The organism is Gammaproteobacteria bacterium (assembly GCA_013001575.1).
Lineage (GTDB): Bacteria > Pseudomonadota > Gammaproteobacteria > Steroidobacterales > JABDMI01 > JABDMI01.
Window position 1 is genome coordinate 1 of record JABDMI010000128.1, and the last position, 57,671, is coordinate 57,671.

General features: G+C 47.2%; 60 protein-coding genes and 2 pseudogenes (1 of these 62 running past the window's edge). 27 read left to right on the top strand and 35 right to left on the bottom strand.

Features of this window, described 5'->3' with window-relative positions:
- The coding region (locus HKN88_10185; GenBank protein ID NNC98424.1) for a methyltransferase domain-containing protein at positions 1-770 on the bottom strand (770 nt) is incomplete at its 3' end.
- 60 nt (positions 771-830) lie between these two features.
- Between HKN88_10185 and HKN88_10190 the strand changes: the two genes are divergently transcribed.
- The 5 genes from HKN88_10190 to HKN88_10210 all read left to right on the top strand — a co-directional run bounded on the left by HKN88_10190 (position 831) and on the right by HKN88_10210 (position 4,328).
- Positions 831-2,204 carry an MATE family efflux transporter gene (locus tag HKN88_10190; GenBank protein ID NNC98425.1) on the top strand — a complete coding sequence of 458 codons (1,374 nt, stop codon included), beginning with the start codon at positions 831-833 and terminating at the stop codon, positions 2,202-2,204.
- Between the two features lie 31 nt (positions 2,205-2,235).
- Positions 2,236-2,697: an LEA type 2 family protein gene (locus tag HKN88_10195; protein NNC98426.1), complete on the top strand. Its 462-nt coding sequence runs from the start codon at positions 2,236-2,238 to the stop codon at positions 2,695-2,697.
- A 7-nt stretch (positions 2,698-2,704) separates the two neighbouring features.
- A complete protein-coding gene (locus HKN88_10200) occupies positions 2,705-3,238 on the top strand; it encodes a M15 family metallopeptidase (protein ID NNC98427.1) in 534 nt (177 codons plus the stop codon).
- Positions 3,225-3,593, top strand: coding sequence for a hypothetical protein (locus tag HKN88_10205; protein NNC98428.1), 369 nt, complete (start codon positions 3,225-3,227; stop codon positions 3,591-3,593). The genes HKN88_10200 and HKN88_10205 overlap by 14 nt, the downstream gene beginning before the upstream one ends.
- 225 nt (positions 3,594-3,818) lie before the next feature.
- The gene (locus HKN88_10210) at positions 3,819-4,328 is read left to right on the top strand and encodes a GNAT family N-acetyltransferase (protein NNC98429.1); all 510 of its coding nucleotides are present in this window, start codon (positions 3,819-3,821) and stop codon (positions 4,326-4,328) included.
- Between the two features lie 36 nt (positions 4,329-4,364).
- Here HKN88_10210 and HKN88_10215 read toward each other — a convergent pair whose 3' ends face one another.
- The 5 genes from HKN88_10215 to HKN88_10235 form a co-directional block, all read right to left on the bottom strand.
- A complete protein-coding gene (locus HKN88_10215) occupies positions 4,365-5,351 on the bottom strand; it encodes a zinc transporter ZntB (GenBank protein ID NNC98430.1) in 987 nt (328 codons plus the stop codon).
- A 14-nt stretch (positions 5,352-5,365) separates the two neighbouring features.
- Complete coding sequence (locus tag HKN88_10220) at positions 5,366-6,214, bottom strand: mechanosensitive ion channel family protein (protein NNC98431.1); 849 nt, start codon at positions 6,212-6,214, stop codon at positions 5,366-5,368.
- A 76-nt stretch (positions 6,215-6,290) separates the two neighbouring features.
- Positions 6,291-7,616 (bottom strand): MATE family efflux transporter, encoded by a 1,326-nt coding sequence (locus HKN88_10225; protein ID NNC98432.1) that lies wholly within the window; start codon positions 7,614-7,616, stop codon positions 6,291-6,293.
- 32 nt (positions 7,617-7,648) lie between these two features.
- The gene (locus tag HKN88_10230) at positions 7,649-8,017 is read right to left on the bottom strand and encodes an aspartate 1-decarboxylase (protein ID NNC98433.1); all 369 of its coding nucleotides are present in this window, start codon (positions 8,015-8,017) and stop codon (positions 7,649-7,651) included.
- A 138-nt stretch (positions 8,018-8,155) separates the two neighbouring features.
- Positions 8,156-10,423 (bottom strand): MFS transporter, encoded by a 2,268-nt coding sequence (locus HKN88_10235; protein NNC98434.1) that lies wholly within the window; start codon positions 10,421-10,423, stop codon positions 8,156-8,158.
- 112 nt (positions 10,424-10,535) lie between these two features.
- Between HKN88_10235 and HKN88_10240 the strand changes: the two genes are divergently transcribed.
- From HKN88_10240 to HKN88_10250, 3 genes are all read left to right on the top strand, one after another.
- The gene (locus tag HKN88_10240) at positions 10,536-11,135 is read left to right on the top strand and encodes a fused MFS/spermidine synthase (GenBank protein NNC98435.1); all 600 of its coding nucleotides are present in this window, start codon (positions 10,536-10,538) and stop codon (positions 11,133-11,135) included.
- The gene (locus HKN88_10245) at positions 11,135-12,028 is read left to right on the top strand and encodes a fused MFS/spermidine synthase (GenBank protein ID NNC98436.1); all 894 of its coding nucleotides are present in this window, start codon (positions 11,135-11,137) and stop codon (positions 12,026-12,028) included. Before HKN88_10240 ends, HKN88_10245 begins: the two co-directional genes overlap by 1 nt.
- Positions 12,029-12,145: 117 nt before the next feature.
- Complete coding sequence (locus HKN88_10250; GenBank protein ID NNC98437.1) at positions 12,146-14,206, top strand: multicopper oxidase domain-containing protein; 2,061 nt, start codon at positions 12,146-12,148, stop codon at positions 14,204-14,206.
- A 66-nt stretch (positions 14,207-14,272) separates the two neighbouring features.
- On the opposite strand, the gene HKN88_10255 is transcribed toward HKN88_10250, so the two are convergent.
- Entirely contained in the window at positions 14,273-14,740 is a 468-nt protein-coding gene (locus HKN88_10255) for a DUF962 domain-containing protein (protein NNC98438.1), read from the bottom strand.
- 271 nt (positions 14,741-15,011) lie between these two features.
- Between HKN88_10255 and HKN88_10260 the strand changes: the two genes are divergently transcribed.
- Together HKN88_10260 and HKN88_10265 are read left to right on the top strand one after the other, a co-directional pair.
- A complete protein-coding gene (locus tag HKN88_10260) occupies positions 15,012-15,716 on the top strand; it encodes an OmpA family protein (protein ID NNC98439.1) in 705 nt (234 codons plus the stop codon).
- A 174-nt stretch (positions 15,717-15,890) separates the two neighbouring features.
- Positions 15,891-16,430 carry a DUF3465 domain-containing protein gene (locus HKN88_10265; protein ID NNC98440.1) on the top strand — a complete coding sequence of 180 codons (540 nt, stop codon included), beginning with the start codon at positions 15,891-15,893 and terminating at the stop codon, positions 16,428-16,430.
- Positions 16,431-16,639: 209 nt separating this feature from the next.
- Here the strand turns inward: HKN88_10265 and HKN88_10270 are convergent, their stop codons facing one another.
- The 8 genes from HKN88_10270 to HKN88_10305 all read right to left on the bottom strand — a co-directional run bounded on the left by HKN88_10270 (position 16,640) and on the right by HKN88_10305 (position 23,981).
- Complete coding sequence (locus tag HKN88_10270; protein NNC98441.1) at positions 16,640-16,843, bottom strand: dodecin domain-containing protein; 204 nt, start codon at positions 16,841-16,843, stop codon at positions 16,640-16,642.
- Positions 16,844-17,034: 191 nt separating this feature from the next.
- The gene (locus HKN88_10275; GenBank protein NNC98442.1) at positions 17,035-17,238 is read right to left on the bottom strand and encodes a dodecin domain-containing protein; all 204 of its coding nucleotides are present in this window, start codon (positions 17,236-17,238) and stop codon (positions 17,035-17,037) included.
- A gap of 176 nt (positions 17,239-17,414) precedes the next feature.
- A complete protein-coding gene (locus tag HKN88_10280) occupies positions 17,415-18,068 on the bottom strand; it encodes a glutathione S-transferase family protein (GenBank protein NNC98443.1) in 654 nt (217 codons plus the stop codon).
- A 98-nt stretch (positions 18,069-18,166) separates the two neighbouring features.
- Positions 18,167-19,057 carry an RNA polymerase sigma factor RpoH gene (gene rpoH, locus HKN88_10285; GenBank protein ID NNC98444.1) on the bottom strand — a complete coding sequence of 297 codons (891 nt, stop codon included), beginning with the start codon at positions 19,055-19,057 and terminating at the stop codon, positions 18,167-18,169.
- Between the two features lie 140 nt (positions 19,058-19,197).
- Positions 19,198-20,211 (bottom strand): ABC transporter permease, encoded by a 1,014-nt coding sequence (locus HKN88_10290; GenBank protein ID NNC98445.1) that lies wholly within the window; start codon positions 20,209-20,211, stop codon positions 19,198-19,200.
- Between the two features lie 5 nt (positions 20,212-20,216).
- A complete protein-coding gene (gene ftsE / locus HKN88_10295) occupies positions 20,217-20,876 on the bottom strand; it encodes a cell division ATP-binding protein FtsE (protein ID NNC98446.1) in 660 nt (219 codons plus the stop codon).
- Entirely contained in the window at positions 20,873-21,964 is a 1,092-nt protein-coding gene (gene ftsY / locus HKN88_10300) for a signal recognition particle-docking protein FtsY (protein ID NNC98447.1), read from the bottom strand. Before ftsY ends, ftsE begins: the two co-directional genes overlap by 4 nt.
- Positions 21,965-22,025: 61 nt before the next feature.
- Positions 22,026-23,981, bottom strand: coding sequence for a hypothetical protein (locus HKN88_10305; protein NNC98448.1), 1,956 nt, complete (start codon positions 23,979-23,981; stop codon positions 22,026-22,028).
- Between the two features lie 177 nt (positions 23,982-24,158).
- On the opposite strand from HKN88_10305, the gene rsmD reads away from it, so the two are divergent.
- The 8 genes from rsmD to HKN88_10345 all read left to right on the top strand — a co-directional run bounded on the left by rsmD (position 24,159) and on the right by HKN88_10345 (position 30,894).
- Positions 24,159-24,734 (top strand): 16S rRNA (guanine(966)-N(2))-methyltransferase RsmD, encoded by a 576-nt coding sequence (rsmD, locus tag HKN88_10310; GenBank protein ID NNC98449.1) that lies wholly within the window; start codon positions 24,159-24,161, stop codon positions 24,732-24,734.
- 117 nt (positions 24,735-24,851) lie between these two features.
- Positions 24,852-25,331: a pantetheine-phosphate adenylyltransferase gene (gene coaD / locus HKN88_10315; protein ID NNC98450.1), complete on the top strand. Its 480-nt coding sequence runs from the start codon at positions 24,852-24,854 to the stop codon at positions 25,329-25,331.
- A 58-nt stretch (positions 25,332-25,389) separates the two neighbouring features.
- Positions 25,390-25,674 carry a YfhL family 4Fe-4S dicluster ferredoxin gene (locus HKN88_10320; GenBank protein NNC98451.1) on the top strand — a complete coding sequence of 95 codons (285 nt, stop codon included), beginning with the start codon at positions 25,390-25,392 and terminating at the stop codon, positions 25,672-25,674.
- Positions 25,675-25,715: 41 nt separating this feature from the next.
- Positions 25,716-26,258, top strand: a complete 543-nt coding sequence (locus HKN88_10325; protein ID NNC98452.1) for a DUF924 domain-containing protein — start codon at positions 25,716-25,718, stop codon at positions 26,256-26,258.
- A gap of 2 nt (positions 26,259-26,260) precedes the next feature.
- A complete protein-coding gene (locus tag HKN88_10330; GenBank protein NNC98453.1) occupies positions 26,261-28,036 on the top strand; it encodes a glycoside hydrolase family 43 protein in 1,776 nt (591 codons plus the stop codon).
- A 1-nt stretch (position 28,037) separates the two neighbouring features.
- Entirely contained in the window at positions 28,038-29,351 is a 1,314-nt protein-coding gene (locus HKN88_10335; protein NNC98454.1) for a serine hydrolase, read from the top strand.
- 70 nt (positions 29,352-29,421) lie between these two features.
- Entirely contained in the window at positions 29,422-30,069 is a 648-nt protein-coding gene (locus tag HKN88_10340; GenBank protein NNC98455.1) for a hypothetical protein, read from the top strand.
- Between the two features lie 156 nt (positions 30,070-30,225).
- Positions 30,226-30,894, top strand: coding sequence for a peptidoglycan DD-metalloendopeptidase family protein (locus HKN88_10345; GenBank protein NNC98456.1), 669 nt, complete (start codon positions 30,226-30,228; stop codon positions 30,892-30,894).
- 37 nt (positions 30,895-30,931) lie between these two features.
- Here the strand turns inward: HKN88_10345 and mutM are convergent, their stop codons facing one another.
- From mutM to radC, 10 genes and pseudogenes are all read right to left on the bottom strand, one after another.
- Positions 30,932-31,747 carry a bifunctional DNA-formamidopyrimidine glycosylase/DNA-(apurinic or apyrimidinic site) lyase gene (mutM, locus tag HKN88_10350; protein ID NNC98457.1) on the bottom strand — a complete coding sequence of 272 codons (816 nt, stop codon included), beginning with the start codon at positions 31,745-31,747 and terminating at the stop codon, positions 30,932-30,934.
- Positions 31,747-32,253 carry a hypothetical protein gene (locus HKN88_10355; GenBank protein ID NNC98458.1) on the bottom strand — a complete coding sequence of 169 codons (507 nt, stop codon included), beginning with the start codon at positions 32,251-32,253 and terminating at the stop codon, positions 31,747-31,749. Before HKN88_10355 ends, mutM begins: the two co-directional genes overlap by 1 nt.
- A 21-nt stretch (positions 32,254-32,274) precedes the next feature.
- Positions 32,275-33,660, bottom strand: coding sequence for a hypothetical protein (locus HKN88_10360; GenBank protein NNC98459.1), 1,386 nt, complete (start codon positions 33,658-33,660; stop codon positions 32,275-32,277).
- Positions 33,661-33,666: 6 nt separating this feature from the next.
- Positions 33,667-34,425, bottom strand: coding sequence for an ABC transporter permease subunit (locus HKN88_10365; GenBank protein ID NNC98460.1), 759 nt, complete (start codon positions 34,423-34,425; stop codon positions 33,667-33,669).
- Positions 34,422-35,177: an ABC transporter ATP-binding protein gene (locus HKN88_10370; GenBank protein NNC98461.1), complete on the bottom strand. Its 756-nt coding sequence runs from the start codon at positions 35,175-35,177 to the stop codon at positions 34,422-34,424. The genes HKN88_10365 and HKN88_10370 overlap by 4 nt, the downstream gene beginning before the upstream one ends.
- A gap of 205 nt (positions 35,178-35,382) precedes the next feature.
- Complete coding sequence (rpmG, locus tag HKN88_10375; GenBank protein NNC98462.1) at positions 35,383-35,550, bottom strand: 50S ribosomal protein L33; 168 nt, start codon at positions 35,548-35,550, stop codon at positions 35,383-35,385.
- Positions 35,551-35,564: 14 nt separating this feature from the next.
- Complete coding sequence (rpmB, locus tag HKN88_10380) at positions 35,565-35,801, bottom strand: 50S ribosomal protein L28 (GenBank protein NNC98463.1); 237 nt, start codon at positions 35,799-35,801, stop codon at positions 35,565-35,567.
- 194 nt (positions 35,802-35,995) lie between these two features.
- A complete protein-coding gene (locus HKN88_10385; protein NNC98464.1) occupies positions 35,996-37,573 on the bottom strand; it encodes a hypothetical protein in 1,578 nt (525 codons plus the stop codon).
- A gap of 69 nt (positions 37,574-37,642) precedes the next feature.
- A pseudogene (locus HKN88_10390) lies at positions 37,643-39,385 on the bottom strand (glutathione-regulated potassium-efflux system protein KefB).
- A 156-nt stretch (positions 39,386-39,541) separates the two neighbouring features.
- The gene (gene radC, locus HKN88_10395) at positions 39,542-40,216 is read right to left on the bottom strand and encodes a DNA repair protein RadC (GenBank protein NNC98465.1); all 675 of its coding nucleotides are present in this window, start codon (positions 40,214-40,216) and stop codon (positions 39,542-39,544) included.
- A 162-nt stretch (positions 40,217-40,378) separates the two neighbouring features.
- On the opposite strand from radC, the gene coaBC reads away from it, so the two are divergent.
- From coaBC to HKN88_10420, 5 genes are all read left to right on the top strand, one after another.
- The gene (gene coaBC, locus HKN88_10400; protein ID NNC98466.1) at positions 40,379-41,653 is read left to right on the top strand and encodes a bifunctional phosphopantothenoylcysteine decarboxylase/phosphopantothenate--cysteine ligase CoaBC; all 1,275 of its coding nucleotides are present in this window, start codon (positions 40,379-40,381) and stop codon (positions 41,651-41,653) included.
- A 41-nt stretch (positions 41,654-41,694) separates the two neighbouring features.
- Positions 41,695-42,390, top strand: a complete 696-nt coding sequence (locus HKN88_10405; GenBank protein NNC98467.1) for a TlpA family protein disulfide reductase — start codon at positions 41,695-41,697, stop codon at positions 42,388-42,390.
- 134 nt (positions 42,391-42,524) lie between these two features.
- On the top strand, positions 42,525-43,220 hold the full coding sequence (locus HKN88_10410) for a hypothetical protein (protein ID NNC98468.1): 696 nt from the start codon (positions 42,525-42,527) through the stop codon (positions 43,218-43,220).
- Positions 43,221-43,359: 139 nt separating this feature from the next.
- Positions 43,360-44,736, top strand: a complete 1,377-nt coding sequence (locus HKN88_10415) for a DUF4038 domain-containing protein (protein NNC98469.1) — start codon at positions 43,360-43,362, stop codon at positions 44,734-44,736.
- A 39-nt stretch (positions 44,737-44,775) separates the two neighbouring features.
- A complete protein-coding gene (locus HKN88_10420) occupies positions 44,776-46,233 on the top strand; it encodes a pyridoxal-dependent decarboxylase (protein ID NNC98470.1) in 1,458 nt (485 codons plus the stop codon).
- 110 nt (positions 46,234-46,343) lie between these two features.
- On the opposite strand, the gene HKN88_10425 is transcribed toward HKN88_10420, so the two are convergent.
- From HKN88_10425 to HKN88_10455, 7 genes are all read right to left on the bottom strand, one after another.
- Complete coding sequence (locus tag HKN88_10425; GenBank protein NNC98471.1) at positions 46,344-47,009, bottom strand: hypothetical protein; 666 nt, start codon at positions 47,007-47,009, stop codon at positions 46,344-46,346.
- Between the two features lie 197 nt (positions 47,010-47,206).
- The gene (locus HKN88_10430) at positions 47,207-48,010 is read right to left on the bottom strand and encodes a hypothetical protein (protein ID NNC98472.1); all 804 of its coding nucleotides are present in this window, start codon (positions 48,008-48,010) and stop codon (positions 47,207-47,209) included.
- The gene (locus tag HKN88_10435) at positions 48,003-48,611 is read right to left on the bottom strand and encodes a hypothetical protein (GenBank protein NNC98473.1); all 609 of its coding nucleotides are present in this window, start codon (positions 48,609-48,611) and stop codon (positions 48,003-48,005) included. The genes HKN88_10430 and HKN88_10435 overlap by 8 nt, the downstream gene beginning before the upstream one ends.
- A 15-nt stretch (positions 48,612-48,626) precedes the next feature.
- Positions 48,627-49,094, bottom strand: a complete 468-nt coding sequence (locus HKN88_10440) for a GNAT family N-acetyltransferase (GenBank protein ID NNC98474.1) — start codon at positions 49,092-49,094, stop codon at positions 48,627-48,629.
- Positions 49,095-49,254: 160 nt separating this feature from the next.
- Positions 49,255-49,575 (bottom strand): DUF4404 family protein, encoded by a 321-nt coding sequence (locus HKN88_10445; GenBank protein ID NNC98475.1) that lies wholly within the window; start codon positions 49,573-49,575, stop codon positions 49,255-49,257.
- 5 nt (positions 49,576-49,580) lie between these two features.
- A complete protein-coding gene (locus tag HKN88_10450) occupies positions 49,581-50,039 on the bottom strand; it encodes a hypothetical protein (GenBank protein ID NNC98476.1) in 459 nt (152 codons plus the stop codon).
- Between the two features lie 163 nt (positions 50,040-50,202).
- The gene (locus tag HKN88_10455) at positions 50,203-52,335 is read right to left on the bottom strand and encodes a peptidase M13 (GenBank protein NNC98477.1); all 2,133 of its coding nucleotides are present in this window, start codon (positions 52,333-52,335) and stop codon (positions 50,203-50,205) included.
- A 269-nt stretch (positions 52,336-52,604) separates the two neighbouring features.
- Here HKN88_10455 and dut point away from each other — a divergent pair, with 269 nt between their 5' ends.
- Complete coding sequence (dut, locus tag HKN88_10460; GenBank protein NNC98478.1) at positions 52,605-53,072, top strand: dUTP diphosphatase; 468 nt, start codon at positions 52,605-52,607, stop codon at positions 53,070-53,072.
- A 24-nt stretch (positions 53,073-53,096) separates the two neighbouring features.
- Here the strand turns inward: dut and HKN88_10465 are convergent, their stop codons facing one another.
- Both HKN88_10465 and pyrE read right to left on the bottom strand, forming a co-directional pair.
- Positions 53,097-53,795, bottom strand: a complete 699-nt coding sequence (locus HKN88_10465; protein ID NNC98479.1) for a DUF4124 domain-containing protein — start codon at positions 53,793-53,795, stop codon at positions 53,097-53,099.
- 254 nt (positions 53,796-54,049) lie between these two features.
- Positions 54,050-54,721 carry an orotate phosphoribosyltransferase gene (pyrE, locus tag HKN88_10470; protein ID NNC98480.1) on the bottom strand — a complete coding sequence of 224 codons (672 nt, stop codon included), beginning with the start codon at positions 54,719-54,721 and terminating at the stop codon, positions 54,050-54,052.
- Positions 54,722-54,855: 134 nt separating this feature from the next.
- On the opposite strand from pyrE, the gene xth reads away from it, so the two are divergent.
- Both xth and HKN88_10480 read left to right on the top strand, forming a co-directional pair.
- Positions 54,856-55,635: an exodeoxyribonuclease III gene (xth, locus tag HKN88_10475; GenBank protein ID NNC98481.1), complete on the top strand. Its 780-nt coding sequence runs from the start codon at positions 54,856-54,858 to the stop codon at positions 55,633-55,635.
- Positions 55,636-55,698: 63 nt separating this feature from the next.
- Positions 55,699-56,958, top strand: a pseudogene (locus HKN88_10480) (MFS transporter).
- Positions 56,959-57,064: 106 nt separating this feature from the next.
- On the opposite strand, the gene HKN88_10485 reads toward HKN88_10480, so the two are convergent.
- Complete coding sequence (locus HKN88_10485; protein NNC98482.1) at positions 57,065-57,553, bottom strand: SnoaL-like domain-containing protein; 489 nt, start codon at positions 57,551-57,553, stop codon at positions 57,065-57,067.
- Between the two features lie 49 nt (positions 57,554-57,602).
- On the opposite strand from HKN88_10485, the gene HKN88_10490 reads away from it, so the two are divergent.
- A protein-coding gene (locus tag HKN88_10490) for a Rieske 2Fe-2S domain-containing protein (protein ID NNC98483.1) crosses the window boundary here: on the top strand, positions 57,603-57,671 show its start. The gene runs 300 nt beyond the window's last position; only the first 69 of its 369 coding nucleotides appear in the window; its start codon is at positions 57,603-57,605; the stop codon falls past the right edge of the window.

Consider the following 57,671-nt stretch of genomic DNA (forward strand, 5'->3'; position numbering starts at 1 on the left):
TTCTCATCCTCCAGGCAACGGATAAATTCGTCGAAATAAGCGCTTGCTGTTTTTAAGTCAAGTGAACCGGCTTCGTCCATCGCCGTGGCATAGCCGTCACGCCAGGCGATGAAAATATCCCGAATAATATCTCGCGGTACTTTTTCGGTGTCAACGGTGATGTAATTCACGCTAACATTCTTCAGGCCGTGTTGTTTTAAAACCCGGTAGGCTTTACGTCCGATGCGTAAGTCGGTGCCAACATGCCGGGCAAAACCGAAGGCGCCTTTGAGAAAAAGATCTTCAACCTCGCTATTCACCGATGAGCAATGAATCATGCCGTAGTCTTCGGGAATGATGTGTAACCAGCCGCCGGGCTTGGTGACCCGGATCATTTCTGTGATCACACGGTCGGCATCCGGGACCGACTGCAGCATGTGTCGATTGACACAGAGATCAAAGCGGTCATCCTCGAAGGACAAGTTCATGGCATCGTCCACATTAAATTGCAGGCGTTGTGAGAATTCGGTATGGCGTTGCGAGGCGTATTGCAAATGACTTTCGATCAGATCCACCCCGGTAATTGATGCCTCGGGCATTTGACGCGCCAGACGTCCACAGATCTCGCCACTGCCACAGCCCACATCCAGAATTTGCGCAGCTTGCGGAAGCTTGTAGCGTTTCAAAAAATTTACTTCCTGTGGCCAAATAGCCTCGGCCTGGGCCTTGAGGGTACGCAGCATCGACTCATCGGCCATTTGCTTTTCTTGTGGATTGTGTTGGTGTGCCATTTTTTACTTCCTCAAACATCCACTGGTTACAATAGGCCAATATTTTATCTTAGAAATTAAATGTCCAAACAAGTAAAAAAAGCCATTCTGGTTGAAGGCGAAGTCCAGTCCACACTCATTCGTTTAACCATTCCGATGGTATTCGGGATTTTGGCGATCGTGGGATTTGGTCTGGTGGACAGTTATTTCATCAGTTTACTCGGCACCAATGAATTGGCCGCGGTCGGGTTTACCTTTCCGGTTGGTATGGTTCTTACCAATGTTGCGATCGGTCTTGGTGTCGGGGTGGCATCGGTGTTATCCCGGATCATTGGCGGCGGTGACTCACAACGCGCACAACGCATTGCCACCGACAGTATTTTTCTGGCGGTCATCCTGGTGAGTATCATTTCTGTGCTTGGCATTCTGACCATCGATCCATTATTCACACTCCTGGGGGCGGTGCCGGAAGTACTAAGCGTGATTAAGGAATACATGGTTATTTATTACCTCGCCGTACCATTTTTGGTTGTGCCCATTGTCGGGAATAGCGCGATTCGAGCAACCGGTGATACGGTTACCCCGGCTAAAATTATGGTGCTTGCGGCGTTTGGGAATGCGGTGCTGGATCCCTTACTTATCTTTGGTTTATTTGGTTTCCCGGAACTCGGGATTCGTGGAGCCGCCTACGCGACCCTGTTTGGCTGGATGTTTTCTACGGTGTGGGCCATGTGGATATTGCGTCGTCGCGAACATCTATTAACTTTCGAAAAACCCAAATGGGCCGAGGTTTTGCATTCCTGGCGCGATGTTCTGTACATCGGTGTACCAGCGGCAGCGACCTATTGTCTGGCACCGGTCGCGTCGGGCATTCTGATCGTGATTGTGGCCAATTACGGTACCGAAGCGGTGGCGGCCTTTGGGGTGAGTGAACGCATCCGCCCGATTGCTGCAATTGTTGCCTTGGGCTTGTCGTCCTCGCTTCCGGTATTTATCGGGCAGAATTTTGGTGCCGAGCGTCACGACCGGGTGGCCGAAAGTATTCGCGTATCCATCAAATTGATTGTGATCACCCAGTTGATCGTTACCGTGCTCTTGTTTAGTTTGTCGAAACCCATTGCCCTGGCTTTTAGTAAAGAACCCGAAGTGATCTCCTTGATCATCAGCATGTTGATGATAATCCCGATCAGTTATCTCGGGCTTGGTATTGCCATAATTTGCAGTTCGGCATTCAATGCCGTGAATAAACCGTATTACGCCATGGTAATGAATGTGGCGCGATTGTTTTTGTGTTTACTGCCGATGGCGTGGCTGGGTTCGGTCTTTTACGGTCTCAACGGGTTGTTCTGGGGTATCACCATTGGTTATCTGGCCGCCGGCCTGATCGCGGTTGTGTGGATGCGTAAGGAATTTTTGCAATTAGAATCATTAGAAGCGGCTTCGGATGTTGCATAATAGACATCTGAATGTTGCTCCGGAGTAGAAAATGAAAATCCTGAATCGCTCGCTAATTTTGTTGTTGGCCTTTTTAATGTGCAGTTGTTCGTCCTTGTCATCGATGGTGGAAAGACCGCAGCTCAGTGTGGACGACTTTAGACTCACCGATGCCAGTTTATTCCGACAAACTTTTAAAGTGCGCCTTAAAGTGGATAATCCCAACTCCTTTGCCTTGCCGATTCTCGGGCTGGATTACGGTGTGAATATCGCCGGCGTGGACATTACCCAGGGAACCACCAACGAAGGTGTACGCATCCCCGGCAATGGCAGTGATTATCTGGAGATTGATTTCGATACCAATCTAATGAAGTCTTTGCCCGATCTGATGGACGTGGTCAAAAGCGGTGGTAAAAATCTGGATTACAAACTTGATGGCAATGTGCGTCTGGGTAATGCTTTTTTCAAACAACTGCCGTTTAGTAAATCCGGAACGTTTGACTTAAGGTTATAAATTTCACGTGTCTCACACTAATCAACAAAAATTTGATCGATTTTTAAAACAGTCAGATCTTGATCCTGGTTTATTCAAGGAGCGCAATCTACCGGTTTTTGAAGACGCCAGCGATCTGGTGATTGCCGATGTCGCACAAAGCGGGCGCGAGCATTTATTAATACCGCAAGCCGCCAAAGCCTGGATGCGGATGCGAAATAAAGCCTTTATGGATGGCGTGAGTTTGATCATGGTGTCCGCCTTTCGAGGCTTTGATCGCCAGGTCGAGATCGTGCAGCACAGCATTGCGCAAGGTCAAAAACTCGAGGAAATCTTCAAAACCAGTGCGCCCCCCGGTTGCAGCGAGCATCATTCCGGTCGCGCGATCGATATTGGTACTATGGGTTGTGATCCCTTGTCGCAAGAATTTGCGGATACAGATGCCTTCGACTGGCTGGAAGTGAATGCTGAAAAGTATGGTTTTAAATTGTCATATCCGCCCAATAACCCATTCGGTTTCGATTACGAACCCTGGCACTGGTGTTTCCATGAGCAAACATGAGGAATTTAAGAATATTTTCAGTAAGCTCAGAGCCATTCTTAAACAACATGAGAATAAACTGGTCGTGGTCAAGAATACGGAAGATAATTATTATCTCGACACAGCGCATATTATGAAAAACCAAAAACCTTTGTTTTTCGGAGCCACAAATATTAAAAAGAATTACGTCAGTTATCATTTGATGCCGGTGTATGTAAACCCCGAACTGCTAAGTGGTATTTCTCCCGAGCTTGAAAAACGTCGTCAGGGAAAATCCTGCTTTAATTTCAAAACCAGCGACCCTGTGCTTTTCAAAGAGCTTGCCAAGATCACCCGGGCCGGGATTGCCGATTACAAAAGTCAGGGCTATTTGTAAGAGTGAACCATGGCGATTTGTGTTTTATGTTCCTAAACTTGAAAAACATGTCGGTATTCTCAAAATTAGTGAATCAGGATTCGATCTTGGTAAAGTTGTCAAGCGATCTGGAAACCGGCGAATGGCATAAGCGAAATCGGAAATTGTTAACGCAGTCGGAACATGATTGTGGTTACCGTATAATCGTTGCTGAACTAACCGGCTGACACTATGCAATCCAATATTATTACTCTCAGGCAATTAAACCTAAGTGATCTTAGTACGCTGCAAGAACTTGGCAAAAGAACATTTCTTGAAACTTTCGGAGATTCTAATTCTGATGCGGACATGCAAGAGTATTTGAGTAAAGCATTTACCGAGACAACTCTTAAAAATGAGATGTTAGACCCGGAGTCGAAATTTTTCTTTGCGGAAACTGACGCTGAGACTTGCGGCTATCTCAAGATCAATTGGGGCAAGGCACAAACCGAGGAATCTCGTAAGGATGCTCTGGAAATTGAGCGGATCTATGTACTTTCAGCCTACCAGGGTTACAAGATCGGGAAACAATTGTTTCACTACGCAATCGACCTGGCCAAACAGCGGGAATTTTCGCAAGTCTGGCTAGGGGTTTGGGAGAAAAACACCAAGGCTATCGAGTTTTATAAAAGACAGGGGTTTGAAATTTTTGACACCCACACCTTTACGCTGGGTAGTGATGCACAAACAGATTATTTGATGAGCAAGGATTTATGACGATAGAGTTCCCACAGGCTTAAGACTGCAAACTGTTTACATCCATTTCATAATCTTAAAAATTGCAACAGTTGCAGCACCGGTAAGTGCAATGACCGCCGAAGTGATCCAGAACCCCAATGGCGATTCAAGCAGCGGCATACCGCCCACGTTCATGCCCATCATGCCGGCGATCAGGCCCAGCGGTAGAAATATCGCCGCCACCACCGCCAAAACCAACATGGTGCGATTCATTTCCTCGGCGCGTTTATCCACCAACTGATCATACACAATTGCAGCACGTTCCCGTACTGCGTCTAGTTCCTCGGTCAGACGCGTGGTCTGGTCGCTGCCTTCGCGTAAGCGCAGACGGTCACGGTCGGTGATCCAGGGAAAATTCTGTATAGCCAGACTGTTCAAGGCATCGCGCTGTGGTGCCAGATAACGCCGTATCATGATCGCTTTGCGACGTAATTCGCCCAGGCCGACCCGCAAGCTTCCGGCATCCGCGTCCAGTACCTGTTCTTCCAAGTCATCAACTTCGGCATTCAGGTCGGTTACGGTCGGGGCCATGTAAGTTGCGATGTGTATCGCCAGGTCAGCGACAAAATCTCCCGGGGTAAGTGGTGGTCGCTTGCTGATAAATTGCTGCAAAAGACTATCTACTGCGCGTAAATTCCTTCCTTGCACTGTAACAATGCGGTGAGGCTCAATCCACATACGAAGTGCAACCATATCTTCAGGTTCGCCGCCCGGATTGAAATTAATGCCCCGCAAATTAAGTAAAACACCATCGCCATGTGGTGTGGCACGCGGGCGAGTGTCCTCAGCCAGTAAGGATTCAGTTACCGTAGCATCAATATCCGGATCACGAATCAACCAGTCTTGAACATTGGGGTCGCTGCGATTGAGATGTATCCAGTGAAAGCCTTCGCCTTTTTGGATGTTCTCAAGCTGGGAAAAATCCAGTTGTTGAGCGTTGCCGTTACGGCCAACCAACCAGAAATGCAAAAACCCCTCCGAGGTAGTTAGCTGTTGTGACATGATATATACCTTGACTACTCTGACACTGAATGTATTACGCGTTGCGGGAATGGTATCTCAATCCCTGCATCATCAAAAGCTTTTTTCACCGCGATGCGCAGCTCTGTGGCATTGGCTCGCCATTGCTCTCGTGGGAACCAGCAACGCGCGGTGAAATTTATGGAGCTGTCGGCAAATTCATCCACAAAGACCTCGGGCTCACCGGGTTCGGTGGTCATATTTTCTTGTTCACGCATGACCTTGAATAACAATTCGCGTGCTTTATCCAGATTGGTGTCATAACTAACACCGATGTTCACAGTGGCGCGCCGCACGTCATAACGGTCGAAATTTTGAATTCGGCTACCCCAGATCTGGGCATTGGGTGCGGAAACGAAAAGGCCATCAACGGTTTTTAGAATGGTGGTAAAAATTCCCACTTCCACCACGGTTCCAGTGGCGCCAGATGTTTCGATGAATTCACCAACCCGTAATGGCCGCAAGAACAGCAGCATGATTCCGGCAGCGATATTCGACAAAGTACCTTGCAGCGCCAAACCAATGGCTAAACCAGCCGCTGCCAAAATCGCGATCAGACTGCTGATCGGGATACCAACGTAGGAAAGCGCAACCAATACGGCAATGACCATAACCAAGGCGCGGGTTATTTTGCCCAAGAGGGGCTTAACCGTGGCATCGATGGCTGAATCATCCGCTTTCGCTAGCGCAGCTTTGACCAGGCGCTTGGCCCAATGCGATAATAACCAGCCAATGAAAAGTATAAAGATTGCAATCAGGCCTTTGGTCGCATACCCGAACATGACATCATTGGCCGGTAACATCCCGCCAAATTTTTCATTGAGTGAGTTTAAGAATTCTTGCATGTGAGCTCCCGTTTAGAATGCATAGTTTAATACATATAGCTTCAGTTAAAAAAATTTCAAGTTCATGACGCCGGTTTTAAAATTCGAAAAGCTTATTCCTGTCCTTATGTAAAAACACCGCGCGGGCAATTAAAAACAGCATAAAGGCCGCCCACAGTCCGTGATTACCAAAATTGATCAGGACCAGAGCAATCGGAATAAACACCAAGAAGGTGGAAGCCAGCATATTGAGCATCATCTCTTTGGTCTTGGTCGCACCAATGAAAATCCCGTCATACACAAAACACCACACGGAAACGATGGGCGAGATGATCAGCCAGAACAAATACTCTTTTGCCAGTTCGCGAATCTGTTCGATATCGGTGAGCAAATTAATAATGCCTTTACCGAAAAGTAAAAAGACCAGGGTAAATCCAACGGCAATTCCTGCTGCCCACTGAAAAGCAATGCGCATGGCTTTTTGTAAGCCCGATTTATTTTTCTCACCCGTTGCTCTACCGACCAGGGCCTCGGCGGCGTGGGCAAAACCGTCCAGTCCGTAAGCCAAGATCGCCTGAAAATTAATTAATACAGCATTTGCCGCAAGTATCGAGTCGCCAAAGCGGGCGCCTTGCGCGGTAAAAAAAGCAAAAGCCGTCATTAAAGACAGCGTACGCACCAGGATGTGGGAATTGACGGTAAAGAACCGTTTTAACTTGCTAAAGTCAAAAATTTCCTGCCGGTTCCAGCTGCCAGGATGACGCTGCAACAAGACTCTCCAATAAACCAGTCCGGCGCCCAAGCCGCAAAACTCGGCGATAACAGAAGCCAGGGCAACACCGTCTACATCCATGCCGAGTTGGGTAACAAACACGATGTCGAGAATAATGTTGATAAAGTTTGTGGTGAATAACATCAACATCGGGCCTCGCCCGCTTTGCATGCCGAGGAACCAGCCAATTAAAACAAAATTCGCCAAAACCGCCGGCGCACTCCAGATTCGCCACTGAAAGTATTTGATGGCGGTTTCAGTCACGATCGGACTGGCTTGTAACCAGTGCAAGGTCAAGCTCAGGGGTTTTTGAATCAGCAATAATGTGGTTGCCAGGGCGATGGCAACCATGATGGCTTGCATGAACACACTGCGCACTTCGGAATGCTGGTTTTTTCCATAGGCCTGGGCGATAAGTCCGGTGGTTCCCATGCGCAGAAAATTCATGCCCATGTATATAAAATTGAACAACACCGCCCCTACAGCCACGGCCGCCAAATAATGTGCACTGTCCAAATGGCCCATTACCGCAGTGTCGACAACACCCAAAAGTGGAATCGACAAGCTCGACAAGATCATCGGGGTCGCGAGATTTAAAACATCGCGATGTGAATAATTATGAGGGGTTTTTGAATTGATCTGTACCGACACGTTGTGGTCGCTTCAAGCGCTGGGGCTTTTGATTATTTTGGCGTGTGTAGATGGTTTACCGATTCTTCTTCCACCAGGTACTTCACAAAACGGTTTTCTTTATCGACCAGAATAACTTTTTGTTTAATTTGTTTTTTGGAGTAGGCAAACGCAATAATGATGACTTCGTCACCTTCTTTGATCAGGTGGGCGGCCGCACCATTCATGCAGATCACCCCGGACCCGGGTTCGCCGGCGATTACGTAGGTTTCCAGACGCGAGCCGCGTGTATTGCTGACCACCAACACTTTTTCGCCATCCCAGATATCCACACGCTCGAGTAACTCCGAGTCGATAGTAATACTGCCGATGTAACCGAGATTGGCCTCGGTGACTGTGGCATTATGGATTTTGGCGTGCATTAATTCGCGTTTCACAACACTACCTATTTAGTGATCGTCTTGATCGGGATAAACAACAGCCAGCTTTGGCCAGCGAGCGAGCATTGTAGTTAAAAAAGCCCCAAAAATCTGCGCCAGAGCGTTAATTCCGCTAAAAAATCAGTTCTTTTTCAGCAGTTCCTGCGCTTTTTGCTGAATTTCGGCTTCCGAGACCAATACCAGATTGGCCGCAGCACCCAATGGGATAAAGCTGTCTTTGCCCGTGACCCGCGCTTTTTTTACTTCCGGGCAATGTTCGTCTAGCAGAGTGAAGATTTCCTCACTCACACCACCGGTTGCACGCCCTTCATCCACCACCAATACTTTGGCAAATTGTTTGGCCTGCTCAACTATGTATTCTGTATTCAGGGGCTTGAGCCAACGCAGGTCTAAAATTCGAATTCTGGTGTCGGCATTTAATGCTTTACTTGCACGCAAAGACATTGGTACCCCGTTGCCGTAAGTGATGATCAACAGTTCTGCGGCCTGTTCGTTGTAAATTCTGCCACTTCCAAACGACACAATGTCTTCGGCGGGCGGGTAAGCAAAAACCCATTGCTCGTCTTTGTCGGCATACAGATCTTTACGCATGTACAAAGCAATCGGTTCCAAAAATGCCACAACGCGTCCATTCACTTTGGCCAGTGCGGTACAAGTGCGTAACATGCGTACCGCGTCGTCTCCGCGCGACGGGCAGGCGATGATCAAACTGGGGATGTCGCGCAAAGCGGTTATGGAGTTGTCGTTATGGAAATGTCCGCCAAATCCTTTTTGGTAAGCCAAAGAGGCTACCCGCACCACCATGCCGTTGGAGTACTGGTCTTGGGAAAAGAATTGCAATGAGCAGGCTTCCCCGCGAATCTGGTCAAGTGCATTGTGCAAATATGCCAGATACTGAATTTCGGGAACGGGTAACAATCCCATATAGGCCGCGCCCTGCGCCATACCCAAAATGGTGGTCTCATCCAACAAGGTGTTGAACACCCGGTTGCCTTTAAAGGTTTTCGCCAGACCGGAACTTACCGTATACACACCGCCTTTTTGGGCTACATCTTCACCGAACAGGGTCATCTCGGGGTATTTGCACATCAGGTCATGTAAGGCGCGATTGAGTTGAATGGAGAGGTGACGGGCTTTGGCATTTTCGGGAAGTTTGGCCTTTGAACCAAACACGGCAACGCGTTTCACGATATCGGCACGACGCTTGGCTTCGGTTTCAACCGCAGTCTGATCATAAGGCGCTTGCGGCTGCATGATCTCGCTGGCGTCGGTTTGTTTACCCTGTTTTGCGGCTTTTAGTGCGGCACTGCGCATGTGATTCCGAATTTTTACATAATCGGCGTAAATTTCATCGGCCGATCTCAAACCATGTTGCAAAACGCTTTTGGCAGTCAAGATCAAGGGGTCATTGGCTTCGGTTTTTTCAATGGCGTCCACACTGCGGTATTCGGTTTCCATGTCGGTACCAGCATGCCCGAGAAGACGCGATAATTTGAGGTGTAAAAACACCGGACGGCGGGTACGGCGACAATGTTCGATAGCCTCTTTGGTAACCGCGTAAGTGTCGATCACATCCAATCCATCGGCCTGAAAATAATCCAGCCCCGGGCGATGTTTGAAATTGGCTTCTACCCAGCCTCGTGGTGTGTGCACAGAAATACCCAGGCCGTTGTCTTCGCACACATACACCACCGGAACCGGGAGGTTCTGAAACGCGGTCCATTGAGTGGCGTTAAAGGCCGTGAGGGCGGTGGCGTGATTCGAACTGGCATCCCCAAAACTGCACACCACAATGCTGTCGTCGGGAATCGGTAAATCCAGATTGAGGCGCTTCGCTTGCTCCATGGCCACTGCAGTTCCCATGGCTTTGGGCAAATGGCTGGCAATGGTTGAGGTTTGTGGTAACACCCAGAGTTTTTTACTGCCCCAGACTTTGTGTCTACCACCCGAGATCGGATCATCGGCACTGGCACTGATCGACAAGGCCGCGTCGTACAAAGCATCGACACTTTGGTCTTTGGCACTGCGCGCCATCATGAACGCGCCACTGCGGTAATGTAAGAATGCCGGATCGGTTGTTCGCGTCAGATAGCCGACCACAGAATTGTTCTCATGTCCGGAACTTCCGATGGTGTAAAAGCCCTCATTGCGCGCCCGCATTTCGCGTGCAACCAGATCAACCTGGCGCGACTGCATTTGAAAATTCAATAACTCTAACAAGCTTGTCGCATCTAATCCGCTCTCAGGATCGATCAAGCTGTCTGGAGTGTTTGTAACCGGTACGCTTTCCCAAGACTGCAAAAAGTGAATAAAATTGTGATCCACAATCTCTGCACGATTGGTATTTCGGGTTCCTTGTCTGGCAAGACTTGAAGAAATTTTGCTCATGCGCCTACTGACTCGTGATGAAAGTGGCAATTTTACCCAATTTGCAATTGCATTATCCCAACGAATGTTTGATAGTGTGACCACCAAATCACTTCATAGAAGCAAAAATAATATGCGTAAAACCCTGCTTTTCACACTGGCCTTCATTGCCGGTTTTTCAATTATGGCCATCGAATTATTGGCCGGCCGAATTCTCTCCCCATTTTTTGGCGGCAGTGTCTATGTTTGGGGCAGTATTATCACGGTCTTTATGCTCGCGTTGTCGATCGGCTATCTGAGTGGCGGGCGTTGGTCATTGCATCAGCCCAACTTATACAAATTCGGTTTTTTATTTTTACTCGCCATGGCGTTTATGCTGCCGATCGCATGGGTGGATGAGCCGATATTAAATACCTTATCGGAATGGATCGATGACCCGCGTTATGGCTCTCTGGCCGCATCGTTAGTGTTATTTACCTTGCCGACCGTGGTTCTGGGCATGATCTCCCCGTACGCCATTCGCTTATTGATCGAGGCCCGGGAAGCGAGCGGTCAAACCGCCGGGCGATTGTATTTTGTGTCAACTTTCGGGAGTGCGGTGGGCACCCTGATGACCTCGTTCTATCTGGTTTTGTGGCTGGGAATTCGGGAAATTATTGTTCTAATCAGCACTTTATTGTTTATTGGCGGTCTGAGTGCTTTGATATTCGCCAAAACCAGGGGCCCTGAATAATGTTGCGTAAAGTTTTTCTTATCTTGATAGTGGCGAGTATTTTTGTCAGTAGCAGTTTGCAGGCCAGGGTTATCCATAAGGAGAGATCACTGTATCGAAACATTATGGTTACCCAGGAATCTGGCCAACGCTGTTTAATGTTTACCATCAGGCGTAGTGCCAAATCGCGTCAATCCTGTGTGGATCTGCGCAACCCGAAACGACTGGTTTTTCGTTACGCCCAGGTCAGCATGACAAGTTTTGCATTACAAGCCAAGCCCGAGAAGATCCTGATCATCGGTCTGGGCGGCGGAACTCTGCCGATGACCTACGCCGATTTATTGCCAGAAGCCGACATCACCTCGGTTGAGATCGACCCGGCCGTAACCAAAGTGGCCGAAGAGTTTTTTGATTTTAAAAGATCCGAACGCAACCGGGTAGCGGAAATAGATGCCCGGGTGTTTGTGAAACGGGCTTTACGCAAACAACAGAAATACGATCTCATCGTACTCGATGCGTTTAACGGGGATTACATTCCGGAACATTTGATGACCGCCGAGTTTTTGCAAGAAGTCAAAGACCTTATGGATAATGATGGTGTATTGGTCGCCAATACGTTTTCTTCATCCAAGCTTTATTCGCATGAATCGGCAACCTATCAATCGGTGTTTGGTGAATTTTATAATTTCAAGATACCATTGGGCAATCGGGTGATCATTGCAAGTATGAATAAATTACCCGGTTACAAAACATTGATCGAGCAAGCTCAGAAACTGGAGTTACCTTTACAAGATCTTGATGTGTCTTTGATGGATAACATCAGTTTGATCAAGCCCAATCCCGACTGGAATCCCAAAGCCCGCATTTTGACCGATCAATTTGCGCCGGCAAATTTACTGCAAGGTAAAAAATAAGCCGGGTAATTCCGATTGAAGATCTTTATATGAGTAAATTACTTTACGCATTGCTTTAAGTTGACAGCCAGCTTGAACCATCAATTTCAAATCCAAAAATCATTCTGGATCTGCGCTATGTATAAACGTCTATTTTTATTAGTTACAGTATTACTTTCTGCAACTGGCTTACAGGCCAAAGAGCTTACTTATGACCTGACCATTGACACTACCCTGGTGAATTATTCCGGCAAGGAAGTAATGGCAATGACCGTGAATGGCGGAATTCCGGGTCCGACCATTGAGGCCGATGTGGGTGACCATGTGACCATCAATGTGCACAATAAAATGGACGTGGCCAGTTCAATCCATTGGCACGGTATTTTGCTACCCAATCGCCAGGATGGCGTTCCCTATTTGACCACACCACCTATCAAGGCCGGACAAACCCTGACCTACACCTTTCCCTTAACCCATTCGGGCACCTATTGGTATCACTCACACACCGGATTGCAGGAACAACGCGGTGTGTATGGATCCATCGTGGTGCATGCTCCGGACGATGCCGAACAAGCCGATCGCGAATACGTTGTGGTGTTGTCGGACTGGACCGACGAAGACCCCAATCAGGTAATGCGCACCCTGAAACGCGGCAGTCATTATTACGCCCTGAAAAAAGGCGCCATGCAAAGCATTGCCGGTGCCATCAAAGCCAATGCCTTGTCCAGTATGATCCAGCAGTCGCGCGATCGAATGCCGATGATGGATATATCCGATGTGGCGTATGATGCGTTTCTGACCAATGGGAAAAAAGTCGATGTCCTCGAAGCCAATCCCGGTGAGATCGTGCGTTTGCGAATCATCAACGCCGGTGCCTCTACCTATTTTTACACCGAATACGCCGCGCATCGTCAACGCGTGATCGCTGCTGACGGCATATATGTAAAACCTTTTCGGGTGAAACGCAATTTGATCGCCATTGCCGAAACCTATGATGTAACGGTAAAAGTGCCAGATGAAGGATTGGCAGAGTTTCGCGCCACGGCACAAGATAATTCCGGTTATACCTCGCTGTTTATTGGCGATCCGAATTCGGATAAAAAACTATTCGCTCCCGATGTGCCCGCTCCGGACCTGTATAACATGCACGCCGGACATTCGATGATGACTATGGATATGGGTATGGATATGGACATGTCGAACATGCAGGGTATGGATCACAGTATGCACGGTGCATCTGCCGAGCGCCCAATGTCACCTTATCCTGAGTTACGCGCCTTGCAGCCCACCACGATCCCGGATTCCCAGCCATTGCGCGAGATAGATCTGGTGCTCAATGGCGACATGAACCGATATGTCTGGAGTTTTAATAACAAGACATTACTGGAGTCAGACTTTATCAAGATAAATCGTGGCGAAAAAGTTCGTATGACTCTGACAAACGAGACCATGATGCATCATCCCATGCATTTACATGGTCATTTTTTCCGGGTCTTGAGCGAGCAGGGTGAATACTCACCGTTAAAACACACTGTCGATGTGCCACCGATGGGTAAAGTGATCATTGAGTTTGATGCCAATGAGGAAAAAGACTGGTTTTTCCATTGCCATGTTCTGTATCACATGAAAGCGGGAATGTCGCGGGTGTTTTCTTACACCAATTCTACTTTCGACCCGGAAATGCAGGAATTGAAAAAGCAGTTTAATAAAAAAGATCACTGGTACAGCTGGGCAGACGTCGGGGTATTAAGCAACATGAGTGATGGCGTGATCAAGTCAATTAATACGCGCAAAACTCTAATGGCCAAATGGGAATCCGATTGGCAAAACGATTACGACGTCGATCTCAGTCTTGGTCATTATTACGATCGCTTCCTGAGTACCGAAATGGGTGTCGAGTTAAGTGACAGCCTGGAAGAAGAATTCGATACCCAGGCATATGTTGCGGTTAATTACCTTTTACCTTATTTGATCGAGAGTCAATTGCGTTATAGCCATGAAGGCAACGCACGTTTAAGTTTGGAAAAAGAATTTCAACTCACAGATCGCTTTGAATTGCATTTGGAAGGCGAATACGATTCACACGAAAAAGAAGAGTGGGCGGTGGAATTGGCTTACACCGTGAACAAGAAATTTGATCTTGTGATCAAGGAACACTCGGAATTCGGGTTTGGTGCGGGCGTGATGGTACGGTTCTAGACGGGTCGGTCAGGAGTGCCTTGCGACCGAAGCAGTGATGGCTAATCCGCTATTGGCGCAGATTCCCTAGATCTTGATTCCGGCCTTTTTATACAGAAAAGACAACAACCAGATCGGTCCGATCATCAAAAACTGTATGTCTTTCAGGAACGATGGTTTTTTGCCTTCAATTTCATGCCCGATGAATTGCACGATCCAGGCCACAACAAAAATGCCCAGGCTGGACTTCCACAGAGCAAGCTCAAGCCCATTGAGCCATTGAATAACCAGTACGGTTAAGGCTGAATACAACAGCATACCAATGCTGAGCTTGATGGACAAAAAAGTGTAATAGATCAATGCGAGCAGAATTAGCAATGTGCCAAAATTGAGCCAGGGCGAAATATTGCTCATGGCTTCTGGGACCGGGATAGACCAAAACAGTCCGATCACACTCAATACGATCAGTGGCACACAAAACCAGTGGATCAGTTTATTGGTCGGATTTTGATGGCTTTCACCATATTCTTGTAACCATTGGTCAATACTGCGCATGTTGATTTCAACTCTTGGTGAGATGCGCTAACTTTACTCCGATAATAATCGTCTCGCAATAGCTAATCAGTGCTAAATGCGCCAAATTTTCAAGATCGTGAAATTGAGACCCCGTTATTGATAAATCCGTTAAAATTGAACCGCTGCTGAACAGGGCTGGTTCAACAATTCTTTACATATTCATGGGTGAGCGAATGAGCTGATATTCAGAATCCGTTCACATAAAACAGCTAGACTGGCCGCGTATCGACAAACAAAGGAGATACTTTTTATGACAACTACAAATAAGTTTGCTGGAAAAAAACTGGTTCGAACCCTTTCCGTATTGGGCGTAACGGCATTAATGACTACCGCATGTTCTACCTATAATCCGTACACAGGAGAGAAACAGACATCCAAGGCCACCAAGGGTGCCGTGATCGGTGCAGTGAGTGGTGCGGTATTAGGTGTGATCACGGGCGATGATGCGCGCGAACGCAAAAAACGTGCACTCATTGGTGCAGGTGTGGGCGGTATCGCTGGAGGTAGCGTCGGTTACTATATGGATGTACAAGAAGCCAAATTACGTGATCAACTGGCTGGTACTGGTGTCGGGGTAACTCGCGATGGCGATAACATTACCTTGAACATGCCAGGCAATATTACCTTTGCCACAGACAGTTCTAATCTGAATAGCGGTTTTTACAATACCCTGGATTCAGTAGCTCTGGTTCTGGCCGAGTACGACAAGACTGTGGTGGAACTGGCGGGTCATACCGACAGCACAGGTTCTGATGAATACAATCAGTCTTTATCACAACGTCGTGCCAGTTCTGTGTCCAGCTACTTAGCCAATAAAGGTGTTAATTCCAACCGTTTGTTAACCATCGGATACGGTGAATCAGCACCAATCGCAGACAACAGCAGTCCAGCCGGACGTGAAATGAACCGTCGGGTTGAATTGACTCTGTTACCGATCGTTGCAGGTGAGGGCTAAACTCCCATTCACAATCTTTAACTTGAAGTAAACCCTGCAAGGCTGGCATTATGTCAGCCTTGTTTGCTTATGGGCCTCTAGGGGCCATCAATAGATATACCGGATTTAACAATGTCACAAAAAAATGAACTGAATGTTCCCAAGCCTTTCAAACGGCGCATAATGCGCGGTGCGATGTATGTCGCGATAGCGGGAGCTGCCTGGTTTGCCCAACAACAAGGTTGGCTGAATAATGATAAAGGGGGCGAGCAGCAAGCAAGCGCTCAGACTCGTCAAGACTCTTCGAGCAATAATTCGCGAGAGGAGATCGATCTAAGCCAAAACACTCAGTCTCAATCGAATCGAGAGTCGGCAGTCAATACTAAAAATTCACGAGTTGAAAATGATCACGCTCTGATCGCTAAACTTTATCAACAAAAACGCTCCGACGAGATCGTAACCGCAGTCGGGCGTGTGGCACGCGTTTTACCGGATGATAATAAAGGCAGCCGCCATCAAAAATTCTTGTTGGATATCGGTCAGCCTAAATGGTTACTGGTCGCTCACAATATTGATCTTGCTCCGTATGTACCTCTAAAACAAGGTGACCAGGTGATCGTGCATGGCGAGTACGAATGGACGGAAAAGGGTGGTGTTTTGCATTGGACGCATCATGACCCGCGTGGCTATCATGAAGAAGGCTATATTGAGCACAATGGTAAAAAGTACAAATAATTTTTTAATTAGCTTTACCAGATACAAAAAAACCCGCACTTGGCGGGTTTTTTTGATCCCGTATCAAGTACGGGATGACTTTTATTCTTAATCCTTAAGAAGCATCTTTATCCGTGGATCCCGTATCAAGTACGGGATGACACTCATTCTTAATCTTTAAGTAAATTAAAAATCTGGATCCCGTATCAAGTACGGGATGACATTCATCCTTAATCCTTAAGAATGAATGTCACTTTCATGTTTACGCGGTATTCTGTAACGTCTCCGTCGTTAACAATTACTTTCATATCGCCAACCCAGGCGCCGGTAATGTTGTCGAGGGTTTTGTTGGCTTTTTTAATTCCGGCTTTAACGGCATCTTCAAAAGATTTGCTAGATGATGCTGTGATTTCAGTTACGCGAGCTATAGACATGGTTTTTCTCCAGTATTGGCTTTCATGGAAAGCGTGATCAATTCTTTGAATTGGTTTGATTGTAAAATATTAAATTAGCAGATTTAAAAAATTCTGGATCCCGTATCAAGTTCGGGATGACTTTCATTCTTAATCTTTAAGAAGCATCTTTATCCGTGGATCCCGTATCAAGTTCGGGATGACTTTCATTCTTAATCCTTAAGAATAAAAGTCACTTTCATGTTGACGCGATATTCGTCAATATCACCATCCTTAACAGTGACTTTCATATTCTCTACCCAGGCGCCGGTTATGTTGTCCAGGGTTTTATTAGCACGTTTAATGCCTTTTTTTGTAGCATCTTCAAAGCTTTTCTTGGATGCTGCAATGATTTCAGTAACGCGAGCTGTTGCCATTTTATATCTCCTTATAATGTATCGATTTGAATTATCAGAATATTGACCGACTTGGTCGGCGAAAAGATTACACAGTCTATGAACTGTGGCTATGAGCGTCAAGCGTGGAAAGTACGTATTTCGTGTAGGTGATGATTCTTAACAGTTTTTACGTTATTCAAAGCGTTTGATTTATTCTATATACCAACTTCTTCCTGTTCCAAGACTTCTTTTTCATAGCTGGCGGCCTGCTTCCATTCCTGCATTGCGGGTCGTGACAACACGAAATCCAGGTACTTTTGTGCGACTTCCGGTAATTTGACCTGGTAGGTTACAAATCGGAACACCACCGGGGCATACATGGCGTCGGCAATGGAAAACTGACCAAAAAGCCATGGACCACGTTGTGCGTAACTTTCCCGACATTTAGTCCAGATAGTAATGATCCGGTCGATGTCGGATTGCAGATTGTCATACATATCAACTTTACGCTTTGTTGCACGACAGTTCATGGGCATGGATTGTCGCAAAGCTGAAAATCCCGAATGCATTTCACAAGTCACAGCCCGCGCCAGAATCCGTGCCTTTACCTCTTTGGGCCAGAGTTGTTTTTCAGGAAAGGCGTCATTGAGGTATTCCGCGATCGCCAGAGAATCCCAAATAACATGATCGTTGTGACGCAAGACCGGTACCCGGCGTGCCGGCGAGTAATCGCCAATGCGTTGCTGGAATTCTTCGCTATCGAGTTGAAGCATGATTTCGTCAAATTCAATGCCCATCTCTTTTAATAACAACCACGGTCGCAGTGACCAGGACGAGTAATTTTTATTGCCAATAATTAGAGTCGCCATGCTTCTGTTCCGGTGTGTATTTTATTTGATATTCGAGCCTAACAAAAAAGCCGACGCAATGCATCGGCTTTCAGTTTGTTACTTTCTTATTAACTGCTTTACACGTCAATAAATTTTCTTAATTTTTTCAAAGCATTCGCTTCCAGCTGTCTAATGCGTTCAGCCGAGATGCCATACTTATCCGCTAATTCGTGCAAAGTGGATTTTTTGTCACTTAACCAGCGTTGCTTCAAAATATCGCGACTACGCTCATCCAGTTCACCCAAAGCGGCAGAAAGCTGCTGGGTATTATGGTCTTCGTAATCTTCAGCTTCAAGTAGTTGTGCCGGGTCGGCGTCTTGCTTTTCAAGATACGCAACTGGCGCAAAAGCTTTTTCATCGTCGTCCGAGTCTCGTAAGTCAAAACCAATGTCAGAGCCGGTCAGGCGTTTTTCCATTTCTCTTACGGTTTCAACTTTCACTCCAAGGTCCTTGGCGATGGCAAGACTTTCATCGTGGCTTAACCAGGCCATGTTCTTACGCATTTTGCGAAGATTGAAAAATAATTTTCGTTGTGCTTTGGTTGTAGCGATCTTGACCACGCGCCAGTTACGGATCACGTATTCGTGAATTTCAGCCCGGATCCAGTGCACCGCGAAGGAAACAAGGCGTACACCGTAAGTCGGGTCAAAACGTTTGACCGCTTTCATGAGCCCGACGTTGCCTTCCTGAATCAGGTCGCCCAATTGCAAACCGTATCCGCGATAACCTTTGGCAATATGCACAACAAAACGCAAGTGCGGCAAGATCAGATCGCGCGCCGCATTAATGTCGCCATGGTCACGCAAGCGTTCGGCCAAAGCAACTTCGTCTTGTTTGCTTAATACCGGAATGGTCGAGACCGTTTGCATATAAGCGTCAAGACTGGCGCTACCACCGGCTAGCATCAATTCGAAATTGTGCTGTAAGCTAGGCAGGTTCAGTTTTTCTGATGTTGTGTTTGTAGTCATGTGTATTCCTCTCTGGTTGCTATTTTAGCACTCTGGACATTAGAGTGCTAACAAGAGAACTAGTTCCTAGATGACTTTATAAGAAATATCAATAAAAACAGTAATTTATGATTAATTGCACAATAATTATGCATTCAATATCAGGTCACTTCGATGTTTTTCAAGGTGTGTTCTGCGGCCAAGAATGCCCCTGTCAAAGCCAGACCGGTCCCAAGGAAGAGTAGGCTTAAATTTCCCCCGGTGCCCAGTCCCTGCAAGTTGAAATCACTTGCGTATAACTCTGCAAGACGGGCCGCTGGACCCGACAAGAATGCGAGTAAGATCATGACCAGAATGCTGGCTACAGCGGCACCCAATATTCCGTACCAGAATCCCAGGTATAAAAATGGCCGACGTATAAAACCGTTACTGGCGCCAATCAGTTTTTTCACTTGAATCTCGTTTTCGCGTTGTTGTACATGCAAGCGAATGGTATTACTCACCACCAGCAATACGCCCAATGCCAGCAACAATCCAAGCAAGCCAACAGTGCGGTTTAGCAGATGAATAATGCTGCGTAATTTCATGACCCACTGGGCGTCAAGTTGTACTTCGTTCACCCCGGGCAGTTTTTTTAGTGCCGCCAACAATTCATTCAGACTCTGGTCGCTGTCGGCATTGATCAAGGAATTACTCGGGCTAACGATCAAGGCATGTGGCAAAGGATTCTCGCCGATCGCGGTACTGATCATTTCCATTTGACTTTGCTGTGTCATTTCTTGTAAAGCTTGCTCTGAAGTGATCACGCGCACCAGCTGAACATCTTTACGTAAACTCAAGGACTGTTGAATCGCGTTGACATTGTCGACCGGATAAGCGCCATCAACATACACACTTATGTCATGGGTGGTTTGCCAGCGATCGGTAAGCACTTCGGCATTACTGACTAACAAGTATAAACAAGCGGGTAAGGCCAGCGCGATGGCGATTACCATGATTGTCATTAAACTCGATAAAGGTTCACGCACCAGGCGTTTCAAGGTGTCGTGTGAATGAAAAAGATGTTGCGAAATAGCCAGGCTTAAATTATTGCTGTTTGATTGTTGACCTGTGGATTTTCGCTTGTTAGACGAACGTGATTTACCGGCTTTGGTTGCGTGTTTACGTTTGACCATAACTTTTAGCTCGTTGACGTCAGACGCGAATGCGACAAGGTGATAACCGGCTGATCCATTTGATCGATCAGGCTCAGGTCATGGCTGGCGATCAACACAGTAACCCCAACTTCATTAAAGCGTTTAAACAATTGCAATATATCCCAGGACAATTCCGGATCAAGGTTTCCGGTTGGTTCATCCGCGAGTAATAACATGGGTTTGCTCACGATAGCCCGCGCAATACCAACACGTTGTTGCTCTCCGGAGGATAGGTCCAGTGGCAAGGAGCGCGCCTTATTGAGTAATTCCACTTGATCGAGTGCTGCCTCGGTGCGACGGGTGATGTCTTTTTTGCCCATGCCTTTGATCACCAGAGGCAAGGCCACATTATCAAATACACTGCGATCCTGGAGTAACTGGTTGTCCTGGAATACCAGTCCGAGGTGCTGGCGATAATACGGGATAAGATTCTTGTGAATGGAATTGAGGTTACGTCCATTTACAAATAATTGACCACGGGTTGGTCGCTCGATCAAAGCCAAAAGTTTGAGCAGGGTACTTTTACCGGCACCGGAGTGGCCAGTCAAAAAGGCCATTTCACCTTTTGGGAGGTGCAAATTAAGATTTGTCAGGGCTTGATGACCATTCGGAAAACTTTTTGATACGTTATCGAATTTGATCATGCTATATCCCTGTTAGTGTCCGCACTTTTATGCGACGGATGTTTTTGGAAGGGATCCTCGCCTTCATTGGCGAGCAGGGCGTCCACATACTGTTCTGCGTTGAACGGGATGAGATCATTGATGCCTTCACCGATTCCGATGTAGCGCACCGGCAGAGCCAGTTCTTTGGCGATGGCAAACAAAATCCCGCCTTTGGCCGAGCCGTCGAGTTTGGTTAGCACCAGGCCATCAACGCCAATAGCCTTATGAAATTCGCGTGCCTGTTGCAAAGCATTTTGACCCTGGCTTGAATCCAGTACCAATAAAGTTTCATGTGGTGCAGAGTCGTCGTGCTTGCCCATCACCCGTTTGATCTTTTTTAATTCTTCCATCAGGTTACTTTGCGTATGCAAGCGTCCAGCGGTATCCGCAATCAATACATTGATATTACGCGCCTGGGCTGCCTGCATGGCATCAAAAATAACTGCGGCCGGATCAGCGCCTGTACCTTGCGCAATAACCGGGACTTGATTGCGTTCGCCCCAGGTTTGTAACTGTTCAACCGCGGCTGCACGAAAAGTATCTCCAGCCGCCAGCATCACAGTGCGTAAGCGACGCAAACACTGGGTGCTGAGTTTTCCTATGGTGGTGGTTTTGCCAGCTCCGTTTATGCCAACCATCAAGATGACAAAGGGCTTGTTCTGGTGACGCACTTGATCGATATCCAGTGGCGCCTCGATCGGAGTCAGTATGTCGAGCATGCTTTGACGCAAGCTTTGTATGACCGAGGCTTTATCGGTTTTTTCCTGACGCTTGAGCTTTAATTGCAAGGGTTCGAGCAGACTTTCGGTGGCATCAACCCCGACATCGGCAGTCAACAGCCGCATTTCCAGTTCTTCGAGCAGGTCTTCATCAATCTGACCGCCACTCATCAGGTCCCCGATGTCTGTGGTGAGCCAGGAATTGCCACTATTGAGACTGGCACGCAGACGCTTGAACAAACCGGGTTTGTTTTGTGCTTGCTCGTCGACGGGTGTTGCGGGTTTATCAGTCATAGTTGTTTTGTATTTTACGCGGTGTTTGCCTAATGCGTATTTGCTGCGTAGCATTGTACCGCAAATGAAAAGGACGGCTTTTGGCCGTCCTTTATTTTCATGGAATTTTCAGAACTTAAGGAGAAACTTCAACCACGCTTTCGTCCTGGATCAATATCACCTGACCATTGCCGGGTAAATTGGCCATCGGGTTACCGGTGACAAATACCACCGCCTGGGTTTGCATTTCAACAGTGGCCGCAAAACTTGGTACAGGAACCAACAGAGAACCATGTCCTCCCTGAATAAAGTTGACCGCGCCCAATGGGCCGGGGTTTGCTCCTACCGTATTCACAGCCGGTAGCCCCATGGCTGCGATCAGTTTGTCGGTCGCGAAATTCGGTACAACAGTGTCGCCCGTGACTTTCTGTAGTAATACAGGATGATTGGCAGCCGCTTCACTGGCGTAATTCAAGGGGTCGGCGGCATCGATAACGGCCTGTGCGTTACGCCAATAATCATCAAACAAGGCCGCGGGTAGACCGGCCGCTTCCAGTCCGGCTTGCAGAGATGGACCAAATGACTGCGACTCTCTCAGCAAGGAAGCAATGCCGCCCCCCGGCACGCTCAAAGTGGCAGTGATCACATCGTTATTGATTGCCAGAAATGGCACTCCGACAATCGAACCCAGTGATTGACCCAGAAAGTGCATTTGTGAGCCGTCGAAATCGGGATTGCCATCGCCATTGATATCGATACTTGGTGCGGTTTTACTTAAATAATGCAGATCCAGTGAGGCCTGACGATTATTGTCGCGACCCACAATAAGGTTAGACAGGTTTATTGTGTAAGAACCTGACGGATCGATCTCGCCATCACCATCCAGGTCAATATCGAATGTACGTTCGATACCGGCTTGATAAAAAATATTATTTGGATTGGTAACACCGTGTAGTGGTTGGTCGATCGAAATCACTGCAACTCCGGCTGCGGCGTAGGCATCCACCACCCCAAAGGCATTGGTGCGATCACCGGTGATACCGTGTTGGAAAATCACCAGCGGCCATTGATAACCGGCTTCTTCCGGAGTCATATTAAATTGTGCTACATAAGCCTGGTACCACGGAGAATCACTATTCGGTATGGTCACTAAGGCCGGGATATCGAGTGTGGTCGCGCCTTCGGGTAAGGGATTAAAGCGGGTGAGGTTACTGCCGCCGGCCCCCAGCCAGGGTGTATTGAAAGGGTCGGCAGGACTTAAGAAATATTCGGTTTGCACACTACCGGAATACACATCGGCATAACCGGGTAAGGCCGGGTTAACCATGCTGGTGGTTAATGGCGTGCCGGGTCCGGCAAACATTTGCGAGATTGACGATGCTTGTGCACTGGCATTGGCAGCAACCGCTTGCAATACATCCATGGTGGATTGGGTGGAAAAACTGGTGGTGAGCAAAACATCACTGGCAGTAACTCCTAAGGCGTCAAGAATTCCCAAATGCGCCTCAACCAATTGCTTTATCTGATCCAGGGTGGCGTCGGGTAAGGTAGCACCCGTTGCCAAAGCATCTTTCATGTCCTGATAGATCGAGTCTGCTTCTACGGCAACGCCATTGCTTCCCATAATGCCGTTGGTCAAAGCCATTAAGTAGGCGCTTTTCGGGTTTAGTGGTTTGAGCAAAGTGAACTCGATCAGGTCATTGCCATTGGTACCCACGCTGTAATCTACACCAGGAACCAAGGCGCCTACAAAATCTATTGTGGCCGTGGTGACAGGGTCGGTAATCACTTCAAACACATGTGCGGTGGCGCCACCCACAACGCTACTGGCATCAATGCTGCCGGTCATGCGAATATTCATCGGCGCGTTGGTTGAAAAACCATCCAGAGCATTCAGTGCTGCAGCCGCAGGGATTGAATCGATCTCGGGCAGGTTCAATGTACCGTCAGTCGATCCGGCAAAGTACAGATCATTTGGAAATGGTATCAGGCCAATGTCCGGGCGAAATTGCGCCTTGACTGAAACAGCTTCGGCAACTACCGGTAGCGTGGACTCGTCACTGTCTACATTGCTGCAAGCTGCGAGTAACAAGCTGAGGCTCAAAATGCCTGATGTTAATATTCTATGAATCATTCAATTCCCTGTTCAAAATATTTTTATAAGTCGCTTAGATTACTGTGATTTGCTCATCGAATGCAAGCAATACAGACACTCGGATGGCAATACATTTACCAGGACGCATGAGGAAATCTGCTATACACTGATTTGATGAGTAAATCGCTATCTACCCGCGAGCAGCGTTTGCGTATTATTGGTGGTTCCTGGCGCAGTCGTAAGCTGGATTTTGCAGCAAATGCGCAATTGCGGCCAACGCCAGACCGGGTACGAGAAACGCTGTTTAACTGGATTGGTCACCAGGTCCTGCAATCGGTTTGTCTGGATCTGTTCGCAGGCTCCGGTGCCTTAGGGCTTGAGGCCTTGTCACGCGGCGCGTCTTATTGTGACTTTGTGGATTCTGATCGTGCCAGTGTGCAACAGATTGAAAAAAATTTGAAAATTCTGAAGGCCGACGCATCCTGTTTTTCTTTGCACCCTCGAAAAGCCAAGGATTTTTTGTTGGACTGTGAGACTGTTTATGATCTGGTTTTTCTGGATCCGCCGTTTCATAAAAATCATCTTGCCGAGCTTATTCCGCACCTCCAAAACAAGCTGAAACCGGGTGCCCGGGTCTATATCGAGATCGAAAAGTCGGGGACCTTGCCCGAACTCCCGGAAGCGTGGTCAGTGATTCGTGAAAAAACCGCCGGTCAAGTGCGTTATCATTTAGTCTTGGTTGATTCGTGACATAAACAAGAAAGCTGTTTTCGATACAAAAAGGGCACCCTCCAGAGTCCGGATTAACGTTCGAAATAGTAATAACAAGACAATTAAAACCAGACGAGAAAAATTTTAGGAGTTGCTATGGGCATTCGAGCCATGTACCCGGGAACCTTTGATCCCATTACCAACGGTCATATTGACCTGATCGAGAGAGCATCAGGCATGTTCGACGAAATTGTGGTGGCGATTGCTGATAATCCTAAAAAGAAACCCTTATTTACCCAGGATGAACGCATTGCTTCAGCAAGCGAAATCTTGGCCGGTCTCAACAACGTAAAAGTTCTGGGATATGACAACCTGACCATTCATTTTGCTAAACAACACAATTTAAATGTGATCATTCGTGGCATTCGCGCGGTCTCGGATTATGAATTTGAATTTCAACTGGCCTCCATGAACCGGCAACTGGATGAGAATGTCGAAACCCTGTTTATGACGCCTGCGGATGAGTATTCGTATCTTTCTTCAAGTATGGTTCGCGAGATAGCGGCTTACGGCGGTGATGTCAGTAAGTTTGTGCATCCTTTGGTGGCCAAAGCCATTAAGGAACGTTTTGCTTGAGTGCAGGTCATTACATTTATAGATACCGCGGTCGAGCCTTGGTATGACGAGTTAGATTATGTCTTTAAAAATCACCGATGAATGTATTAATTGTGACGTCTGCGAGCCTGTGTGCCCGAACGATGCCATTTACATGGGCCCGGAGATCTATCACATCGACCCCAAGTTGTGCACAGAGTGCAAAGGCCATTTCACCAAGCCACAATGTCAGTTAGTGTGTCCGGTGGATTGCATTCCCCTGGATGAATTGAATTTTGAAACTGATTCCGAACTGGCTTTTAAGTATGAAAAATTAACCGGTTTGGAATACAAGGAGGCAACCAAGGAAAGTGCGGATGGGTAGACGTCGTAATACACTCTCATCCATCCTGAAACTAGTTCAGGATGACAAGCATGAGTAAAGCGAAAGACATCCTCAATTTCTGGTTCAAGGAGACAGAGCCCAAACAACACTGGGTCAAAGACCCGGAATTTGATACTTTAATCAAACAGCGATTTGGCGATACCCTCATCGCTGCCTCTAAATGCGAATTATTCGACTGGCGTAAAACCGCCAAAGGACGCTTGGCTGAGATCATCGTGCTTGACCAGTTCTCACGCAATATTCATCGCGACACTCCCAAAGCCTTTGCTCAAGACCCGCTGGCTCTGGCCCTAGCGCAAGAGGCGGTAGCGATTGGTACGGACACAGAACTGTCGGATAACGAAAAACCCTTTTTGTACATGCCGTATATGCACAGTGAGTCAAAGGTCGTGCATGTTGAGGCGGAAAAACTATTCAGATCAACCGGAAATTTTGAATTCGAGATAAAACACAAAGCCATCATAGATCGCTTTGGACGCTATCCACATCGCAATGAAATATTGGAACGTGAATCGACAGAAGAAGAGATCGAGTTTTTGCAAGGGCCGGGGAGTTCGTTCTGAAAATGCGATTTTGTAGACGAAATATTTTCTCGCTACTTTACGTTTGTTCGATATTCCTATCACTGTCGGCTTGTTCTGCTACCCCCGACAAACTATTGAGCTCAAATACTCATTTTACTAACCCCATAATCACAGGCGGCTATCCCGATCCTTCTATTTGTCAGCTGGATGATTATTTCTATATTGTTAATTCCAGTTTTGAATATTATCCCGGCTTGCCCATTCATCGCAGCAAAGACCTGGTTAATTGGGAATTGGTTGCTTATGGTTTACAGCGTGAATCGCAAGTGACCGGTGCAGTGAATCTGGTTGATGTGCAATCCAATGGCGGAATTCATGCGCCGACTATTCGCTGCAGAAAAGAAAATGGCAAAAACAGGTTTTACATTATTACTACCAATGTATATACGCCAACGGGTAAAAATGCCAAAACCGAATTCGTTAATTTTGTCCTCACTGCTGACGATATCCAGGGCCCATGGTCGGATCCATTGGTGCTCGAAGGAGCGCCGGGAATTGATCCGGATATCTTTTTTGATGACGACGGGCGTGTTTGGTATGCCGGAACGCATAGCCCGGAAAACCCTACCTTTCCGGGCGAAGGCGAGATCTGGTTGCAGGAGATTGATACGGCAAGTTGGGAGTTAACCGGTGAACGGCATTTCTTATGGCGTGGCGCATGTGGCGGCACATGGGCAGAAGGTCCGCATCTTTACAAACACGATGGACGATACTATTTGCTCATTGCCGAGGGCGGTACCGGATTCAATCATGCGGTTATGATTGCGGTCAGTGACGACATCACAGGACCCTATGTTCCCAACGAGCGTAATCCGATCATGACCTCGCGACATTTATCTTACGATTATTGGGTCAACAGTACCGGACATGCCGATATGATCCAGCTTGGGGATGGACGCTGGTATATGGTCGCTTTGGGTAAACGCAATGATGAACAGCGGATGTCGAACATGGGACGTGAGACTCATTTGTTGCCGGTCGAGTGGGAGCGCGAACCTTTTTGGTGGAAAGAGCCCAAGTACGATTGGCCTGTGGTGTCCAAAGAATCCGGACGATTGGAAAAGGCTTATCCGCTGCCATTCGGGTCCAGGCAACAACCGAATATCAATTTCCGTGATGAATTCGATTCATCGAAACTTGGCCTTGAGTGGAATTTTCGACGATTCCCGGAGCGAAGAACATATTCCTTGTCCGAGAGTCCCGGGTATTTGCGTTTGTTTTCTCAGTCAGGCTCGATCACAGAAAGAGGTCGAGCAAGTTTGTTGGGAGTACGGCAAAAACAAAGTGATTTTGTATATACCGTGGCCATGCTTTTCAATCCGTCGACAAACAACTCCGAAGCCGGCATTAGTCTGTTTCAAAAAGATGACAATTACATCAATTTCACCACTAAGCAACAGAACAATAAGATTTATTTACAGTTATTTGTCGCGCAGCCAGAAGATCCGGCCAGTAGCATGAAGTCCGATACATCATCTGATCCAGTGTCCAGAAAGGTCATTCAAAGTGCTGAACTTCCGAAATATCGTGGTGAAATAGTATTTAAAGTAGAGTCAAAAGAGTCGCGTAATACCTATCGCTATTCTCTGGATGGGGGTAAAACTTATCAAGATTTTGCCCAGTCATCTGCAGATATAATTTTAAGTAAAGGATACACAGGAGCCTATTTAGGACTCTATTCCAGCAGCAATGGATCCAGTTCGGAAGACTTCGCCGACTTTGACTGGGTCGAATACACTTTATTCCCGAGGAATTAACATGTTGCAGAGAACAAGAACTCTAAGACAATTGACAGTATGTACTTTAGTGTTGTTTCTATTTGCCTGTCAGTCTGCCCGAGTCGATCAAAGCCAAGCAACTCATAAGTTAAATGATCCTTTGGCTGTTAACAGTGTTCTGGATAACTATATTGAGACAGGTGCATTTCCATTCTTGTACGCTCGCGTTGAAGACAAGTACGGCGATGTAGTTTATGAGCATGGAGCCGTGAATCGTGAGCTGATCCCTTACGCTGAAGTTAATGGAGACACCTGGATTCGTATTTGGTCTATGAGCAAGATCGTGACAATTTCAGTCGCCCTTGACCTGGTGGAAGATGGTGTTCTGAAGCTGGAAGATCCGGTGAGCAAATATATCCCAGAGTTTGAGACCCTCAAAGTTGCAATCTCTGCAAATGGTACGGCTTTACCGGAAGTTGAAGACAAACAAACTGCTTGTCCCTTGCAATTGGTCGAAACTCAAAATCAAATGGCGATACTTGATCTGATCAACCATACGGCCGGTTTTTATTATGCAGTCACAGGAATTCCATGCTTAGACGAGCCACTTAATGCCGCGAATTTGCCAATGGCGAATAACAGTGACGATTTTATTCAGCGCATGGCAAAACTACCACTAATCTTGCAACCTGGCAGTAAAGATTACTATGGTACAAATACGACAGTGCTAGGTATAGTTGCCGAACGTGCAACTGGAAAAAGCTTAAAACAGCTAGTGGAAGAAAGAGTAACAGGGCCATTAAAAATAAACGGACTCCAGTATGGTTTGCCCGATGGTGTTGAGTTACTGCCAAAAGTGTCGGGTGCCGATGATAGTTTAAGATTTGCGAATGAGGGCGAGCTGGATATCTTCAGTTCGGCACTGCCCGATTATGATCCGACACATGAGTTGTACCTGGGTGGTGAAGGGATGTTGGGAACAGCTGGCGGCTATGCCGACTTTATCCGTATGTTGATGAATCGTGGAACACTGAATGGCTACCGCTTACTTGAGCAACAGACGGTTGCAGACATGGTATCGCCACATACCCAGCTGGATAACGAGTGGGGGTATAACGGTTATAACATTTGGGTTACGAGTGGCAAACTGTCCATCGAAGAAAAGGGAATCCCGGGTTTGTGGCTAGGTGGCGGTTATGAGGGAACGCATTATTGGGTTGATCCGGAACAAGAGATTGTCGGGGTGATCATGTCGCAAATTTTTGCGCCACCGGAAAGTGACAGCAATCGAGATGAGCATATCCGGTCAGCGATCTATAAGCAGTTAAAGCGTAACAGCAAAAGTGAAAATTAAAATACTGCTAATCCTAAGTTTTATTTTTCTAATAATCGGGTTCTGGAAAAAGAATGATCTGTCTTCAAATATGCAAATCCTACCCGAGTTAAGTGAGGAGCCGGTACAAAAAAAAGTCAGCCCCAATGAGTTCACGGTGAATGTGAACAAGATTGATTACAAAATTAAGCCACTATACGACTATGAACTGGTCGGGATGATCGTTTCTTATAAACAGCACGATGGCAACGCAAGATTACACAAACGCTGGAATGATCATTTGAATGTGGCTGACTACTGCGTGCTATGGGGAGAAACCGCGGTTGCCAAAACTCTGCCAAAACTCAACTTCTGGAATGGTCAGTTCACTTGTAACTTTAGTACCAGAGACCAGCAAGCCTGGGACAACTTCAACCCGTCCCAACTCTCCAATAATCACCTGGTGGCTGCCGATGAGTACCTGCGCAAGAAGATCAGCAAAATAAGCATTGGTGACCAGATCAGGATTCGAGGGAAACTGGTTGAGTATCAAAATCTGAATACCGGTGGAACCCGCGGCACCAGTATCACGCGTGATGACACAGGCGATGGAGCCTGTGAAACAATTTTTGTTGAACAAGTGCAAATATTAAAAACCTACACCAGTATGTGGCGATGGCTAATGTACGTGTCTTTGCTTGTTTTTATTTTGTCATTGTTGCTGTATTTAAAAGCGCCCCACAGATCGCGTGACAACTAGATCACGAGAGATATAAATCACGCGGCAGGTAATTGATCATTGCCCAGTGCAGCCGTTTAATAGATTTTCACAATTCGCCACACCTTATTAAGCTCCAATTCAGTCTGGATGGGCAGAATAGAGCATAAACTCCTGATAATAATGTGGAAAAACCAGATGCAGAAATTTGTTAGTTTATTGATAGTATTGTTATTGATTGGTGCATGTGCACACAGTCCCTCAGCAACACAACAGCAGTCACAAACCCATTACAAAGTAAAGTCGGGCGAAAGCATGGCATCGATTGCTGCAGATTTAAATATACCTTTCGAACTCTTGCGTCGTTCTAATCCGTGGCTAGATCCATCCCGCATTAAACCCGATATGAAATTGCTGGTGCCAGATCAACGGGCCGTACAGCGATATCAGGCAGAGCTGGACAAAGAGCGGCATCATCAAATGCCCATTCAGGGCCATATTTGGCCATTGCAGCATGTGTCTGTCTCATCACCTTATGGCCCACGCAAGGGACGCATGCACAAAGGCATTGATCTGCGTGCTCCCATAGGTACACCAATCCTGGCCACCAATCACGGTAAGGTAGTATTCTCGGGGGTAAAAGGCGGTTACGGAAATTTGGTCGTGGTCGATCACGGTTACGGAGTACACACGGCCTATGCGCACAATTCCAGTAATCTAGTCAAAAAAGGACAACGTGTAACACGCGGACAAACCATCGCCAAAGTCGGACAAACCGGCAAAGCCACCGGGCCACATGTGCATTATGAAATACGCCGTAATGGAAAAGCAGTTAATCCAACCCGGCATATGCACGCGGCGTTGTAATCGAGCTTGAGCTCGATTCTGTGCTCAGCTCTGGGAATCAGCTCTGACAATGGGTGCAATAAAAACTGTTGCGTTGCCCGATCACTCTGGAAGAAATGGGTTTGGCACACTCGGGACACGGTAGGCCCTGTTTGCCATACACTTTTAATTTTATCGAGAAATATCCCGGGGCACCGTCCGCATTTTGATAATCCTGCAAAGTCGTGCCGCCTTGTTTGATGGCCGCTCGCAGGGTTTGTTTGCTGGTTTTGACCAACAAGTTTAATTTTTCCTTACTCACCTTGTGTGCCGCTTTGTTGGGATTGATCCCTGCCTTGAACAAGGCTTCGCTGGCATAGATATTGCCTATGCCTACGACCACATGTTGGTTCATGATGTGGGTTTTGATGGCGGCTTTGCGTTTGCGTGTTGTGGTAAATAAATAATCCGCATTAAAGTCGTTTGACAAGGGTTCCGGACCCAGGCGCGTAATAAGCTTGTGCTCATGTGGATCCTGCCTGGTCCATAAGAACGCACCGAATTTGCGGGCGTCTTTATAACGCAAGACTTGTCCATTCTCCAGATGCACATCAATGTGTTCGTGTTTTTGTACCGGGGTACGGCTGTCGATAACTCGCAAGGAACCGGTCATGCCCAGGTGTACGATCACACTGCCGGCAGCGGTATTCAGGAAAATATACTTGGCACGTCGTTCAACCGAATCTATGTATTGGTTTTTTAAGTCACGACCAAGTGTGCCCGGAATTGGCCAGCGCAGTTTATCGGTGCGTACGATCACCTGTTTAACCCGTTTGCCGGTGATCAGCGGTTCGATACCGCGTCGGGTTGTTTCGACCTCAGGTAACTCGGGCATTATTCAACGTCTTCCACTTCTTCTACATCCAGTAATTGTTCCGGACTTTGATTAAACCGTACTTGCAAAAACGGGCTGGCCAAATAAACCCGGTCTTGATAGCGTACATAATGCATTTGTTGGGTGGATGCGAGCGCGCCGAAATCCAAAGCTTCGTCATCTAGCAAGACTCGCAGGTTTGGTCTCTCCAAACCAAGGGTTTCCAGACTGACTTCCTCAATGGCATAGCTTGTGTACAAGGGTGCCGCCAGGGTATCCAGGATCTTTGCCATGGCCTGGTCCTTCACCTTGCCTTTAAGCGGAGCAAGCATTTGCCAGTGGTTGTTAATCTTTTTTAGCTCAATGACTGGATCTTTGTTGATGACGATGCGTTGCAGTTGCTGTGCATCGATTGGTAAAAAGATGGATTGATTTTTGTTTTGTTGTTGCTGTACACCGAAGGCCGCAATGCCCAGTACCAACACAGCAGCAAACCAGAATAAATTCGAGCGGGTATTTTTATGCATGGTTTAAAAACATACTCAATATCAAGCGTTGCGTCGCTTCCACCAGATCCTGATTGCGATCAAAAAGAATAGTCCGGGCAGAATGATCAAAAACAGCAAACCCAGCCAGCCCAGAGCTTTTTCACTCAGATTGATCTGCAGATCCGGGGTTTCAGTAAAACGTAAATTCAGGAAACTCTCTTCACCACTTAGCCAGTCGACCAGGTTCAGACCCAGTGGCAAATTCGCACCGTTATTCAAAAAGCGATTCGATAAAAAGTCGCCATCCCCGATCACAATTATGCGTTGCTGTTTCTCCTGCTCGAGTTCTCGTTCGAGACTGTAACCAAGGTGCAAGGGGCCTGCGGTATCAAGCTCCGGGTCAAAGGTGACAGTGTTTTGCAGGGTTTCGGTTTCCAACCAGGTGCGTTCTGCGGTAATTAGAAAAGGGCGTTGCGACCACACGCTGTCTTGCAAAAGCGGTTTATAGCTACGCGCCTGCGGGAACAGGGAAACATAATTGAAATTGAGCAAAGCCGGATGTTGATTGTAATTACTGATCAATGCAAAACTCGCGTCGGCCAGACCGATCTCCTGGGTGCCCTGGTCAATCACCACTCCGGCCGGACTACCAAGTCCAAGGGTGTTGAGTAATTCATCCAGGCCTTTTAATCCATCCGGGTCGCTTAGCCAGAGTAAATTACCGCCTTGCACCACAAAGTCAGTGATGCGTTGCACTTCGGTGGGCAAAAAATCCAGCTGCGGGCTGGCGATCACCAACAGACGGGTGTTATCCGGGACTTGTGGGTGTTGTGATATGTCCAGACGTTGTAATTCGTACCCTTTGTCACTCAATTCTGTTGCGAATTGCTTGAGGTCATGATTACCCAGTCCATAAGGATTGCGTTCGCCATGACCTTCCACAAACACGATATGCCGTTGACTGGCGCGACTCAGACGCAATAGCGCATTACTCAGTGCGCTTTCGCTGATCTCGCGCAGCAATTCGCTTTGGGCTTTTTCCTGCCCGGCTTGTTTCACACTTAAACGAATTTCCCCGTCGCGCTGGATGCCGTATTCTCGTGTCAGGTCTGGGCGCAGGTTCGGGTCAACGAATTCCAGTGCAATATTTGTGTGGTGTTGTTGATATTGCCCGATCAGGTCACGAATTTTTTCTCTACGCCCCGGATTCTTACCAACAAAGGCCATGACATTTATCTCGTCGGAGATTTTTTGCAATAGCTCGATGCTGGTGTCGGTAATTGAATGTCTTTGCTCACGACTTAGATCACTTTCCTGCTGGGTCAGGATTGCCAGCCAGCCGAGCAAGGCGAATGCTATCAGCAACAACAGCACAAACAGGAATTGCTGCAGGCGCTGCGCTCGACGTTTGGCCTTGACCAGAGAATAATTGTCCTTGGAGTTCATAGGCAATTAGACGCGTTCCCGTTCACGCTCGAGGTGGCGAATACTCAAGAACAGGAACAAACCGATCAAGCTGGCAAAATACACCAGGTCCATACTATTGAGTCGTGCCTTTAGCAAGTTCTGGTAATGCTTCATGATGGATAGATAGCGCGCAAAGGCATTGTCATCCAGACCCGTATGCGAACTCCAGTCGACTAACCACAGTAACAGTAATACGCCAATGCTCAGGCTTAGGGTGATCACCGGTTCTTTACTAATGCAGGCCAGGTACAAAGTGATGGCCGCAAAACTGATCAGTAATAACCACAGGCCCAGGGCGTTCAACAACAAGGTCACAAGATCGATCGGTGCGCCGAGGCGTAAACTCAAGGGCATCAGCGAGATTACAAAGACCACCAAAGCCAAGAACAGACATAGACCTAAAAATTTACCCAAAACAATATGTGAGCTTTGCAAAGGCGCTGCCGCTAATAAGATGGTGCGCCCGTCGTGGCGTTCGCGTTGAAAACTGTTCATGGCCAGGACTGGGATGATCATCATCAATATGATCGACGCCGTGGAGTAGGTCGGGGTGACAACAAATCCGGTCACACCAGGCGATTTGTGCAGATTCATTAACTCATGTGCAATTTGTTGAAAGGCTTCGATCTGGGATAAGAATACCCAGGCCATGACCGCCGTCACCACGCCCAACACCGTCCAGGCCAGCGGTGCTTTGATCAGGTATTTCCACTCTTGAGCAGCAATTAACAAGGTTTTATTCACGCGGCTTCACCACTTTGATCTTGTGCCGTACTGTCGGCAAAAATAATGCGCGAAAACAATTCTTCCAAATCCGATTTGTCTTCGTTGGGGCCGTCATGCACCACATGGCCCTGATGCAAGATCACAATGCGGTCGGCCACAGCGTGTACTTCACTCAGGATATGACTGGAAAAGATGACCGTTGTCTGCTCGCCCAGCTCGCGCACCACTTTTCGCATATGCATTAACTGTTGCGGATCCAGGCCTACCGTTGGTTCATCGAGAATGATAATTTCAGGCTGATGCACAATTGCTTGAGCTATTCCAAGCCGTTGCTGAAAGCCCTTGGATAAATTACCGATGCGTCGCTTACCCACATCTTGTAGACCGCATTGCTGTTTGCAATGTGCAATTCTGTGGGCGCGTTGTTGTTTATCCACCGCGTACAGTTTTACGATGAAATTCAGGTATTCATCAACTTTTTGATGCGCGTAAAGTGGTGGTTGTTCGGGTAAGTAACCGATGCGTTCACGTAAACTTGCCGGCCCGGAATAAAGATCCTGGCCAAACAATCTGACTTCCCCCAATGAGGGCGCAAGAGTGCCCGCGAGCATTTGCAAGCAGGTTGATTTGCCCGCGCCATTCAAGCCGAGTAGGCCGATGATCTCGCCTGTGGAAATTTCCAGATTCAGATCTTTCACAACGACGTGTTCGCCGAAGTAACGACTGACATTCTCTATCTTATACGCCGGGTTTGAAAGGGAATTTGACATCGGGCTCTATGGTAACGATTTCTACTGTTCATTTCACAGAATTTTATGCAATAAAAAACCCGCAACGACCAGGTCGTGCGGGCTAATGAGTTCTGCAATTTATTATTATTGGTTCAGAACTTGCAGCTATTAGTTATTTATTGGAATTGTATTCCGTTTGCCTACTTATTCTTATTTATTTGTCCATTCTTGCTTATGCAGCAATTTACTTGATTTTAGCTTCTTTGTAAATCACGTGTTTGCGAACTACCGGATCATATTTTTTGGTTTCCATCTTTTCCGGGTGTAATTTTTTGCTTTTCATCGTGGTATAGAAATGTCCTGTACCTGCCGATGAAACCAGTCTGATCTTGTCTCTTGCACTCTTGCTCATAGTCGTTCTCCGGATTAGACCTTCTGGCCTTTGGCTCGCAGATCAGCAACGACTTTCTCGATCCCGAGCTTGTCGATGTCACGGATCGCTGATGCAGAAACACGCAGTTTCACATAACGACCTTCGCTTTCCAGCCAAAAACGTTTGGATTGTAAATTTGGTAAAAAACGACGACGCGTACGGTTTTTTGCGTGCGATACGTTGTTGCCGCTTTGTGGGCGTTTGCCCGAAACTTGGCAGACTCGAGACATGTCTCTATCCTCAAAAATGTATATAAATCAATTACTTGATGCGTGATATGTCGCACTGGCCGAAACCGCAGGACATACAAAAAAGCCGCTAAAAAGCAGCGCAAGGGCGGGAAATATACTCGTTTAAAGCAATTTTGGCAAGGATTAGACGCATATCCGGTAAATTTTCAGGGTCAACTATCCAGCGCTAACATTCACCAAATATCCACGAAGCGGCGCGTATTGCGAGACGGTGTTTTGCAGGCATTCAGAGTTCGCAGTATCCAGCCGCGGGTGTCTTTTGGGTCAATCACCGCATCGACCTCGGTATATTCGGCAATGGATATGGCTTTGCCGCGTTGATAGGCTTTGGCCACCATTTTATTGAAGACGGCTTCACGTTCATCCGGGTCATCGATCGCTGCAAGTTCTTTTTTGAATCCCAGACTGACCGCACCTTCCAGACCCATGGCACCAAATTCTCCGCTAGGCCAACTGGCAATTGCCGCCGGTTGTTGAAAACTGCCGCCCACCATGGCTTGCGCCCCCAGTCCATAAGCTTTGCGGGTGACCACCGCGATAACCGGCACCTGTAAATTGGCCGCAACCGCCAGCAAGCGCGACCCGCGTCGCACAGAAGCGGTTTTCTCACTGTCTGGTCCGACCATGAATCCGGGGGTATCACATAAGGAGATCACCGGCAGTGCGTAAGCATCACATAGTTGTAAGAAGCGTGCGGCCTTTTCAGCAGACTCCGAATCGATCGCGCCACCCAGATGTCTGGGATTATTTGCGATCAAGCCAAAAGCTTGACCCCGAATTCGCACCAAACAAGTCAAAATTCCTTTACCGTAATGTAAACGTAACTCTTGAACCGAATTTGTATCGGCAAGTAATTCGATCAGCTTGCGCATCTTGTAAGCCATGCGCCGATTCTCCGGAACCGCATCACGCAACAGGTCTTGATCGGTGCATTCCCAGTTGTTTAAATCACCTTGAAAATACCCCAACACTTTTTTTGCGACTTGAGTCGCTTCAGCCTCGTCTGCAACCAGAATATCGATCACACCATTACTGTGTTGAACGTCGGCCGGGCCGATCTCCTCGGGTTTGAAAGAACCAAGACCACCCCCTTCAATCATGGCCGGGCCTGCAAGACCGATATTGGAAGTTTTTGTTGCGATCGTGATGTCGGCCAATCCAAACAGCACGGCGTTGCCGGCAAAACAACGGCCAGCATTGATGGCAATGCGTGGCGCTTTTCCATTCATGGCGGCCCATTGGGCAAAAGTAGGCACACCCAAACCACTCACATTAATGCGGTCAGCGTCCACATCTCCAGGACGTCCGCCACCACCTTCAGTGTAAAAGATCACGGGCAGCTCATTATCCGAGGCGATCTTTAACAAGCGATCGGTCTTTTTATGATTAAAGAAACCCTGGGTGCCAGCCAAAACCGTGTAGTCGTAGGCAAGCACGGCACAACGCGCCCGTTTGTCACCAAATTCGTGTGCATTGACCGTACCAACCGCGGTAATAATGCCATCGGCCGGAGTATTCTCGATCAGCTCTTCATGACTTTTACGCCCCCGTTGCGCCGCTACCGCCAGTGCGCCGTATTCATTCATGCTGTCATCATCTAAAAGATCATGCACGTTTTCACGCGCTGTGCGTAAGCCAAGCGCATGGCGTTTGGCCACAGCTTTTTCACGGGCAGCATCGCTAATGAAACTTTCCCGTTGGTTAAACTCGGCAAGATCGGGGCGAATGTTGTTGGAATCATTGTTGCTCATTGAATATCCTGTAGCTTATGCTTGCTGGGTGTCTGATGATTGCTAGCATTATCTATTGCAGTGTTATTCTCAGTTTTTTCCATTACGGTCGGCATCAAACAGGCGTTGCAGCTCTTCTCGTGCTTCACTGATCGACTGGATCATGGCCTGCTCGTCGTTATGGATTGCATGCTGTCGTAAAAGCAGTTCGGCATCGTGTTCTTTAAACAGCTTGACCACATGGATAGCATCGGTTTCCTCGTACCCGAGCTCCTCAAGCAGGTGTTCGGTTAACAGCAAACTACTCTCTAGCGTTTCACGGATCACGATCTTGATGTTGAGGTCGAGCAAACGTAATGCGTGTTGACGATTACGCGCACGTGCAAGAATAGGGATTTCTGGAAAATGCTTGCGAATTACTCCGGCGGCATGCAGGGACTCCTCCGGGTCATCAATGGCCAACACGATCGCTCTTGCTTCGCCAGCTCTGGCAGCGCGCAGCAGGTCGGGGCGCAAAACATCGCCATAGTAGATCTTGTTTCCGTATTTACGCAAGATCTTTATTTGTTGTGGATCTTTTTCAAGCGCGGTGAAGGGGATTTTTTCAACGGCAAGAATACGCGCCACTACCTGTCCGAAGCGCCCAAATCCGGCAATGATCACATGCCTGGTTTCCGCTTCGATAACATCCGCCTCTGGCATACTATTGGCGCGTTTAGGTAATTTCTCAAAGGCGGCATAGAACAGGGGCGATAGCAACATGGAAATGCTTACTACGGCAATCACAAGATCACTGAGCTGACGCTCGATCACGCCAGAAGCGACAGCCACAGTCATCAGAACGAAGGCAAACTCACCACCTTGTGGCATCACAAGTGCAAGGCGGAATCGGGCATCCTGGCTAAGTCGCGCGCCATACCCCACAGCTTGTAATACGCCAAATTTTATCAACATCAAGCTTAGTGCAAGTCCAAAAATAAAGACGGGTTTGGACATGATCAGACCGGCATTAACAGACATGCCAACAGCCATAAAAAATAATCCAAGCAAAATTCCTTTGAAAGGTTCTATATCAGCTTCCAGAGCGTGACGGTATTCCGAATCGGCCAGCATAACGCCTGCCAGGAAAGCACCCAGTGCCATAGACATGCCAAAACTTTCGAATATGATCGCCGCACTGAAAACCAGTAACAAGGTCGCTGCGGTAAACACTTCGCGTGCATTCGAATGTGCAATTATTTTCAATACGGGATTTAACAAAAAACGGCTCGCAATGATCACAACAATAACAGCGGCGGTGTTGATCAGAATTTTTGGCAGACTCGCTGCAAGGCTCAGCTCTTGGGCGCCTGCCAGGGCCGGAATGATGGCCAAAGCCGGAATTACGGCGAGATCCTGAAATAGCAATATCGCAAAGGATTGTCGTCCGTATGATGTAGTGAGCTGTTTTTTTTCGGCCAGAGTTTGCAGGGCAAAAGCAGTGGAAGACAAGGCGAGTGAAAAAGCAATTAGTGTGGCGACCAAAGGTGTTAATTTGAAGCCAAAAAACATGATCAGGAACAGGATCAATGTGGTCAGAGCCATTTGCATGGTGCCCGCACGCAGAATATTTGCACGAAATACGCGCAGTCGCGACGGTTGCAACTCAAGGCCGATCACAAACAACAGCAGCACTACACCAAATTCGGAAAAATGCAGTACAGTTTCTACATCCTCAACCAGACTCAGTCCCCAGGGCCCGATAACCATACCGGCCACAAGATAACCAAGAACTGCTCCCAGTCCCAGAAATCTGAAAAGCGGTACCGCGATCACCGCTGCAGCTAAAAAGATAATGCACAGGATTAGAAAATGATGAATGTCCACAATGTTTTATTTGTCTGCTTCATGACCAGGTCTTGGTAGACAATTGTATACCGAGAAAACCATACATGCGGCATTCTGGCTGAAACATTGCAATGCAATACTGAAATCGCAATAAATTCTTGTCTAAAGCAGTCCCCGTTCGGCAAACGAGGTAACCTCGCCATCGCCGATCACGAAATGATCCAAAACTCTTATGTCCACCAGCGCGAGGGCATCCTTGAGACGATTGGTCAGACGCTTATCCGCAGCACTGGGCTCGGCAATCCCGGATGGGTGGTTGTGGGCAAAGATGATCGCAGCGGCGTGTTTCTCCAGAGCTGTGCGTACCACTTCTCTGGGATGCACTGAAGCCTGATTGAGTGTGCCAGACGCCAGCGTGATGTATTCAATCACCCGATGACGATTATCCAGCAGCAAGGCGGCAAACTTTTCGATGGGTTCGTCACGCAAACAATGCAATAAATAATGTCGCGTCAGTTGCGGATCCGTGAGCGGGTCACTGCGTTGTAACTGAACCTGATAATGACGCTTGGTGAGTTCCAGCATGGCTTGTAACTGCACGAACTTGGCAATGCCCAATCCGTAGGCTTCACAAAACTCTTTGGAATTGGCGGTCAAGAGCTTACGCAAGTCGCCAAAATGTAATAAAAGTTCTCGCGCCAAGTCAACAGCGGTTCGCCCGCGGGTACCGGTTCTTAAAAAGATGGCCAGGAGTTCAGCGTCGCTTAAATTACCAGCGCCAAGCTGTAACAGTTTTTCGCGAGGCCGTTCGGCCGCAGGCCAGTGTTTGATACTCATGAGTATTCCTCCGTGAATAAGTAGTTGTGCATTCCATTGCGAGTCAATATTAACGCAAAGAAAGTCTTGAAAAAGTCGGGCGACAGGCCGGATTGTTGTAAGATAATCCCTACTCAAGTGTTTGATTCTGTAATTCATAGAATCAGCCTGTTAGGATAAGGTATGCAATTAACCGACAAAAGAATTCTCTTGGGCATAAGTGGTGGTATCGCAGCTTATAAGGCTCCGGCACTAATCCGCTTATTGACCAAGCTGGGCGCCGAAGTACAAGTTGTCATGACTCATTCAGCCCACCAATTCGTAACCCCCACGGCCTTACAAGCGGTGTCGGGCAATCCGGTGCGCGATGATCTCTGGGACGAGGCGGCCGAGGCCTCCATGGGTCATATTGAGCTTGCACGCTGGGCCGACCTGATCCTGATCGCTCCGGCCACCGCCGATCTGATGGCGCGACTGGCACACGGTTTTGCCAATGATCTGTTAACGACCCTTTGTTTGGCCACAGACGCCAATATCATGCTTGCACCGGCGATGAATCGCTTAATGTGGTCCAATGATGCCACTCAGGATAATCTCGAATTACTCAAAAACCGCGATGTGCATATCCTGGGGCCAGACTCCGGTGATCAGGCCTGCGGCGAAACCGGCTTGGGACGAATGCTTGAGCCGGAAGACATTGTGGATGTTGTGGTCAAAGAACTGTCTACAGACTTGGAAGAAACCCGCTCTTTACGATTTGCCGGACCATTGGTAGGCAAGCATATTGTCATTACAGCAGGGCCAACGCGAGAAGCGATCGATCCGGTACGTTTTTTAAGTAATCATAGTAGCGGAAAAATGGGCTTTGCCCTCGCATCCGCAGCTCAGGCCCAGGGCGCCATTGTGACCTTGATCGCCGGTCCGGTTAGTTTGCCAACTCCGCACGATGTCAAACGCATTGATGTGATGAGTGCCGTCGACATGTATGAAAAAGTCATGGAAGCCCTGGACGAGTGCGATATTTTTATTGGCACAGCCGCAGTTGCCGATTATCGTCCTGCCCAGCGACAGGATCAGAAGATCAAAAAGAGTTCAGACAACAGTGATTCCCTAGTGGTGACCATGGAGCGCAATCCGGATATTTTGGCCAGTGTTGCTGCCCAGCATCCACGCCCCGTATGTATAGGCTTTGCTGCAGAAACAGAAAATCTGCTTGAAAACGCACGCGATAAACTGGCGCGCAAGAATCTCGACCTGATCGTGGCGAATCTGGTGGGTAATGGGCGAACCTTTGGCAAAGATGAAACCGAATTACATGTTTTTTGGCCGGGCGGCGATGAAGTGATTGCCAAAACCACCAAACACGCGGCGTCGATTCGCCTGGTTAAAATCATTTCACATTTTGTGCAACAAAATTTTGCAGAAACTCTGGTGCATGAAGGTAATATTCCAGACTGATTTGAGTTCCTGTTAGATGTTATCCCTGTAAATTAAAATCTATGAAATTTTCCAAGTTCCCATATCAACTCTGTGGTGCTTTGCTGGGTTTGCTGTTGCAGTTTTCAGCCTGTGCCAAAGAAGATGCGTCCACCCAGATAACCATCAGTTCTCCCTCGCAGGATTCCGCTATGACCAGTGCGCAAGAAACTATGACAGTGACTGAAGTTGCCGACGTTTCTGATCAAACTTCCCGCGACACCCTTGCGAGTGATGTGCGTCCTGCAAAACATGACAATGCGGTTTCGGTATCCGTCAGGTCCGAGACTAAAGCCCCGACGCCTGTAGCACCTGCACCCGAACTCACAGCGGCACAAGCCATACTGAATCTCGAACAATACCGCGGTAAGGTTGTGTACCTGGATTTTTGGGCTTCCTGGTGCAAGCCCTGTCAACAGACCTTTCCCTGGATGGATAAAATGCAAAAAAAATATCCTGACGATATTGTGTTTCTTGCCGTCAACTTCGGTGAAAGTCCGGAAGACACCCAAACTTTCCTGAAAAAATTTCCTGCCGATATCAAAATAATTTACGACCCATTGGTACAAATTGGCAGTGAATACGGCGTGCCTGGACTTCCGTACTCGTTTATTTACGGGCGCAAAGGCGAGCTGTTGGGAAAACATGCCGGATTTTCTGGCGGCTCGGAAATCAATCTGGAAGCGGCTCTACAGAATCTATTTGCCAGTGGCGAATAGTATTGGCATATCAGAATTAGAATTTTGACTCTCATTACTCAGGAACCTCAAGCCTAATTGAGTGTCCTCTTCAACTAGCCTTATTATTTGCCGCGAGTCTTAGCTCAGCATTTGGCATTCACAAAAGGACGATCATGCGTAGTAAATTTATTCTGATTTTTATTGGTTTGATTTTTCAGGTTTCATCTTTACATGCCGAAGTGCCCAGCGTAGTGCAACAGGCGTTTGAGGCGATGAGTGATATCGAGCAAGACAGTTGGTTTTATCGTTGTACCCGACAAGAGAATGACAAGATCACGGTCGAGCAGCATGACCCTGGCCTGGAAAATCCCTGGAGTCTTGTTTCTATCAATGGGGTGGCGCCTACTGAGGAAGAGTCGGCAGATTTTGTAAAAAGCAAACATTCCGAATCTGAAAAGCCCGAGACAGATAAAGACGACTCTGAGAATTCCCGTTCCTTCCAAATGGTCGATCTGGCTGACCCGGACAGCTGGAAATTATTAAGCGAGACTGATACAGACTACGTTTACAATTTCAAACCTCAGGCCGAGGATGCAAAAGACGCAAAAATTATGCGTAACCTGCTCGGTACTATGACTATTGCCAAAATTAATCCCTATGTGAAATCCTTTTCCATGCGGGCAACAAAAGCGTTTCGTCCGGTATTAATGGCAAAGGTTCTGGCAATGCATATTCAGGTGGATTTTGCCGATGTCGGGCAGCAGGAATTTGTTATGGTGAAAGAGGCTGAAGATGTGACCGTTCGGGTGTTGGGTAAAAAACATCACCAAAAGTCTGAAACCACTTGTTCGGATTTCAGTAAAACTTAACACTGAATTTGGCTAAATCTCTCACATTCAAAGCGTAACTCAAATACAATACAAGGGCTATTTTCGAATAGCCCTTTTTTATGCTGGCCGTTAATTGATGGTGAGAGGGGTTTAATGTGTCTAGAGGAGAATCTTGAAAATGATGAAAGCCAATTTACGTTTTTGGGTACTGACAGTACCGTTTCTTTGCATTGCTTGTGCAGGCAATGTAATGACGAATGAGTCCGTGGTCGGTACGCATTCAGCGACACAAACCGCTTCTGTGGTGAAAATCGTCAAGAATGCTACAGCCTATCAATTAACTGTGAATGGCAAACCGTATCAGGTAAAAGGTGTTGGCTTGAATTACCCCGAGGGGCATGATTTTGAGGCACTTAAGCAAACCGGCGGTAATACATTTCGTACCTGGAGCAGTCAATACGCTGACCTTGAACTCGCTGCGGCCAAAAAGCACGGCTTAATGGTTGCCATGGGATTTGATCTGCAGAAGGAATTACATGGTTTTGATTACAATAATGAGGCGGCTGTTGCAAAACAATTTGCAGATTTCAAACAGGTCATACAAAAATACAAAAACCACCCTAATCTTTTAGCCTGGGTAATCGGAAACGAACCGAACCTGTTGCTTGATGAAAAAGGCGGTTTAAAAATGGTGAATCCTAAAGTGTATGAGGCCCTTTCGGACATGATCGATTATGTGCATGCAGTCGATCCGAATCATCCGGTAACTTATTCTTTTGCTGGTGTTATTCCCGAACACATTCACACGGCCATGCAATACACCCCACAAGTAGATTTTATTTCGGTGCAAGTTTATGCCGATGTTGCCGGGGTTAATACAGCCTATGCAAATTTAAATATCGATAAGCCTTTTATGGTGACTGAATTCGGTCCGGTCGGACATTGGGAAAGGCCACCGACTGCCTGGGGGCGCGAGATTGAAGAACCCAGTTCAGTGGCGGCTGCCGGTATGGCCGAGCGTATCCGCACCGGTTTGCACGGCAATAAGGGTGGCAAGAATATTGGCACATTTGCCTTCTTGTGGGGGCAAAAACAGGAACGCACTCCAACCTGGTATAGCATGTTTCACAAAGATGGTAGCCAGACCGAGCGTATTGACGAGCTCACCAAATACTGGACTGGAGAATACCCCGCAAACCGTGCCCCACAGGTTCATGCGATCAACATCAATGGCATCCTGCCTGAACAGAATATTTATTTAAAGCCAGGTCAAAACAGTCTTGCACTGGTTAAACATAATGAACCCGATGGTGATCCGGTTACCTGTAACTGGGTGATCATGAAAGAAGTCGATGAACGCAGTGACGGCGGGGCATTTGAAAAAGAGCCGGAGGAAGTGGCTTTTGCAATAAATGAGAAAGAAAGTAATTGCCAGCAAGGCAAACTTGCCTTTGTGGTGCCGGAAAAAACCGGCGATTATCGATTGTTTGTGTACATTTACGATGGCAAGGGCAAAGTGGGCTACGCCAACGCACCACTTTTTGTAAAGCCCTGAGGCAAGTACATAAATTTATTTTTCGAGACAGTTATCTAGATACTTGATATGAAAGATCTTGATTTCACCAGTCAGGAATTCGATCAGGCGCTGGAGCAGGCTTGTCAGCTGGTTATGCAGCAATATGCCTCGATGTACGATAAACCCGGCTATCCGAATAATAGCCCGTCACTGGTCGCATCCTGGTTTGATGAAAGCATGCCGCAACAGGGTATGCCATTCGCCGATCTGTTGCAGGAAACACAGGAAAAAGTGCTGCAAAGTGCGACCATGAACATGGGCCCGCACATGTATGGATACGTCAATGCCGGCGGTACCCAGGTTTCAACCATTGCCGAATTACTTGCCGCCAGCATTAATCAGAATGCGGCAAAGTGGCACCTGGCGCCGGCGATGAGCGAAATTGAAAAACGCGTTGTGCAATGGGGTGCAGACTTTATTCACTACCGACGCGATGATGAACAAGAGATCGGCGGAGTATTGGTCAGTGGCGGCTCGGCGGCCAATCTTACCGGCTTAACCGTGGCACGTAACATGTTTTTCGAACAATACAAAATACGTGAAACCGGGCTTTTCGGACATAAACCCTTTATTGTGTATGGCTCTAATGAAACCCACGGTTGTGTGGACAAAAGTCTCGAATTACTCGGGATCGGCACAGACAATTACCGCAAACTTGCCTGTAATGACGATTTCACCCTGGATATTCAAAGTTTGTCCCGACAGATCGAACTGGATAAACAAAACGGTTTTGTGCCGTTTTGTGTCATCGGGAACGCGGGTACGGTGAATACCGGGGCCATTGATGATCTGCAAGCCATTGCCGACATCGCCGCACAACATCAGCTCTGGTTCCATATCGACGGTGCTTACGGAGGACTGGCGGCCAGTTTGCCCTCATTAAAGCAGCGTTTTAAAGGTCTGGATAGAGCCGATTCGGTGGCTGTCGATTTTCACAAATGGATGTACCAACCGTTTGAAGCGGGCTGTACCCTGGTGAAGAACTGGGAACAACTCAATCGGTCTTATTACAAACGCGCTTCCTATTTGGCTTTGGACAAAAAATCGGACGGGCGCTTTGATTTTAATGAACATTATTTTCAGCTTTCCCGTAATGCCAAGGCCTTTAAAGTCTGGATGAGCTTTAAAGCCTATGGCGCACAAGCATTTCGTGACATGATCCAGAAAGATATCGACCTGAGCAAATATCTCGCGCAACAGGTCGAGTCTGCATCCGATTTAGAATTGTTCAATCAACCTGAATTATCCGCGGTGTGTTTTCAGTTTGTTGGAGAAGGGTCCAAGTCAGAAGAAGAGTTGAATCAACTCAATCAAGACCTGCTGAATGAATTGGAAAAGGACGGTCGCGTGTTTATCACCGGTTCACAGCTTTATGGAAAAACAGTCATACGGGCTTGTTTGGTTAATCACCGTAAACAACAAGAACATGTTGATTACTTGTTGGATGTGATCCGGGATGTGGCGTTACTGTTCTGATTGCAATGCAAGAGACAAATCACTCTTGCCAAAGTCACAAAGTCAAGAATATACAAATGGCCAGAGTAAATACTCTGGCCGTTATTATCTGTTTAATATTAATTCTTGCGTTATTGACACAGACCTGATGCAGCCTGGTGATTTCGAATGCTTGTTCTACAGGTTGCATGCTGTGCAGGAGTTGTCTTTAATATTGATTGATAACTCACAGTTATATCTTGAGAACGATTTCCAGCCTCATGGAATCGGCAATATGTGGTTGACTCATTAAGGTAAATCTGGGCAATTGACCAAATCGTCGTAGACTCGATAGATTCTGTAATATACGCGTTATCTTCGGATGATCCGTCGTCACATGGTTCAGCCCCGGTAGCAAGTGAACCATTAAACATAACCCCGTCAATGGTATTTATTTGTTCTTGTGACCAACAAATACATGGCTCATCGATCTTGATGCAGGGCATATTAGGATCAGATTCAGCTTTTTTTCTGTTGTAGTTTGCCAATATTTTACCGGAAGGCTTTGCAGCTTTAAGATCTGCATAGTCTTGTTCGGTGATGGGTACCAGTATACTGGTATGTTCTTGTGCTTCACAGAAAGCGATACAAAGTCCGTAAAGTCCTTTGGTGACACCATCTACCTTTAATACATCACAAACGCCGTCGTTTGCCGATGATACTTCATCGGGCGAGCTTTCTGCATAAATGTGTGAGGTAAATGTTAAAAGAGTGGTGAGCAGCAAGCAAATTAATGCTAAATAATAATTTTTTGTCAATGTTAATCTCCATAATTTCACAAACGATTAAACCAAGTTTTCTATCTATATTTATCCATAAATGAAGTATTATTTTATTTTTGCGAAAGAATTTACATTCAGTAAATTATTAAGTCAATGTTTCAATCGGATATATTGAATTTTCTGAACGGAAAGAAATTTCCGATTTACCATTTTTCAGATATTTGTGGATTTAACTAGTAGATAACTATAGACTGGTCAATCCAGCCAATTTCTTTGGCTGTTAATTCCCCGATAATTATTGATGCAAACGAATCCGGCATGTCAGACTTCGTTTTAGTTACAGGAATCCTGCCGCCCATGATCTCGGCCCTTTTCTGTGGAAGCAATGGTGTGATTTCTGGGTCTGCATAACCATGCGGAAAAACAGGTTGCCCGCTTTGTAAATCGTATTTATCGGTCGCGCCCAGAGTGTGCAGCAATTCGTGCACAGTGATGACATTGTTCTGGGTATTATAGGATTTATCCGCAAAAGCGTGCACAATACCGAGTAAGCCTTTTTGTAATCCGGTCGAATGTGGCAAACGATTGAAATCTTTCGGGTCATAGAACATAACGTATAAGCGAATGCGGGTGAGATGATCGTCATCGGCCTTGTGTTGATTAGACCACCAGCGAAACTTTAGTGACCACAGCATGGTTTTCAGGATCGAACCGTTTGCCGGTGGCAGAGGGGGTTTTTCCGTAATAGACTTATCCAGAGTGATCTTCACCGGTTTGTCATTCCATAACTTATAGACTTGTGATTGCCGGGATATAAAGCGGGTTACAGGTTCGATGTGTTGGTCTTCAAAGCCATCGATATGTTTGGTCGTTGCTACAGAGTCATCGGCATTGATCGGGTAAAGTACAACATCGAGTTGGGTGTTCCAGGTTGTGGTGAGACGCTGTTGTTTTTGTGTGTGGCTCCAGACCAGCATCAAAATGATCAACAGAATAAAAACCCGCAATCCCTTCCATGAGAAGATGAATTTAAGCATCGTCTATCGAGGAGCGGCTACGAGACATCTTGCGCTTGGAGAGCTTCTTTAGCGCTTCAAATTGTTCCGGGTTGAAATAAAAATACAAAGAAGCTTGTCCCAGGTTAATTTCATAAAATTGATTTTCGCCGTTTTCAAAATCCGCCAAGAGGGCAGTCATCACATCCGGGTCTATCCAGTCATTATTAATTTTTATCTTGTAGTGCTTTTCATTGCCATTGATCTTGAATTTAAGCCAGGCATTATCCTTGTCGAAATCAATATGGTCTTCAAGTTCGCTTACCGAGTCAGACATCCCAGCGAGCGTAGATAATTTTTCGACGATCTCAACGTAGTCGCCATGGTCATAAATTCTTTCGAAATCGCAGTTCCAGACATTGCTAGAGAACGCACGACCCCAGGGTTCGCTTTCTACCTCAGATCCCAGCATGCTCAAAACCATGTCATAAGGATCTTTTTCATATTCTTCACGCGGGAAAGAATACAAAAGATCCTCAATAGTGATACCCGGTTCGAAAGTGACGCCCAAACTTGCGAGCGTCTCTAATTGCTGTTCAAGCGGGATGGGGGCTATGGGCTTTTTTTTGAAAAAATTAAACATGGTTAATCACTCGAGTTAAACAAACCACTTTACATAGCGAAGAATTTCTTTCTCGAAGCCGTTCTTCTCATACAAAACTTGTGCGCGTTTATTATTTTCCCAAACATGCAGAGTCATGCTTCGTGCCCCACGATTTATGGCTTCTGCTTGCGAGATGTTTAGAAGTGCTTGCCCAATGCCTTGCCCGGATGCGTTCTCATCGACCAGAATTACTTCCAGATGAGATCCCGGCGAATAACCCATGAATTCCGGCTGGATACGCACATAGGACCAGCCGAGGATATTACCATTTTCATCAACGGCAACATGCACAAAACAATCCGATTCTTGAACCTCTATCCACTTGCGTAACATTTTGGCATCACCCGAGAAAGTGTCTTCGGGTTTGCGATTCTTTGGAAGTTGAAAAGCCGCAAGCCGCGGCAGCATGGCATACAGCTGATCGCCGTCGGCGGGCGTGGCAAAACGAATGGTGTAATTCATGTCAAGACTTTAGCATGAAATTACATTTTAAATTATTGTTGGATTGCGGGAGAGAAGTTGATCTGCATGGTTGGCTTGGGACCCTCACCTGTATCCTCTCCCAGAGAGAGAGGACTTTTGTAGGAAATTAGAAATAACTCCCACTCCCTGTGGGTGAGGGTTAAGCCCCGATACCCAAAAGAATTTTACGGATCTCCAGCAAAACCGCATCCAGTTTGGGATGCTCCACCGAGAAGTCGGTCGCAATCTCTTCCAGGCGGTGGGCAAATCCGTGTTTATTCGATCCCGCTTGTTGTGAGCCAGACAAGTATTCATCGATCTCATCAGCCACATTGGCGAGGAGTTCGGTTAATTCTGGGTCTTCGCCTGCGTTTACATCATCGGTGCATAAGGCATCGTGTTCAGTGTCGGCCTCAAGTTTGGCACGACTGAGCTCGGCCTGAACCTTTAGCAATGCGGATTTGATCTTTTCATGCGGCATAATTATTACGACTCTTGTTCGTCAGTTTGAGGTGGAACATATTCCTCACCCTTGATACGCGCTCTAACCATTTTCTTTTGTTCGCGATTTTCAAGTTTGTAGATACGTTCAATGTAGGCAGGTATCGGATCCAGCTCACTGGACGGCATGATGATATTAATACTGTCAAATTTGGCATAGATCGAACTCGACCGTTGATTGAACTTGATGCCGTAAGCGTATGGGAGATCATAATTCGGTCTTTTTAGAATGATCAGATAAGACTTGCTGGGCGAGACAGTAACAAACAGACTCTGTCTATCAATATCACCCCAGCCATCAATTTTATAGCTGGATATTCTGTCTACCTGTTCGAGTTCAGGGAAAAGATATTTCTCATCCGGTTCGGTCGGTGACGTGGTACCGCAAGCGCCCAGAAGCATAGATGCGATAAAAGCCACGACAATCTTGTTTAGGTTTTTCATGCGCACTCACCTCGTTAATGGATTAGTAGATTAACATATATTCAGCTTAATATTTTGACCTGAATCAAAGCTGAACTATTACCCGGTACAAACATATTTCGTGCACAAAAAAAACCGCCCCGGCAATTTACCGAGGCGGCTTTGAAAAGTCAGGATTACTGACCTACCAGATCTTAACGCGTTCCTCTGGCGGTAAATACATGCCATCACCTTCTTTAACGTCAAAGGCCTTGTAAAAACCTTCGATGTTCACAACGGCCCCATTACCACGGAAACGCGCCGGCGAATGCGGGTCGGTGGTAATACGGCGTTTGAGTTCTGCATCGCGATATAAACGACGCCAAACTTGTGCCCATCCATAGAACAAACGTTGCTCTGCACTCATGTTGTCAATAACCGGGCCTGGTTTACCGTCCAGTGACATTTTGTAAGCCTTGTAGGCAATTGACAAGCCACCGAGGTCACCGATGTTCTCACCCGAAGTGAACTGCCCGTTAACATGCAGATCATCGATCGCTACATAGCTGTCGTATTGGGCCGCGAGTTTGTTTTTACGCACATCAAATTTTTCTGCGTCTTCAGCTGTCCACCAGTCGCGTAAATTGCCGTCACCATCGTATCTACGACCAGAATCATCAAAGCCATGTCCGATCTCATGTCCAATCACTGCACCGATGCCACCATAGTTGACGGCATCTTCGGCAGCAAGATTAAAGAATGGCGGCTGCAGAATGGCAGCCGGGAATACGATCTCGTTCCAGACCGGATTGTAATAGGCATTCACGGTCTGTGGATTCATGAACCATTCTTCTTTGTCCACTGGCTTGCCAAGTTTATCCAGCTGTTGTTGGGTACCAAACAAACGGGCATTTTTGATGTTTTGCATCAGATCGCCATCAAGCACTTCGAGCTTGGAGTAATCACGCCATTTATCCGGGTAACCGATCTTGGTACGGAAACCGTCCAGTTTCACCAGGGCTTGTTGTTTGGTTGCTTCGCTCATCCAGTCCAGTTCTTTGATGGATGCCGCATATGCTTTTTTCAGATTCTCGACCAGGCCAACCATGCGTTCTTTGGCTTCTGGTTGAAAATGTTTTTCCACATAAAGCTGACCAAGAACTTCACCCAGGGTACCTTGGGTGGCGCTCACCGCGCGTTTCCACAATGGACGCTGTTCCGGTGTACCTTGCAGACCTTTGCTGTAGAAATTGAAACTGGCATCGGTATAGGCTTTACCCAAGCCACTGGTATAACTGTCTACCAAATTGAAACGCAAGTATTCTTTCCAGTCATCCAGGGATGTGTCCTGAATGAGTTCACCGATACCGGTGAAAAAGTCGGGTTGAGAAACGATGTATTTATCCTGCGCAGGAATACCACTGGCTTGCATCAAGACGTTCCAGTTAATGCCAGGTGCCAATGCTGCAAGTCCTGCCATGTCCATCGGGTTATAGGTTTTAACCGGATTGCGATTGTCTTCCTTGGTCCATTGCAATTCGGCAATCTTGGTTTGCAAAGCCAGTAAGCGTTCTGCGGCTTGTGCACCATTTTCCCAAGCGGTCAGGCCATAGATATTGTTTACATACGCCTTGAATAACTCGCGACCTTTGGCAAAATTTTCTTTGTCTTGCAGATAATAATCCCGATCGGGCAAGGTGAGGCCAGCCTGGGTAATGTACACCACATTAGTATTCGGGTCTTTGGCATCGGAATAAATGTAGCCACCAACTGGATTGTCGACGTTGACCTTGGAAAATTCCCCAAAGAGACGATACAAGTCATCAGTGCTTTGTACCGCATTGATTTTCTCAAAGTCTGATTTCAGAAAATCCAGGCGATTGCTTTCACTCTCGGCTTGACTCAAATAAGTGTTGTAATAATCACGAACTTTTTGTGCGGCTGATCCAGGCTTGGCATCCGTTTTTTTACTGACTTCTTCAATAATGTTGCGAATATTGACTTCAGCTTCATCCGCCAATTTGGCAAACAGACTGTAATTGGATTTATCCGCCGGAATTTCGGTGTTCTTCAACCAGGTACCATTAACGTGCTCGTAAAAATCGTCCTGGACGCGTACCGAGGTATCAAATCCAGCCGTATCGATACCACTTTGCATGCTGGCCGGGTCTTTGCTCATGGCTTTATCAAGCATGTCTTTTGCCACGTCTTGCACGGCATCGGATTTGGCCACATCGCTGGCCATGTCTGCGGCTTTATCCATGCTATCGGTTTTACCTGAGCAGGCCAGCATCAAACTGGTGGCAGACAGAGTTAATAAAAGCTTGTGTAATTTCATCTAATTTACCTTTCCCATCGAAATTTGAGCACGCAATATAGCATTTTTTATGCCTGATATTGCCTGTTTTCTGGTCAATAGCAGGAAATGCTGTCTATTTATTTTGCTAATCCGGCATAAATGTTCTTTTACTGAATATCAATAGATGCCCGAATGAGGAAAAGGTCGCAAAAGTTTGCCTTTGCACATTAAAATGCACGACTACGGTATGTCGCTGTGGGCGGTAGCTGCAATTCACAATTTACATTTAACTATCAAAGATACAAACCATGAGTCAAACACATAGAAAAATACAATTAAAGATCCTTGACCCACGTATAGGACACGAGTTTCCACTACCTGCATACGCAACCGATGGTTCAGCCGGGATCGATATGCGTGCTTGTCTGGATGCCCCGTTGACACTGGAACCCGGGCAAACCGAGTTGATCCCATCCGGCATGGCAATTTTTATTCAGGACCCGACTCTGGCGGCGGTACTTTGGCCGCGCTCGGGTCTCGGGCATAAACACGGACTGGTATTGGGAAACTTGACCGGACTTATTGATTCCGATTATCAGGGTCAGGTGTTTATTTCTATGTGGAATCGAGGACAAAAAACCTATGAGATCCAGCCGGGTGAGCGTATTGCTCAAATGGTGTTCGTACCTGTCGAGCAAGTCGAGTTTGATGTGGTGGATGAGTTTGTCGCCAGTAAGCGCGGAGCCGGCGGCTTTGGGCATTCAGGAACGAGTTAACGCAACAGGAGCTTTGGCTAATCTTCAATAAACCGGATGGTTTTCAGCATTACGCTGTTTTTCTCTTTCTTCCTGTAAACGGATAAAGTCCCGTTTATCAATGGCAAATTGTTTTTTGATCTCGAGGATCTCAATCTCAAGATTTGATTTCTGGTTTTCAAGGTCCGCAATGTTTTTGTTGGTGGCAACTAACTGCTCATTGTAGCGTTTAATAATTGCATCGCGTTCCTCATCCTTGCTGTTGGTGTAGGCTTCGATGCGTTTGATGATAGTATTTTTTTGCTTGTCCAGATTCTTGGCATTCAAGTCAAGCACATTGAGTCTTTTTTGTATCGTGGCAACTTTGTTATCTCGTGTGGAATCAATCTCTTCCGGAGTCACGTAAGAGACTATTAATATCCGGTTTCGCTGTGCCTGCACAGCCGCTTGGCGTTTTAATTCTTCCAGACGCGCAATCTCGCGTTTTTCATTTTCTATTTCTTCCTTGGTCTTTTGTGCAGCCAGGGTTTCAACCACCATGCCTTGGCGATTCAATACTTCACGTTTTAATTTAGAGTATTTTGGTGGAATGCTGTCGCCATAATGCACCCGGCCATTTTCATCGACCCAGCGATACAGACCTGCGGCAGAGATCATTGGCGCAAGCACGCCAATAGCCAGCAGCACCAAGAGTGCCAGGCGCATGCGTTTGAGTAGATTAGGATTTATGAATATTCTTGTCATCGATCTTCCAAAATTGATCACCCGTTCCAAGCTTCGCTAAAGGTACTACATATAGCGTGCCAAATCACTGAACTGGTGCTTATATTTTGCATTTAATTCCTAGTGTACGTATTACTTACTGAATTTACTATGAATTTAAGACGTAAGAAATGTCCATTCAGTTCCCCATAAGCCACTTGAAATTTGTGACCGGCTGGGTATGCTGTACCAAGCCAGACACATTTTGTCACATTCTGACATTGATGATCAAATGACTACGCTGTCACTCCGTAAGCTTCACGGTAGGCTTGCATGGCTTCAACCGCGCTGGCTTCACCCGACTGTTGCAGATGAGCGATCAACTGCGAAAGATTCAAGATACTGAATACCGGGATATCGAATTGCTCACTCACTTCCTGGACGGCCGAACGCTCGCTAAGTTTTCCGTCTCGCACACCGCGCTCCTGACGATCCACCGCAATGACCACTCCGGCCAGTTCGGCGCCATTGCCTTGAATGATGTCGGCGGCTTCTCGAATGGCAGTTCCGGCGGTGATCACATCATCGATGACCAGTACCTTTCCTTGCAGCGGTGCACCAACAATGCTGCCGCCTTCGCCATGAGTTTTGGCTTCCTTACGATTGAACGCGTAGGGCAAGTTGATGTTGTGTTCTTGCGCCAGTGCCGCCACCGTGATCGCGGCCAGGGGAATGCCTTTATAGGCCGGACCGAAAACCACGTCCACATCCAGTCCTTCGGCTTCGATGGCAGTTGCGATCACCGCGGCATAACAGCGTGCCAGGGTGGCCAAGGCCTGGCCATTGTTGAGTAAACCGGCATTGAAAAAATAGGGTGAGACGCGACCGGACTTTAAGGTGAATTCGCCATACTTAAGGGCGCCACAGTCTTGCGCGATATCAATAAAGTCTTGTTGGTAAGTGTGCATAGTCGGTCTTTTGTAATGAATAGAAAATAGTTAAAACCAGGGAAATTGCAATCCACAGAGTCATGTTCCAGACGCGGATGCTATCATACCCGCAATTTATAATTACATACACAATTTGTCTTGAAAGGTTAGCTATGCGAGTAATGAGTATTAACACCAATGGAATTCGTGCCGCGGCGCGCAAGGGTTTTTTCGAGTGGTTACCCAAAGTTGACCCCGATGTGGTGTGTATTCAGGAAACCAAGGCCCAGATAGACCAGTTGAGTGACCCGATCTTTCATCCGGAAGGCTATCATTGTCATTATCATGACGCCGAAAAAAAAGGCTATAGCGGGGTTGCGATTTATTCCAAGCAAAAGCCTCGTAAAGTCATACATGGTCTGACGCATGATCCGGCCTGGGAAGAATTCAATCGCGAGGGCCGCGTGATCGAGGCACAGTTCGATAATTTGTCGGTGCTGTCGGTGTATTTACCTTCGGGGTCCTCCAAAGAAGAACGCCAACTCGCAAAATTCCGCTTCATGGACCTGTTCCGCCCGTACCTGCAATCGCTTAAGCGCAAGCGCCGCGAATTCATCATTTGTGGTGACTGGAATATTGTGCACACCGAACGCGATATTAAGAACTGGAAATCCAATCAGAAGAATTCCGGGTGCTTGCCGGAAGAGCGCGCCTGGCTCACCGCCTTGTTTGATGAAGACGGTTACGTGGATTCCTTTCGCGAGTTAGAGCAAGAGCCACACACCTACACTTGGTGGTCAAACCGTGGTCAAGCCTATGCGAATAATGTTGGATGGCGATTGGATTACCAGGTACTGTCACCCAAACTCAAAGGCACGGTGAAACGTACCGAAGTCTATAAAGACGACCGCTTTTCCGACCATGCCCCCTTTATTGTGGATTACGAGCTGTAACAGGTGTCGGTTTTTCAAAAAAAATCGGCCGCGGACGTTCATAGCTTTGCCCAAACTCTCGGTTTGATCCGGGACAAACGAATCTTCAGTGTTCTATTCCTCGGGTTCATCAGCGGCTTTCCGTGGATATTGCACGGTTCGGTGATGACCTTGTGGTTAAAAGCCGAGGGACTGAGCCGCACTTCGATCGGATTTATTGGCATTGTCGGGGTCGCCTATGCCTTCAATTTCACCTGGGCACCCTTACTCGACCGTTTAAAAGTTCCTTTACTTCACGATGTTCTGGATCAACGACGCTCCTGGGTGTTGTTGTGTTTGTTGGTTATTGCTGCCTTCACTTTTGCCATGAGTTTCGCCGACCCGTCCGCAAACATCTGGTTGGTGGGCGCATTGGCGGCCGGGATCACGATTGCTTCCGCAACCCAGGACGTGGCCATTGATGCGTATCGGATCGATGTGTTCGCGGAAAGCGAAGTCGAAAAAATGCCGTATGCGGCAGCGGCTGCCACCGGTGGATGGTGGGCCGGTTACGGATTTATTGGCGGTGCCTTGGCGCTGTACCTCGGCGGTGAAAGCATAGGATTCGCCTGGCCGGAGGTGTATCGCATGATGGCGGGCATGTGTGTGGTGCAAATAATCGGACTGTTCTTTTTGCCCAAGGTTAAAACCGACAGCGCGCAAGTCGTCGTGTCGAATTCGCAACTTGCGTGGCCAGAAAGAGTGGTTGCATGGTTCAAGCTAAGCATACTCGGGCCATTTGTGGATTTTTTTCGCCGTTGTGGTTTCGAATTGGCTTTGGGATTATTGTTATTTGTGTTCACTTTTAAAATGGGTGAGGCCTTTGTCGGACGCATGTCCATCCTGTTTTACAAGGAAGTTGGTTTTACGGTTGACCAGATCGGGTTTTACAACAAACTGGTGGGCGGCTTTTTAACCATGGTCTTTGCCTTTTTGGGCGCGATGATCAACACCCGCTATGGACTGGTTAGGGGATTGTTTATAGCCGGGGTTGCGATGTCAGCCACCAATTTGTTTTTTGCCGCTTTGGCGGTGGTCGGGCCGGACGAGCGCTTGTTTGCGATTGCGATAATTTTCGATAACTTTACCGCGGCCTTTGCAACCGTGGCCTTTGTGGCTTTTATTTCGCATTTTACCTCGCGTACCTACACGGCCACGCAATACGCATTGTTGGCATCCTTGGGAAATTTCGGGCGCACCACGGTCTCGTCGGGCAGTGGTTACATTGTTGACGCCATGCAAGGCAACTGGTTCTGGTTTTTCATTTTGACCAGCGTGATGGTGATCCCGCCCTTGATGCTGTTGTTATGGATGGGCAAACGCCTCGATGCCTACAATGCTAAACACATCGCACCACATTCTGATGCTGTGCATCAGACCAGCGAATAGTACTCGGGAATAATACTCAGTTTCAGTGTACGGTTTCGCCCTTGGGGGTTGCGATCTGTGGCGCCGGGGCGGTGTGATGCGAAATGATGTACCAGTTATCGTTAATGCACTGAAAAATATTCATCGCGTGGATGGTCGCTTGTCGGATATTCTCGCCTTCGCCCTGAATGGTGAGATGTTCAGTGATCCGGTGTACCGATAATTTTGGATCACTGGCGAGATTGTGGTGTTCAATTTTTAACTGACTGGTCTGTGGCCCGTTAAAAATTTCTTGCCAGCTTTGCATGATGGCGTCTTTGCCCACAAGCGGTTGGCTGCCGGGGTGCAAGCAGTACACCGATTGGGTGTTGGCCCAGACTTTGGCCATTAATTCGGTGTCACGGCGTACAAAGGCCAGATAAAATGCCTGTTCAGCTTCAAATGCCGACTTGAATGGTGGTTTTGGGATCTCCGCGATCTTGCTGCTCATAAAACTTGCCTTGTAGTGCGCCTGATTAATTGTTATTTTCATTATACGGACAAAATTCCCGGACCAAGAAAAATCCCCAACCAGGTAGCCTATGCCCGCCGCACCCACAAAAAAACCCACAAAAAAATATTTCCCGATCTGTTTTAGTCGGCAAATTACA

Excerpts from the sequence above, each read along its gene's own strand:
- HKN88_10190 (NNC98425.1), top strand. The coding sequence starts at position 831 with ATGTCCAAACAAGTAAAAAAAGCCATTCTGGTTGAAGGCGAAGTCCAG.
- HKN88_10195 (NNC98426.1), top strand. The coding sequence starts at position 2,236 with ATGAAAATCCTGAATCGCTCGCTAATTTTGTTGTTGGCCTTTTTAATG.
- HKN88_10205 (NNC98428.1), top strand. The coding sequence starts at position 3,225 with ATGAGCAAACATGAGGAATTTAAGAATATTTTCAGTAAGCTCAGAGCC.
- HKN88_10215 (NNC98430.1), bottom strand. The coding sequence starts at position 5,351 with ATGTCACAACAGCTAACTACCTCGGAGGGGTTTTTGCATTTCTGGTTG.
- HKN88_10220 (NNC98431.1), bottom strand. The coding sequence starts at position 6,214 with ATGCAAGAATTCTTAAACTCACTCAATGAAAAATTTGGCGGGATGTTA.
- HKN88_10230 (NNC98433.1), bottom strand. The coding sequence starts at position 8,017 with ATGCACGCCAAAATCCATAATGCCACAGTCACCGAGGCCAATCTCGGT.
- HKN88_10235 (NNC98434.1), bottom strand. The coding sequence starts at position 10,423 with ATGAGCAAAATTTCTTCAAGTCTTGCCAGACAAGGAACCCGAAATACC.
- HKN88_10240 (NNC98435.1), top strand. The coding sequence starts at position 10,536 with ATGCGTAAAACCCTGCTTTTCACACTGGCCTTCATTGCCGGTTTTTCA.
- HKN88_10245 (NNC98436.1), top strand. The coding sequence starts at position 11,135 with ATGTTGCGTAAAGTTTTTCTTATCTTGATAGTGGCGAGTATTTTTGTC.
- HKN88_10250 (NNC98437.1), top strand. The coding sequence starts at position 12,146 with ATGTATAAACGTCTATTTTTATTAGTTACAGTATTACTTTCTGCAACT.
- HKN88_10255 (NNC98438.1), bottom strand. The coding sequence starts at position 14,740 with ATGCGCAGTATTGACCAATGGTTACAAGAATATGGTGAAAGCCATCAA.
- HKN88_10260 (NNC98439.1), top strand. The coding sequence starts at position 15,012 with ATGACAACTACAAATAAGTTTGCTGGAAAAAAACTGGTTCGAACCCTT.
- HKN88_10265 (NNC98440.1), top strand. The coding sequence starts at position 15,891 with ATGTATGTCGCGATAGCGGGAGCTGCCTGGTTTGCCCAACAACAAGGT.
- HKN88_10270 (NNC98441.1), bottom strand. The coding sequence starts at position 16,843 with ATGTCTATAGCTCGCGTAACTGAAATCACAGCATCATCTAGCAAATCT.
- HKN88_10275 (NNC98442.1), bottom strand. The coding sequence starts at position 17,238 with ATGGCAACAGCTCGCGTTACTGAAATCATTGCAGCATCCAAGAAAAGC.
- HKN88_10280 (NNC98443.1), bottom strand. The coding sequence starts at position 18,068 with ATGGCGACTCTAATTATTGGCAATAAAAATTACTCGTCCTGGTCACTG.
- rpoH (NNC98444.1), bottom strand. The coding sequence starts at position 19,057 with ATGACTACAAACACAACATCAGAAAAACTGAACCTGCCTAGCTTACAG.
- HKN88_10290 (NNC98445.1), bottom strand. The coding sequence starts at position 20,211 with ATGGTCAAACGTAAACACGCAACCAAAGCCGGTAAATCACGTTCGTCT.
- ftsE (NNC98446.1), bottom strand. The coding sequence starts at position 20,876 with ATGATCAAATTCGATAACGTATCAAAAAGTTTTCCGAATGGTCATCAA.
- ftsY (NNC98447.1), bottom strand. The coding sequence starts at position 21,964 with ATGCTACGCAGCAAATACGCATTAGGCAAACACCGCGTAAAATACAAA.
- rsmD (NNC98449.1), top strand. The coding sequence starts at position 24,159 with ATGAGTAAATCGCTATCTACCCGCGAGCAGCGTTTGCGTATTATTGGT.
- coaD (NNC98450.1), top strand. The coding sequence starts at position 24,852 with ATGGGCATTCGAGCCATGTACCCGGGAACCTTTGATCCCATTACCAAC.
- HKN88_10320 (NNC98451.1), top strand. The coding sequence starts at position 25,390 with ATGTCTTTAAAAATCACCGATGAATGTATTAATTGTGACGTCTGCGAG.
- HKN88_10325 (NNC98452.1), top strand. The coding sequence starts at position 25,716 with ATGACAAGCATGAGTAAAGCGAAAGACATCCTCAATTTCTGGTTCAAG.
- HKN88_10330 (NNC98453.1), top strand. The coding sequence starts at position 26,261 with ATGCGATTTTGTAGACGAAATATTTTCTCGCTACTTTACGTTTGTTCG.
- HKN88_10335 (NNC98454.1), top strand. The coding sequence starts at position 28,038 with ATGTTGCAGAGAACAAGAACTCTAAGACAATTGACAGTATGTACTTTA.
- HKN88_10340 (NNC98455.1), top strand. The coding sequence starts at position 29,422 with ATGCAAATCCTACCCGAGTTAAGTGAGGAGCCGGTACAAAAAAAAGTC.
- HKN88_10345 (NNC98456.1), top strand. The coding sequence starts at position 30,226 with ATGCAGAAATTTGTTAGTTTATTGATAGTATTGTTATTGATTGGTGCA.
- mutM (NNC98457.1), bottom strand. The coding sequence starts at position 31,747 with ATGCCCGAGTTACCTGAGGTCGAAACAACCCGACGCGGTATCGAACCG.
- HKN88_10355 (NNC98458.1), bottom strand. The coding sequence starts at position 32,253 with ATGCATAAAAATACCCGCTCGAATTTATTCTGGTTTGCTGCTGTGTTG.
- HKN88_10360 (NNC98459.1), bottom strand. The coding sequence starts at position 33,660 with ATGAACTCCAAGGACAATTATTCTCTGGTCAAGGCCAAACGTCGAGCG.
- HKN88_10370 (NNC98461.1), bottom strand. The coding sequence starts at position 35,177 with ATGTCAAATTCCCTTTCAAACCCGGCGTATAAGATAGAGAATGTCAGT.
- rpmG (NNC98462.1), bottom strand. The coding sequence starts at position 35,550 with ATGAGCAAGAGTGCAAGAGACAAGATCAGACTGGTTTCATCGGCAGGT.
- rpmB (NNC98463.1), bottom strand. The coding sequence starts at position 35,801 with ATGTCTCGAGTCTGCCAAGTTTCGGGCAAACGCCCACAAAGCGGCAAC.
- HKN88_10385 (NNC98464.1), bottom strand. The coding sequence starts at position 37,573 with ATGAGCAACAATGATTCCAACAACATTCGCCCCGATCTTGCCGAGTTT.
- radC (NNC98465.1), bottom strand. The coding sequence starts at position 40,216 with ATGAGTATCAAACACTGGCCTGCGGCCGAACGGCCTCGCGAAAAACTG.
- coaBC (NNC98466.1), top strand. The coding sequence starts at position 40,379 with ATGCAATTAACCGACAAAAGAATTCTCTTGGGCATAAGTGGTGGTATC.
- HKN88_10405 (NNC98467.1), top strand. The coding sequence starts at position 41,695 with ATGAAATTTTCCAAGTTCCCATATCAACTCTGTGGTGCTTTGCTGGGT.
- HKN88_10410 (NNC98468.1), top strand. The coding sequence starts at position 42,525 with ATGCGTAGTAAATTTATTCTGATTTTTATTGGTTTGATTTTTCAGGTT.
- HKN88_10415 (NNC98469.1), top strand. The coding sequence starts at position 43,360 with ATGATGAAAGCCAATTTACGTTTTTGGGTACTGACAGTACCGTTTCTT.
- HKN88_10430 (NNC98472.1), bottom strand. The coding sequence starts at position 48,010 with ATGCTTAAATTCATCTTCTCATGGAAGGGATTGCGGGTTTTTATTCTG.
- HKN88_10435 (NNC98473.1), bottom strand. The coding sequence starts at position 48,611 with ATGTTTAATTTTTTCAAAAAAAAGCCCATAGCCCCCATCCCGCTTGAA.
- HKN88_10440 (NNC98474.1), bottom strand. The coding sequence starts at position 49,094 with ATGAATTACACCATTCGTTTTGCCACGCCCGCCGACGGCGATCAGCTG.
- HKN88_10445 (NNC98475.1), bottom strand. The coding sequence starts at position 49,575 with ATGCCGCATGAAAAGATCAAATCCGCATTGCTAAAGGTTCAGGCCGAG.
- HKN88_10450 (NNC98476.1), bottom strand. The coding sequence starts at position 50,039 with ATGAAAAACCTAAACAAGATTGTCGTGGCTTTTATCGCATCTATGCTT.
- HKN88_10455 (NNC98477.1), bottom strand. The coding sequence starts at position 52,335 with ATGAAATTACACAAGCTTTTATTAACTCTGTCTGCCACCAGTTTGATG.
- dut (NNC98478.1), top strand. The coding sequence starts at position 52,605 with ATGAGTCAAACACATAGAAAAATACAATTAAAGATCCTTGACCCACGT.
- HKN88_10465 (NNC98479.1), bottom strand. The coding sequence starts at position 53,795 with ATGACAAGAATATTCATAAATCCTAATCTACTCAAACGCATGCGCCTG.
- pyrE (NNC98480.1), bottom strand. The coding sequence starts at position 54,721 with ATGCACACTTACCAACAAGACTTTATTGATATCGCGCAAGACTGTGGC.
- xth (NNC98481.1), top strand. The coding sequence starts at position 54,856 with ATGCGAGTAATGAGTATTAACACCAATGGAATTCGTGCCGCGGCGCGC.
- HKN88_10485 (NNC98482.1), bottom strand. The coding sequence starts at position 57,553 with ATGAAAATAACAATTAATCAGGCGCACTACAAGGCAAGTTTTATGAGC.